This is a genomic window from Pseudomonas sp. R3.Fl (genome assembly GCF_023516765.1).
GTDB lineage: Bacteria > Pseudomonadota > Gammaproteobacteria > Pseudomonadales > Pseudomonadaceae > Pseudomonas > Pseudomonas citronellolis.
The window spans coordinates 4,327,183-4,384,853 of record NZ_JAMGSO010000001.1 but is presented as its reverse complement, the minus strand read 5'-3'; the positions used below and the strand labels follow the sequence as shown (position 1 = coordinate 4,384,853).

At 68.3% G+C, this 57,671-nt stretch carries 44 protein-coding genes and 2 tRNA genes (2 of these 46 only partly in view); 9 read left to right on the top strand and 37 right to left on the bottom strand.

The window, feature by feature from the left end:
- Positions 1-462, bottom strand: partial view of a benzoylformate decarboxylase gene (gene mdlC, locus M8R19_RS19230; protein ID WP_249918622.1) — the 5' portion only. It extends 1,125 nt beyond the left edge of the window; 462 of the gene's 1,587 nt are visible here — the first part of the coding sequence; the start codon lies at positions 460-462; its stop codon lies beyond the left edge, outside the window.
- Between the two features lie 109 nt (positions 463-571).
- Here mdlC and M8R19_RS19225 point away from each other — a divergent pair, with 109 nt between their 5' ends.
- Entirely contained in the window at positions 572-1,468 is an 897-nt protein-coding gene (locus tag M8R19_RS19225) for a LysR family transcriptional regulator (RefSeq protein ID WP_116424253.1), read from the top strand.
- Between the two features lie 7 nt (positions 1,469-1,475).
- Here M8R19_RS19225 and M8R19_RS19220 read toward each other — a convergent pair whose 3' ends face one another.
- Entirely contained in the window at positions 1,476-2,801 is a 1,326-nt protein-coding gene (locus M8R19_RS19220) for an MFS transporter (RefSeq protein ID WP_249918621.1), read from the bottom strand.
- Positions 2,802-3,136: 335 nt separating this feature from the next.
- Here M8R19_RS19220 and M8R19_RS19215 point away from each other — a divergent pair, with 335 nt between their 5' ends.
- Entirely contained in the window at positions 3,137-4,195 is a 1,059-nt protein-coding gene (locus M8R19_RS19215) for a Rieske 2Fe-2S domain-containing protein (protein ID WP_116424251.1), read from the top strand.
- A gap of 51 nt (positions 4,196-4,246) precedes the next feature.
- The gene (locus M8R19_RS19210) at positions 4,247-5,191 is read left to right on the top strand and encodes a PDR/VanB family oxidoreductase (protein WP_249918620.1); all 945 of its coding nucleotides are present in this window, start codon (positions 4,247-4,249) and stop codon (positions 5,189-5,191) included.
- 206 nt (positions 5,192-5,397) lie between these two features.
- Here M8R19_RS19210 and M8R19_RS19205 read toward each other — a convergent pair whose 3' ends face one another.
- From M8R19_RS19205 to amaB, 10 genes are all read right to left on the bottom strand, one after another.
- Positions 5,398-6,126: a GntR family transcriptional regulator gene (locus M8R19_RS19205; protein WP_069862412.1), complete on the bottom strand. Its 729-nt coding sequence runs from the start codon at positions 6,124-6,126 to the stop codon at positions 5,398-5,400.
- Positions 6,127-6,511: 385 nt separating this feature from the next.
- Positions 6,512-7,273, bottom strand: coding sequence for an SDR family oxidoreductase (locus M8R19_RS19200; protein WP_009613404.1), 762 nt, complete (start codon positions 7,271-7,273; stop codon positions 6,512-6,514).
- A 357-nt stretch (positions 7,274-7,630) separates the two neighbouring features.
- Positions 7,631-8,563, bottom strand: a complete 933-nt coding sequence (gene lhpI, locus M8R19_RS19195; RefSeq protein WP_249918619.1) for a bifunctional Delta(1)-pyrroline-2-carboxylate/Delta(1)-piperideine-2-carboxylate reductase — start codon at positions 8,561-8,563, stop codon at positions 7,631-7,633.
- Between the two features lie 127 nt (positions 8,564-8,690).
- Positions 8,691-9,407, bottom strand: a complete 717-nt coding sequence (locus M8R19_RS19190) for an ABC transporter ATP-binding protein (RefSeq protein WP_058071166.1) — start codon at positions 9,405-9,407, stop codon at positions 8,691-8,693.
- Positions 9,404-10,276, bottom strand: coding sequence for an ATP-binding cassette domain-containing protein (locus M8R19_RS19185; RefSeq protein WP_074985104.1), 873 nt, complete (start codon positions 10,274-10,276; stop codon positions 9,404-9,406). Before M8R19_RS19185 ends, M8R19_RS19190 begins: the two co-directional genes overlap by 4 nt.
- The gene (gene livM / locus M8R19_RS19180) at positions 10,273-11,562 is read right to left on the bottom strand and encodes a high-affinity branched-chain amino acid ABC transporter permease LivM (RefSeq protein WP_074985106.1); all 1,290 of its coding nucleotides are present in this window, start codon (positions 11,560-11,562) and stop codon (positions 10,273-10,275) included. Before livM ends, M8R19_RS19185 begins: the two co-directional genes overlap by 4 nt.
- Positions 11,563-11,564: 2 nt before the next feature.
- Positions 11,565-12,479 carry an ABC transporter permease subunit gene (locus tag M8R19_RS19175; protein WP_074985108.1) on the bottom strand — a complete coding sequence of 305 codons (915 nt, stop codon included), beginning with the start codon at positions 12,477-12,479 and terminating at the stop codon, positions 11,565-11,567.
- A gap of 143 nt (positions 12,480-12,622) precedes the next feature.
- Entirely contained in the window at positions 12,623-13,759 is a 1,137-nt protein-coding gene (locus M8R19_RS19170) for a branched-chain amino acid ABC transporter substrate-binding protein (RefSeq protein ID WP_074985110.1), read from the bottom strand.
- Positions 13,760-14,146: 387 nt separating this feature from the next.
- Entirely contained in the window at positions 14,147-15,430 is a 1,284-nt protein-coding gene (gene amaA, locus M8R19_RS19165) for an L-pipecolate oxidase (RefSeq protein ID WP_249918618.1), read from the bottom strand.
- Positions 15,431-15,586: 156 nt separating this feature from the next.
- Positions 15,587-17,077, bottom strand: coding sequence for an L-piperidine-6-carboxylate dehydrogenase (amaB, locus tag M8R19_RS19160; RefSeq protein ID WP_249918617.1), 1,491 nt, complete (start codon positions 17,075-17,077; stop codon positions 15,587-15,589).
- A 170-nt stretch (positions 17,078-17,247) separates the two neighbouring features.
- On the opposite strand from amaB, the gene M8R19_RS19155 reads away from it, so the two are divergent.
- Positions 17,248-18,144 carry a LysR family transcriptional regulator gene (locus tag M8R19_RS19155; protein WP_249918616.1) on the top strand — a complete coding sequence of 299 codons (897 nt, stop codon included), beginning with the start codon at positions 17,248-17,250 and terminating at the stop codon, positions 18,142-18,144.
- A 100-nt stretch (positions 18,145-18,244) separates the two neighbouring features.
- Positions 18,245-19,072, top strand: a complete 828-nt coding sequence (gene nadE / locus M8R19_RS19150) for an NAD(+) synthase (RefSeq protein ID WP_074985118.1) — start codon at positions 18,245-18,247, stop codon at positions 19,070-19,072.
- A 1,216-nt stretch (positions 19,073-20,288) separates the two neighbouring features.
- Here the strand turns inward: nadE and trhA are convergent.
- The gene (gene trhA / locus M8R19_RS19145) at positions 20,289-20,921 is read right to left on the bottom strand and encodes a PAQR family membrane homeostasis protein TrhA (RefSeq protein ID WP_249918615.1); all 633 of its coding nucleotides are present in this window, start codon (positions 20,919-20,921) and stop codon (positions 20,289-20,291) included.
- A 102-nt stretch (positions 20,922-21,023) separates the two neighbouring features.
- The gene (azu, locus tag M8R19_RS19140) at positions 21,024-21,470 is read right to left on the bottom strand and encodes an azurin (RefSeq protein WP_249918614.1); all 447 of its coding nucleotides are present in this window, start codon (positions 21,468-21,470) and stop codon (positions 21,024-21,026) included.
- Positions 21,471-21,844: 374 nt separating this feature from the next.
- Here azu and M8R19_RS19135 point away from each other — a divergent pair, with 374 nt between their 5' ends.
- Positions 21,845-22,432 (top strand): cytokinin riboside 5'-monophosphate phosphoribohydrolase, encoded by a 588-nt coding sequence (locus tag M8R19_RS19135; RefSeq protein ID WP_249918613.1) that lies wholly within the window; start codon positions 21,845-21,847, stop codon positions 22,430-22,432.
- On the opposite strand, the gene M8R19_RS19130 is transcribed toward M8R19_RS19135, so the two are convergent.
- The 13 genes from M8R19_RS19130 to M8R19_RS19070 form a co-directional block, all read right to left on the bottom strand.
- Positions 22,429-22,824: a type IV pilin protein gene (locus M8R19_RS19130; RefSeq protein ID WP_249918612.1), complete on the bottom strand. Its 396-nt coding sequence runs from the start codon at positions 22,822-22,824 to the stop codon at positions 22,429-22,431. The two genes, M8R19_RS19135 and M8R19_RS19130, sit on opposite strands and share 4 nt — an antisense overlap.
- Positions 22,821-26,489, bottom strand: a complete 3,669-nt coding sequence (locus tag M8R19_RS19125) for a pilus assembly protein (protein ID WP_249918611.1) — start codon at positions 26,487-26,489, stop codon at positions 22,821-22,823. Before M8R19_RS19125 ends, M8R19_RS19130 begins: the two co-directional genes overlap by 4 nt.
- Before the next feature lie 9 nt (positions 26,490-26,498).
- Positions 26,499-27,074 carry a pilus assembly PilX family protein gene (locus M8R19_RS19120; protein WP_116424240.1) on the bottom strand — a complete coding sequence of 192 codons (576 nt, stop codon included), beginning with the start codon at positions 27,072-27,074 and terminating at the stop codon, positions 26,499-26,501.
- Positions 27,071-27,829, bottom strand: a complete 759-nt coding sequence (locus tag M8R19_RS19115; protein WP_249918610.1) for a PilW family protein — start codon at positions 27,827-27,829, stop codon at positions 27,071-27,073. Before M8R19_RS19115 ends, M8R19_RS19120 begins: the two co-directional genes overlap by 4 nt.
- 1 nt (position 27,830) lies before the next feature.
- Positions 27,831-28,352 carry a type IV pilus modification protein PilV gene (pilV, locus tag M8R19_RS19110; RefSeq protein ID WP_249918609.1) on the bottom strand — a complete coding sequence of 174 codons (522 nt, stop codon included), beginning with the start codon at positions 28,350-28,352 and terminating at the stop codon, positions 27,831-27,833.
- A complete protein-coding gene (locus tag M8R19_RS19105; RefSeq protein WP_249918608.1) occupies positions 28,349-28,813 on the bottom strand; it encodes a GspH/FimT family pseudopilin in 465 nt (154 codons plus the stop codon). Before M8R19_RS19105 ends, pilV begins: the two co-directional genes overlap by 4 nt.
- A 278-nt stretch (positions 28,814-29,091) precedes the next feature.
- Positions 29,092-29,940: a mechanosensitive ion channel family protein gene (locus M8R19_RS19100; protein WP_074985138.1), complete on the bottom strand. Its 849-nt coding sequence runs from the start codon at positions 29,938-29,940 to the stop codon at positions 29,092-29,094.
- 1,280 nt (positions 29,941-31,220) lie between these two features.
- Positions 31,221-32,150, bottom strand: a complete 930-nt coding sequence (locus M8R19_RS19095) for a transglutaminase family protein (RefSeq protein WP_249918607.1) — start codon at positions 32,148-32,150, stop codon at positions 31,221-31,223.
- Entirely contained in the window at positions 32,150-34,648 is a 2,499-nt protein-coding gene (locus M8R19_RS19090; protein WP_249918606.1) for a circularly permuted type 2 ATP-grasp protein, read from the bottom strand. The genes M8R19_RS19095 and M8R19_RS19090 overlap by 1 nt, the downstream gene beginning before the upstream one ends.
- 50 nt (positions 34,649-34,698) lie before the next feature.
- On the bottom strand, positions 34,699-37,983 hold the full coding sequence (locus M8R19_RS19085) for a transglutaminase family protein (protein ID WP_249918605.1): 3,285 nt from the start codon (positions 37,981-37,983) through the stop codon (positions 34,699-34,701).
- 467 nt (positions 37,984-38,450) lie between these two features.
- Positions 38,451-39,578, bottom strand: coding sequence for an SO2930 family diheme c-type cytochrome (locus M8R19_RS19080; RefSeq protein ID WP_249918604.1), 1,128 nt, complete (start codon positions 39,576-39,578; stop codon positions 38,451-38,453).
- Entirely contained in the window at positions 39,575-40,822 is a 1,248-nt protein-coding gene (locus M8R19_RS19075; RefSeq protein WP_249918603.1) for a parallel beta-helix domain-containing protein, read from the bottom strand. Before M8R19_RS19075 ends, M8R19_RS19080 begins: the two co-directional genes overlap by 4 nt.
- A 441-nt stretch (positions 40,823-41,263) precedes the next feature.
- A complete protein-coding gene (locus tag M8R19_RS19070; RefSeq protein WP_249918602.1) occupies positions 41,264-43,519 on the bottom strand; it encodes a YgiQ family radical SAM protein in 2,256 nt (751 codons plus the stop codon).
- Between the two features lie 223 nt (positions 43,520-43,742).
- On the opposite strand from M8R19_RS19070, the gene M8R19_RS19065 reads away from it, so the two are divergent.
- A complete protein-coding gene (locus M8R19_RS19065) occupies positions 43,743-45,620 on the top strand; it encodes a diguanylate cyclase domain-containing protein (RefSeq protein WP_249918601.1) in 1,878 nt (625 codons plus the stop codon).
- On the opposite strand, the gene alr is transcribed toward M8R19_RS19065, so the two are convergent.
- The 8 genes from alr to rnr all read right to left on the bottom strand — a co-directional run bounded on the left by alr (position 45,617) and on the right by rnr (position 54,200).
- Positions 45,617-46,693, bottom strand: coding sequence for an alanine racemase (alr, locus tag M8R19_RS19060; RefSeq protein ID WP_249918600.1), 1,077 nt, complete (start codon positions 46,691-46,693; stop codon positions 45,617-45,619). The two genes, M8R19_RS19065 and alr, sit on opposite strands and share 4 nt — an antisense overlap.
- A gap of 133 nt (positions 46,694-46,826) precedes the next feature.
- Positions 46,827-48,221, bottom strand: coding sequence for a replicative DNA helicase (gene dnaB, locus M8R19_RS19055; RefSeq protein ID WP_074983332.1), 1,395 nt, complete (start codon positions 48,219-48,221; stop codon positions 46,827-46,829).
- Positions 48,222-48,351: 130 nt separating this feature from the next.
- The gene (gene rplI, locus M8R19_RS19050; RefSeq protein ID WP_009613455.1) at positions 48,352-48,798 is read right to left on the bottom strand and encodes a 50S ribosomal protein L9; all 447 of its coding nucleotides are present in this window, start codon (positions 48,796-48,798) and stop codon (positions 48,352-48,354) included.
- A gap of 21 nt (positions 48,799-48,819) precedes the next feature.
- Positions 48,820-49,689, bottom strand: a complete 870-nt coding sequence (locus tag M8R19_RS19045) for a hypothetical protein (protein ID WP_249918599.1) — start codon at positions 49,687-49,689, stop codon at positions 48,820-48,822.
- A 35-nt stretch (positions 49,690-49,724) separates the two neighbouring features.
- Entirely contained in the window at positions 49,725-49,955 is a 231-nt protein-coding gene (gene rpsR / locus M8R19_RS19040) for a 30S ribosomal protein S18 (RefSeq protein WP_009613459.1), read from the bottom strand.
- 29 nt (positions 49,956-49,984) lie between these two features.
- Positions 49,985-50,401: a 30S ribosomal protein S6 gene (rpsF, locus tag M8R19_RS19035; protein ID WP_074983333.1), complete on the bottom strand. Its 417-nt coding sequence runs from the start codon at positions 50,399-50,401 to the stop codon at positions 49,985-49,987.
- 335 nt (positions 50,402-50,736) lie between these two features.
- Positions 50,737-51,486, bottom strand: a complete 750-nt coding sequence (gene rlmB, locus M8R19_RS19030) for a 23S rRNA (guanosine(2251)-2'-O)-methyltransferase RlmB (protein WP_074983335.1) — start codon at positions 51,484-51,486, stop codon at positions 50,737-50,739.
- On the bottom strand, positions 51,483-54,200 hold the full coding sequence (rnr, locus tag M8R19_RS19025; protein WP_249918598.1) for a ribonuclease R: 2,718 nt from the start codon (positions 54,198-54,200) through the stop codon (positions 51,483-51,485). Before rnr ends, rlmB begins: the two co-directional genes overlap by 4 nt.
- 205 nt (positions 54,201-54,405) lie before the next feature.
- Between rnr and M8R19_RS19020 the strand changes: the two genes are divergently transcribed.
- Both M8R19_RS19020 and M8R19_RS19015 read left to right on the top strand, forming a co-directional pair.
- Positions 54,406-54,492, top strand: a tRNA-Leu gene (locus M8R19_RS19020).
- Between the two features lie 138 nt (positions 54,493-54,630).
- A tRNA-Leu gene (locus tag M8R19_RS19015) sits at positions 54,631-54,717 on the top strand.
- A gap of 87 nt (positions 54,718-54,804) precedes the next feature.
- Here M8R19_RS19015 and M8R19_RS19010 read toward each other — a convergent pair.
- The gene (locus M8R19_RS19010; RefSeq protein WP_249918597.1) at positions 54,805-56,739 is read right to left on the bottom strand and encodes a methyl-accepting chemotaxis protein; all 1,935 of its coding nucleotides are present in this window, start codon (positions 56,737-56,739) and stop codon (positions 54,805-54,807) included.
- A 405-nt stretch (positions 56,740-57,144) separates the two neighbouring features.
- On the bottom strand, positions 57,145-57,671 hold the end of the coding sequence (locus M8R19_RS19005; RefSeq protein WP_074983342.1) for an adenylosuccinate synthase. The gene runs 769 nt beyond the window's last position; only the last 527 of its 1,296 coding nucleotides appear in the window; its start codon lies beyond the right edge, outside the window — the gene reads right to left on this strand; its stop codon occupies positions 57,145-57,147.

Here is a 57,671-nt window from a genome sequence, read left to right as displayed (position 1 = left end):
CACCGGGGCCTTGGGCGCCAGGTTCGCCATGTGGATGGCCTGGCTCAGCGCGCGCGGCACGTCCTGGGCGCAGGCCGGTTCGGCGCTCCACTTCACCAGCGGCTTGGGCAGCTGCGGCGCCTCGACGTTGGCCAGCATGGCCTCCACGCCGATCATCGAGCGCACCTGCTGGCCGGCGCTGATCACCAGCGGGCTGTGGCTGTACCAGGCGTTGGTCAGCGCGCCCATGCCGTTGCCGGTGCCGGCGGCGGCGTGCAGGTTGACGAAGGCCGGCCTGCCGCTGGCCAGGGCGAAGCCGTCGGCCATGCCGACCACCGCGCCTTCGTGCAGGCCGAGGATGTAGCGGAAGTCCGCGGGGAAGTCCTTGAGGAACGGCAGCTCGTTGGAACCGGGGTTGCCGAAGATGGTGGTCAGGCCGTGGCGACGGAGGATGTCGTAGGAGGCGCAATGGACGGTTTTCATGCTGGCCCTTCAGGCTCGTTCTTGGGTTTGCGCTACTGTCGCAGCGGCCTGATAATCGATCAAATCGATAGTCTTTCTATAGAAAATAAAAACCATCTATGTGACTGCCATGGCCCAGATCGACCTCAACCTGATCCGCACCTTCGTCACCCTCTACGAGGCCGGTAGCGTGACGGCCGCCGCCGAGCGCCTGTTCGTCACCCAGCCCTCGGTGAGCTACGCCCTGGCGCGGCTGCGCGAGCTGTTCGACGACCCGCTGTTCAGCCGCAGCCGCGACGGCATCCAGCCGACCTTCGTCGCCGAGCAGCTGTACGCCACCCTGCGCGAGGCGCTGACGCGCATCGAGGGCGCGGTGCAGAGCACCCGCCAGTTCGACCCGGCCACCACCGAACGGCGCTTCCGCATCGCCCTGTCGGACCTGGGCGAGCTGGGCTTCCTGCCGCTGATCCTGGCGCGGCTGAACCGCGAGGCGCCGCTGGCCGAGGTGGAAGTGCTGCCGCTGCAGGTCGACGAGGTGGGCGACTGGCTGGCCAGCGGCAAGGTGGACACCGCCATCTGCCGCCAGGCGGTGCCCGGCAGCCGCAGCCGGGTGCTGATCCAGGAGCGCTACGTGTGCCTGCTCAGCGCCGACCACCCGCGCATCGGCGAACGCCTGGAGCTGGCCGGCTACCTCGCCGAACGCCACGTGGTGGTGACGCGCACCTCCGGCCACGGCATCGCCGAGGACGTGCTCCAGGCGATGAAGCTGGAGCGCCGCATCGCCCTGCGCGTGCCGCACTTCTCGGTGCTGCCGAAGATCATCCCCGGCACCGACCTGCTGACCATCCTGCCGGCGCAGATCGCCCGCATGTTCGTCGCCGAGGGCGGGCTGAAGATGCTCGAACTGCCCTTCGCCGTGCCGGCGTTCGAGGTGTCCCTGCACTGGCGCGCGAGCAGCGAGCAGTCGGCGGCGCTGGAGTGGTTCCGCAACGCCATCGCCGACGCGATCCTCGAAGGGCAGCATTGAGGCGTCCTCAGTGCGCGGCCAGCGGCTCGCCGGCCGGCGCCGCCGGGCGCAGGCCCAGCAGCACCAGGGCGGCGGCGGCGAAGACCACGGCGAACACGCCGTACAGGTGCAGCGGTTGCCAGCCGCCGTCCAGCAGCAGCCCGGCCACGGTGGGCGAAAGAATGGCGCCCAGGCGGCCCACTCCGATCGCCCAGCCCACCCCGGTGGCGCGCACGCAGGCCGGGTAGATCAGCGGCGACAGCGCGTAGAGCCCGGCGATGCAGCCGTTGGCGAACAGCCCAATGAACAGCCCCAGGCCGAGCGCGGCAGCCAGTGACGAGGCCGAGCCGAGGAACAGCACCAGCAGCGCGGCGGTGACCAGCATGAAGCCCTGCAGCACCCGCGCCAGCGGCACGCGCGCCGAGAGCGCGCCGACCAGGGCGGCGCCGAAGATGCCGCCGATGCTCAGCAGCACGCCGCCGGTGATGCCCTGCTGCGCGGTGAGGCCGGCGGCGGTGAGCAGCTTGGGCGTCCAGCTCATGATGAAGTAGAAGCCGAACATGGCGAGGAAGAACAGCAGCCAGATCAGCAGCGTCGAGCGGCGCAGCGTGGGGGCCAGCAGCTGCAGCATCGCCACGCCGGAGGCCTCGCGCGAGCGGGCTTCGGGCAGCGCATCCAGGCTGCCCAGACCCAGGCGCCGGGCCAGGCCGTTGACCCGCGCCAGGGCGTTGGCCGGGCGGCGGGCGAGAAGGAAGTCCAGCGACTCGGGCAGGCCCGCCAGCACCAACGGGATGGCCGCCAGGGAGATCAGGCCGCCGGCCAGGAACACCGAGCGCCAGCCCCAGTGGCCGATCAGCCACACCGCCAGCAGCCCGCCGAAGGTGGCGCCCAGGGCGTAACCGGTGGACTGCAGGCTGACCGCCAGGGGGCGCCAACGGCGGTTGGCGTATTCGGCGGCGATCACGTTGCTGCTGGCGAGGATGCCGCCGATGCCCAGGCCGGTGAAGCCGCGCAGCAGGGCCAGTTGCATCGGGCTCTGGGCCAGGGCCGAGCACAGCATGCCAAGGCCGCACAGCAGCAGGCAGAAGAGGATCAGCGGGCGGCGCCCGAAGCGGTCGGCGCGCGGGGCGATGAACAGCGAGCCGGCGGCCATGCCGAACAGCCCGGCGCTGAGCAGCAGGCCGACCTGGGCGCCGTTCAGGCTCCACTCGGCGGAGACCGAGGCGGCGGTGAAGGCCATCACCAGCACGTCGAAGCCGTCGATCATGTTGAGCAGGATGCAGATGCCGATGGCCGTCCACTGGAAGCGGTTCATCGGGCCCTGGTCGAGGGCATGGCGCAGGTCACGATTCATGGGCGCACCTCCGGCGGACGGAGGTTCGGGAATGGGCGCACGGCATGGCGGGTTCCTCTTGTTCTTGTTGTGGAGGCGTTGGTGGCGCACACCCTGGCAGCAGTGGATCCCGAAAACAAGCCCTATTGGATCCCAAAAACACGGAATGGACTGACGGAATCTACAGAGCCCACAGCCTTTACGATGCCAGAACCCCTATTTATCAGAGCCTTCATCCTGAACATGGAATTCGTTCGGTTATCGAACTGATTATTTTTCGACCACTACAGTTGACAGGCCTTCCGCACGAAGCCAACCATTGGATCCAATAAAAACCACAAGATGAGGATCGCCCCATGTTCCCGAAGAACGCCTGGTACGTCGCCTGCACCCCCGACGAGATCGCCGAGAAGCCCCTGGGCCGGCAGGTCTGTGGCGAAAAGATGGTCTTCTACCGCGGCCCCGAAGGCCGCGTGGCGGCGCTGGAGGACTTCTGCCCGCACCGCGGCGCGCCGCTGTCGCTGGGCTTCGTCGAGGACGGCAAGCTGATCTGCGGCTACCACGGCCTGGCCATGGGCTGCGAAGGCCACACCGAGTCCATGCCCGGCCAGCGCGTGCGCGGCTTCCCGGCGATCCGCAAGTTCGCCGTGGAAGAGCGCTACGGCTTCATCTGGGTGTGGCCGGGCGACGCCGCGCAGGCCGACCCGGCGCTGATCCACCACCTGGAATGGGCCGACAACCCGGACTGGGCCTACGGCGGCGGCCTGTACCACATCCAGTGCGACTACCGGCTGATGATCGACAACCTCATGGACCTGACCCACGAGACCTACGTGCACGCCAACAGCATCGGCCAGAAGGAGATCGATGAAGCCGCGCCGAAGACCCGCGTGGAAGGCGATGAGGTGATCACCGAACGGCACATGGAAAACGTCATGGCCCCGCCATTCTGGCGCCTGGCCCTGCGCGGCAACGGCCTGGCCGACGACGTGCCGGTGGACCGCTGGCAGATCTGCCGCTTCACCCCGCCCAGCCACGTGCTGATCGAAGTGGGCGTGGCCCACGCCGGCCACGGCGGCTACCACGCCCCGGCGCAGCACAAGGCGGCGAGCATCGTGGTCGACTTCATCACCCCCGAGACAGAGACCTCCATCTGGTACTTCTGGGGCATGGCGCGCAACTTCCAGCCGCAGGATGAGGCGCTCACCGCGACCATCCGCGAGGGCCAGGGGAAGATCTTCGGCGAGGACCTGGAGATGCTCGAACAGCAGCAGCAGAACCTGCTGCGCTACCCGCAACGGCAACTGCTGAAGCTCAACATCGACGCCGGCGGCGTGCAGTCGCGGCGCATCCTCGAACGCCTCTGCGCGGCCGAGCAACAGCAACCCGCCGCCGCGCTCATCGCCAGCGCCTGAGCCCCATTCCAGAGCCGGCCCGCGAGGCCGGCCAAGCGTGAGACCGCCACCGTGCTAGACGTCGTCATCACCCGCGTGCAGCGGGAAACCCCGGACATCCTCAGCCTCGAACTGGCCCGCCCCGACGCCAGCCCCCTGCCCGCCTTCAGCGCCGGCGCGCACATCGACCTGCACCTGCCGGGCGGACTGGTGCGCCAGTACTCGCTGTGCAACGCGCCGGAGGAAACCCACCGCTACCGCATCGCCGTGCTGCGCTGCGCCGACTCGCGCGGCGGCTCCCGCGCGGTGCACGAACTGCAGGCCGGCCAGCCGTTGCGCATAGGCGAACCACGCAACCTCTTCCCCCTCGCCGAAGGCCCGGGGCGACGTCTGCTGCTGGCCGGCGGCATCGGCATCACCCCGCTGCTGAGCATGGCCGAGCAGCTTTCGCGCAGCGGCGCCGACTTCGAGCTGCACTACTGCGCGCGCTCGGCGCAGCAGGCGGCCTTCGTCGAGTACCTGGCGCAGTCCGCGTTCGCCACCCGCGTGCATTGCCACTTCGATAATGGCGAGCTGGCGCGGCGCCTCGATGTAGCCGCGCTGCTGGCGGCGCAGGCGGGCGATGCGCAGCTGTACACCTGCGGCCCGGCGGGCTTCATGGAGCACGTGCTGGACAGTGCGCGTGCCCTGGGCTGGGACGAGTCGCGCCTGCATCGCGAGTACTTTGGAGCCGAACCGGACGTGGGCGGGGAAGCCTTCGAGGTGCAGCTGGCGAGCAGCGGGCAGGTGGTGCGCGTGGAGGATGGGCAGAGTGTGGTGGAGGCGCTGCGGTGCGTCGGCGTGGAGGTGCAGGTGGCGTGTGAGCAGGGTATCTGTGGTACCTGCCTGACGCGGGTGCTGGAGGGGGTGCCGGAGCATCGTGACCAGTACCTGACCGAGGATGAGCAGGCTGCCAATGATCAGTTCACGCCTTGCTGTTCGCGGTCGCGGAGTTCGCGGTTGGTGTTGGATCTGTAGGGGTGGGATTGCTTGGGGAGTTTCCCGTGTAGGAGCGGGCCCTGCCCGCGAATCGCGCGCAGGGCGCGCTCCTACACCCTCAGGCAAACACACCGCCCCGTAGGATGGGTTGAGCGAAGCGATACCCATCACCGCGACCGCATGGGTTTCGCAGGCTCAACCCATCCTACGCAGAGCGCCTCGGCGCGGCCGGCAGAACCATGGTCCTACGACCGCTCTCTTTCCCCCGCCACGGACTTCTTCAACACCGCCACCCCCTCGCGCGGCGGGTGGAAGTATTCGGCGTAGCGCAGGGTAGCGTTGGCATGCTCGCGCATGATCGCCTCGGCGCGGGCGCCCTGGCCGTTGACCAGGGCGTCGTAGGCGGCGTGGTGCTGCATGTGGGCGAAGTTGAAGCGCTGGTATTCGCGGGGCAGGTTGTCGCGGTCCACCGCCAGCGAGCTGACCGAGGCGAACGGCAGGTGGTCGTTGCGCGCCAGGGCCTCGGCGATGGCGCGGTTGCCGCTGGCCTCGATGATCGCCTGGTGAAAGCGCATGTTGAGGCTGTGGTAGGCCTCCAGGTCCTCGGGCAGCACGTGGCCCTTTTCGAAGATGCGGTCGCCTTCGTCCAGGCATTGCTGAAGCTGCGCCCGCGTCTGCTCGGAGATACCGCGCTCGGCCGCCTGGCGCGCTGCCAGCCCTTCCAGCACGCCGCGTACCTCCACGGCGCCGGCGATGTCGTCCTCGGTGACCTCGCGCACCGTATAGCCACGGTTGCCGGCCTTGACCAGCAGCCCCTCCTGCTCCAGCACGCGCAACGCCATACGCACCGGCATGCGCGAAACCTGCAGGCGCTCGGCGGTGGGAATCTCGACGATGCGCTCGCCGGCGGCCAGTTCGCCGGAGGCGATCATCTTGCGCAGTTCAGCCAGCACGCGTTGGCCTGGTTTGCTCATCGAGGGGGCTCTTGTGGCGGAGGAGTTGGCGGATGATAACGCGGCGTGGTGCTTTTCGTAGGAGCGAGCTTGCTCGCGAATGGCGTTACCCGGCAGCTGCGCAGCTGGCCCCAACCCCGGTCCCCTCTCCCCAGCCCTCGGCTGCGCGCCCCGCCCTGAAGGGAGAGGGGGCTTGTCCGTGCCGGCTGAAAGCAAGGCTTCAGCCGGGCGTCACAGCATCCGGCGAACTCCAGAACATCCAAGCGCTCCGAACGGTCCCCTCTCCCTTCAGGGAGAGGGTTAGGGAGAGGGAGCGGAGTCAAGCCAACGCAGAGGAATCGCCGGAAAACTCCGTTCGCGAGCAAGAACTAGGCGTCCCCCTCGCTCCTACAAGAGCCCGCGCTCCTCACCCCTTGCGATGCACCGAGAACCCCGCCCAGGCCTGACTCACCGGCATGATCTCCAGGCTGTTGATGTTGATGTGCGGCGGCTGGTTGACGATCCAGTGGATGGTCTCGGCGATGTCTTCGGGCTGCAGTGCCTCGGTGCCGGCGTAGGTCTTGTCGTAGCGGGCCTGGTCGCCGCCGAAGCGCACCAGGGAGAACTCGCTTTCGCACAGGCCCGGTTCCAGGTTGCTGACGCGCACGCCGGTGCCCTGCAAGTCGCAGCGCAGGCTCAGGGAGAATTGTTCGACGAAGGCCTTGGTGGCGCCGTAGACGTGGCTGCCGGGGTACGGCCACTGGCCGGCCACCGAGCCGAGGTTGAGGATGCTGGCGCCGCGGCCGTGGGCGATCAGCCGGGGCAGCAGCAGGCGGGTGCAGTACATCAGGCCCTTGATGTTGGTGTCGACCATGGTGTCCCAGTCGTCCAGGTCGCACTCCTGCGCCGGGTCGGCGCCCAGGGCCAGGCCGGCGTTGTTGATCAGCGCGCGCAGCTTGTCGAAGCCGGCCGGCAGGTTGTCCACGGCGCGGGCCACGGCGGCGCGGTCGCGCACGTCGAGGGTGAGCGGCAGGACTTCGGCCTGGGCGGACAGCTCCTTGGCCAGGGCCTGCAGGCGGTCTTCGCGGCGGCCGGTGATCACCAGCGACCAGCCGTCGCGGGCGAAACGGCGGGCGCAGGCTTCGCCGAAGCCGGAGGTGGCTCCGGTGATGAACAGGGTGGGAGTCATGGGCCAATTCCTCTGCTGGCGGTTTTTCTGTCGGACTTCGCAGGATAGCAGCCCTGCCCCGCCGGCCAGCGCTACAGCGGCCGTCCACAATGGCCGAACAGTTCGGCAGGCGCCCAGGGACGCGGGACGGAGAGGTTTTCCCCCAGGTTTTCCACAGGCTGTTCCACAGCCGGCAGCGGTTTTCCCGAATACCTGGCGAGCGCCTGCCACGGGCGCAGAAGCCCAGATGTTTCGCGGCTTGCGCCATGCCCCTGGTCAGTATTCAGGCAGTGCTGCGCAACCCACGGCGCGCCTGGGCCGGGAGCAGCTTTCCCAAGCTTATCCACAGTTTGCCCAACAGATTCCGTGGACAACCCGCTAGCCGCCCTGCTCCACCAGCAGGCGCGCGGCGATCAGGTCTTCCAGGGCGTAGCCGACCGATTTGAACAGGGTGATTTCCTGGTCGTCGCGGCGCAGCCCCCGGCCCTGCAGCAGGTCGCCGAGCTGGGTGTGGATGGCCGATTCGGCGATGGCACCCTCGGCCAGGGGAATCAGCAGGTCGCCGGCTTCCTCCAGCGCGCCTTCGCGGGTGTCGACGACGATGCGCGCGCGGCGCACGGCTTCGCTGTCGGTCTCGCGCATGCTCGGCAGGAAGGCGCCGACCAGGTCGAGGTGGGTGCCGGGGCTCAGCCATTCGCCGCGCACCAGCGGCTCGCGGGAGGTGGTCACACAGCTGATGGTGTCGGCCGCGGCCACGCCTGCGGCGAGGTCTTCGCAGGCGCGCACCGGGTAGCCTTCGCCGGCCAGGCGCTCGACCAACGCGGCGACCTTGGACGGGTGCCGGCCCCAGATGGCGACGTCGGTGTAGTCACGCACCGCGCAATGGGCGCGCACCATGTGCGGCGCCAGGGTGCCGCTGCCGACGATGAGCAGGCGCTCGGCATCGCGCCGGGCCAGGTGGTCCGCCGCCAGGGCCGAGGTGCAGGCGGTGCGCCGGGCGGTAAGTTCGGAGGCTTCGAGCAGCGCCAGCGGGCGGCCGTCGACACCGTCGAACAGGCAGAACAGCGCCGCCACCGCCGGCAGGCCGCGCGCGCCGTTGCCGGGGAACACGGTGACCAGCTTGACGCCGATGTCCTGCCCTGGGCGCCACACCGGCATGGTCAACAGCGTGGCGTCGCCGGGCAGCGCATGGCAGCCGCGCACCGGCGCCTCGCAGGCGCCGGCCAGGCCCTGGCGCAGGGCTTCGATCAGTTGTGGATAAGCCAGGCGCTCGGCGACGTCGGCGTTGGTGAGGAAACGGACATCGTGCATGGAGACTCCCCATAAAGTCAGGTGAGCCCTTGTAGGAGCGAGGGGGACGCCTAGTTCTTGCTCGCGAAGCTTTTCCGGCGAGAAGGGTTCGCGAGCAAGCTCGCTCCTACGAAGAGCAGATGTGCGGTCAGTGCCCACCCAGATAGGCGTCGCGCACCTCCTGGTTGCCCAGCAGTTCCGCGCCCGTGCCGCTCATGCGGATCTCGCCGTTGACCATCACGTAGCCGCGGTCGGAGAGCCTGAGCGCATGGTTGGCGTTCTGCTCGACGAGGAACAGCGTCATGCCGGTCTGCGCCAGTTCGCGCAGGGTCTGGAAGATCTGCTTGACCACGATGGGCGCCAGACCCAGGGAAGGTTCGTCGAGCAGCAGCAGCTTGGGCCGGCTCATCAGCGCGCGGGCGATGGCGAGCATCTGCTGCTCGCCGCCGGACATGGTCATGGCGCGCTGGTTGCGCCGCTCCTTCAGCCGCGGGAAGAGGTCGAACATGCGCTGCATGTCTTCCTGGGCATGGTCCATGCCGATGGGGATGGTGCCCATCAGCAGGTTCTCCTCCACGCTCATGTCGGGGAACACCCGGCGCCCTTCCGGCGACTGCGCGATGCCGTTGGAGGCCACGTAGTGCGCCGAGCGCCGGGCGATGTCCTGGCCGCGGTAGAGGATCTGCCCGGCGGCCGCGCGCGGCTGGCCGAAGATGGACATCAGCAGGGTGGACTTGCCGGCGCCGTTGGCGCCGATCAGCGCCACCGTCTCGCCTTCGCCAACGGTCAGGGAAACCTTCTTCAGCGCCTGGATCGGCCCGTAGAACACATCCACATCACGGAATTCCAGAATCGGCGCCGTCATGCGACCTCCTCTTCGTCTGCGCCCAGGTAGGCGGCGATCACCTTGTCGTTGCTGCGGATCTCCGCCGGCAGGCCGCGGGCGATTACGTCGCCGTGGTCGAGCACGATGATGTGGTCGGAGATGTTCATCACCATGCCCATGTCGTGCTCGATGAGCAGCACGGTGATGCCGTGGTGGTCGCGCAGGAAGCGGATGATCCGGCTCAGCGCCTGGGTCTCGGCCGGGTTGAGGCCGGCGGCCGGTTCGTCCAGGCAGATGATTTCCGGGCGCGTGCACATGGCCCGGGCGATCTCCAGGCGGCGCTGCTGGCCGTAGGACATCTCGCCGGCCAGGCGGTTGGCGCAGTCCACCAGGTCGACCACTTCCAGCCAGTAGAAGGCGTGGTCCAGCGCGTCGCTTTCCGCGCGGCGGTAGCCGGGGGTGTTGAGGATGCCGGCGACCAGGTTGCGGTTGGCGTACATGTGCTGCGCCACCAGCAGGTTCTCCACCACCGACATTTCGCGGAACAGGCGGATGTTCTGGAAGGTGCGCGCCAGCCCCGCGCGGTTCACCAGGTGGGTGCCGCCGAACATCTTGTAGTAGACGCGGCTGCCGAATTGCGCCGGGTTGATGAAATCGCCGCCCTGGAACGGCTGGCCGAGGATCTTGATGACGTCGGTGGTGCCGCCCTGGGTGTTGAGCAGGATCTTCCCGCCGGTGGCCTTGTAGAAACCGGTCAGGCAGTTGAACACCGTGGTCTTGCCGGCGCCGTTGGGGCCGATCAGCGCGGTGATGGAGCCGCGCTCCACGTCCAGGTTGACGTCGTTGAGCGCCTTGATGCCGCCGAAGTGCATCATCAGGTGCTCGACGCTGAGAATCTTGTCGCTCATGGCGCCACCCCCTTGCGTGCGGCGAAGCCCCGGCGGTTGATGCGGATCAGCCCGCGCGGGCGCCAGATCATCATCAGCACCATGAGCATGCCGAACAGCAGCACGCGGTAGTCGGCGAAGCTGCGCAGCAGCTCCGGCGTCACCGTCAGCACGAAGGCGGCGATCACCACCCCGAGGGTCGAGCCCATGCCGCCGAGCACGACGATGGCGAGGATCAGCGCCGACTCGAAGAAGGTGAACGACGACGGGTTGACGAAGCCCTGGTAGCTGGCGAAGAACACCCCGGCCAGGCCCGCGGTGGAGGCCCCGAGCATGAAGGCCGAGAGCTTGACCAGCACGTGGTTCAGGCCCAGCGAGCGGCAGGCGATCTCGTCCTCGCGCAGCGCTTCCCAGGCGCGGCCCACCGGCATGCGCGTCAGCCGGTGCTTGACGTACAGCACCAGCAGCACCACCAGGAACAGCACGGCGTAGATGAAGATGAACTTGAGGTTCTGGTTGTAATCGATGCCGAGGAACTCGTGGATGGGCGTGCCGCCCTCCTTGGCGCGGCGGCCGAACTCCAGGCCGAAGAAGGTCGGCGCCGGCACCTGCATGCCGTTCGGGCCGCCGGTGAAGGACAGCCAGTTGTTGAGGATCAGGCGGATGATCTCGCCGAAGCCCAGGGTCACGATGGCCAGGTAGTCGCCGTGCATGCGCAACACCGGGAAGCCCAGTAGCGCCCCGGCCATGGCCGCGGTGATGGCGGCCAGCGGCAGCACCGTCCAGAAGCCCAGGCCCAGGTACTGGTAGCCCAGCGCCAGGCCGTAGGCGCCGATGGCGTAGAAGGCCACGTAGCCCAGGTCGAGCAGCCCGGCCAGGCCCACCACTATGTTCAGGCCCAGGCCCAGCAGCACGTAGATCAGCCCGAGGATGACCACGGTGAGCAGGTACTTGTTGGCGAAGAACGGCAGCGCCACGGCGGCCACCACCAGCAGCGGGATGATCCAGCGCAGGCGCGTCTTGTAGCCCGGCGGCAGCACCTGGATGCCGGAGTCGGAGCCCTCGAAGCGGTCGAGCACGCGGCTGCCGACGGTGGTCTGCAGGAACAGGCTGAGCACCAGGCGCCCGGCCATGACCGCGCCGACCATCCAGGCCAGGCGCACCGGTTGCAGGTTGAAGCTGTAGCCGTCGAGCACGATGCCGACGATGGGGCCGAACACGATGAGGGCGACCAGGCCGGCCAGGACGGTGTCCACCAGGCTCTGCTTGAGGTCGATGCGCGGGGCGGAAGCGGTTGCGGTAGCCATGCTCACACCTTCGATACCTGGGGCCGGCCCAGGAGTCCTTGCGGTCGGAAGATGAGGATGGTCACCAGCAGGCCGAAGGCGAACACGTCCTTGTAGTCGGTGTTGACCATGCCGGAGAACTGCGCCTCGGCAACGCCGAGGATGAGGCCGCCGAGCATGGCCCCGGGCAGCGAGCCGATGCCGCCGAGCACCGCGGCGGTGAACGCCTTGATGCCGATGATGAAGCCGGCGTAGAAGTCGAAGGTGCCGTAGTTCATGGTGATCAGCACGCCGGCCAGCGCGGCCATGGCGGCGCCGATGACGAACACGTAGGAGATCACCCGGTCGGTGTTGATGCCCAGGATCGAGGCCATCTTGCGGTCCTGCTGGGTGGCGCGGCACATGCGCCCGAGCTTGGTGTACTGGATCACGTAGGTGAGCACGGCCATGCCGGCGAAGGAGGCCAGCAGGATGAACAGCTTGGTGTAGGTCAGCTGCACCCAGCCGTCGCCGATGTGGAGCTTGAAGGCGCCTTCGAGCAGCGTCGGCACACCCTGCTGGCGCGGGCCCTGGGACAGCTGCACGTAGTTCTGCAGGATCAGCGACATGCCGATGGCGCTGATCAGCGGCGCCAGGCGCGTGGAGTTGCGCAGCGGCTTGTAGGCGATGCGCTCGATCACCCAGCCGTACACGCCGGTGACCAGGATGGTGAAGATCAGCGTGCCGAGGATCAGCAGCGGGAAGGAATGCAGGCCGAAGAAGGCCAGCAGCGCCAGGCCAATGGCGGAAAGGTAGGCCGATACCATGTAAACCTCGCCGTGGGCGAAGTTGATCATGCCGATGATGCCGTAGACCATCGTGTAACCGATGGCGATCAGGCCGTAGACCGACCCGAGGGTCAGCCCGTTGATCATTTGCTGGAGAAAGATGCCGTCCACGATTGGATACTCACGCAAGCGGGGCAGGAAAAGGCTGACGCGGCGCGCCTGATGCGGCTCGTGACCGCCAGCGGGCGACGTCGACCTGCGGGGATGCCGGCGCCGCTCGTGGCGGCGCCGGCAGTCGGCGCTTCAGGCCGGGATCACTTCTTGAAAGCGTCCAGCTGGTGGTACTTGCCCTTGTCGTCCCACTCGTAGACCACGTAGTCGGAGACTTTCAGGTCGCCCTTCTGGTCCCACTCCTTCTTGCCCATCACGGTCTGCACCGGGTGCGACTTCAGCCACTTGGCAGCGGCCGCCGGGTCGGTCTTGCCAGCGCCGTTGAAGCCGGCCGCCAGGGCCTGCACCGAGGCGTAGGCGTAGAGGGTGTAGCCCTCGGGCTCGAAGCCGCCGGCGCGGAACTTCTCGACCACCGCCTTGCCGTCGGGGATCAGCCGCGGGTCGGCGCCGAAGGTCATCAGCACGCCCTTGACGTATTGCGGGCCGCCGGCGGTGGTGACCAGTTCGTCGGTGACGATGCCGTCGTCGGACATGAACTTGGCGGTCAGGCCCTGCTCGCGCATCTGCCGCACCAGCGGGCCGGCCTCGGGGTGCAGGCCGCCGAAGTAGACGACCTCGGCGCCGGAGGCGCGGATCTTGGTGACCAGGGCGTTGAAGTCCTTCTCGCCGCGGGTCAGGCCTTCGTACAGGACTTCCTTCACGCCGCGCTTGTTCAGCTGCGCGCGGGTGGCGTCGGCCAGGCCCTGGCCGTAGGTGTCCTTGTCGTGGATGACCGCGACCTTCTTGGCCTTGAGCACGTCGACGATGTAGTCGCCGGCGACGATGCCCTGCTGGTCGTCGCGGCCGCACATGCGGAACATGCCGGAAAGGCCGCGCTCGGTGACCGCCGGGTTGGTCGAGCCGGGGGTGATGGCGATGATGCCGGCCTCGTCGTAGACCTCGGAGGCGGGGATGGTGGAGGAGGAGCAGAAGTGGCCGACCACCGCCACCGCCTTGTCTTCGTCGACCAGGCGGTTGGCCACGGCCACGGCCTGTTTCGGTTCGCAGGCGTCGTCCGCCTTCACCAGCTTGATCTTCTCGCCGTTGACGCCGCCGGCGGCGTTGATGTCCTCGGCGGCCTGGGTCGCTCCGCGCCAGTATTGCTCGCCGAAGGATGCGTTGGCCCCGGTGTGCGGGCCGGCGACGCCGATCACGACGTCGGCCTGGGCGAGAGAAGTCATGCCCATCGCGGCGGTTACCGCCAGGGCCAGAAAGCCTTTTCTGAAAATCTTCTGCGACATGGAGTTTTGCTCCTGAGGTTTTTGTGGTGACGCGCGAAACAACAGATGTTGGCGATTAGCCAACAGCAAGCCGCGTGCCATCCGTTTTTGTTATTCGAAAAGTCGGACAGCAGAACCGGCCAGGGCCGGCAGAAAACAGCTTTTGGCGTGTGCAACCCCCAAAAACAAAAGGTGCAACCCAAACATCCGATGGGCGCAACCGTCCATCCCGCGAGCTGGCACAACCAGCAGCCAACGGGCGCAACCCGAGCGGTAACCATCGCTGTCACCTAACTGCACATTCTCGGTGCGCGCCCATCGAGGTAACGCACCAAAAAGGCTAGACCAAAGTGCAGAAGGGGCCAGACGAGGCGGACGGGGCCGGGCGCCCCCGTCCTGGGCGCGCCACTAGATCACCACGCGCAGGCACTGCCCGGCGTGGTAGAGCGAGAAGCCCGCCTCGTACAGGCAGCTGCGCAGGCCCGCCGCGGAAACCTCCTCCAGCGGCCGCAGGGGCATGGGCAGGGCGCTGGCCTCGCCGCGCAGCAGGAAGTCGGCGAAGGCCTTGCCCACCACGGTGCCGGTGGTCACCCCGCGGCCGTTGTAGCCGCTCATGGCGAGCAGCCCCGAGGCCGGCTCGAACAGGCGCATCAGGTGATCGGGGGTGAAGTCGATGCAGCCGGTCCAGGTGAATTCCCAGTCCACCTTGCCCAGCCGCGGGAAGTAGTGCTGCTGGATGCGGTCGGCCCAGCTGCGGATGAACCACTCCGGCTTGCCGGTGCCCTTGCCCAGGCTGCCGAGCAGCAGGCGGCCGTCGGCGTCGCGGCGGATGCTGCTGAGCACCTGGCGGGTGTCCCAGGAGCCCTGGCCGCCGGGCAGGATGCGCGCGGCCTCGGCGCCCTCCAGCGGGCGCGAGGCGACCTGGTAGTAGTAGCCGGGGAAGAAGGTGCGGCGCAGTTGCGTCCACTCGCCCTCGGTGTAGGCGCTGGAGGCGATCACCACCTTCTGCGCCAGCACGCTGCCCTCGCCGGTGATGACGCGCCAGGCAGCGCCCTCGCGCTCCAGCGCGGTCACCGCCGAGTTGTGGTACAGCCCGCCGCCCAGCTCGACCACGGCGCGGGCCAGGCCGCTGACGTAGGCCATGGGGTTGAGGGTGCCGGCGCGACGGTCGAGCAGCGCGCCGGCGATGCGCTCGGTGCCGCAGGCCTCGGCGCAGGCCGCGCCGGTGAGCAGCTCCACCGGGGCGCCACGGCGCTGCCATTGCTCGCAGCGGCTGCGCAGGTCATCCAGGCCGCGCTGGTTGTGGGCCATGTGCAGGGTGCCTTCGCGGCGCGCCTGGCAATCGATGGCGTACTTGTCGATCAGGGAAAAGACCAGCGAGGGCGCCGCGCCGAGCATGCGGTTGAGGCGCGAGCCGACTTCCTGGCCCATGCCCGCCTCGATCTCGTCCGGCGGAATCCACAGGCCGGCATTGACCAGCCCGACGTTGCGCCCGGCGCCGCCATGGCCGGTGCGATGGGCCTCCAGCACGTACACCCGCCGCCCCGCCTCCAGCAGGTGCAGGGCCGCGGAGAGCCCGGTGAAGCCGGCGCCGACGACGCACACGTCGGCCTCGTGTTCCCCCAGCAGCGACGGCGCCTGCGGCCGCTCGGGGGTCAGGTGTTCCCACAGACACTCTTGGCGAAGCGACATCCAGCGATCCTTCTACGCGAACCTTGTGAATGACTCTGTACTGCAGCTGGCAGCCCCTGTAGGAGCGAGCTTGCTCGCGAACCGACTCCGCTGCGGGGCCCGTTCGCGAGCAAGCTCGCTCCTACGAAGAGCGGGGCCGCTCCCGGCCGGTAGGCCTCAATCGAACACTATGCCCTGGGCCAACGGCAACTCCCGCGACCAGTTCACGGTGTTGGTCTGCCGGCGCATGTAGGCCTTCCAGGCGTCGGAGCCGGATTCGCGGCCGCCGCCGGTTTCCTTCTCGCCGCCGAAGGCGCCGCCGATTTCCGCGCCGCTGGGGCCGATGTTGACGTTGGCGATGCCGCAGTCGCTGCCGATCGCCGACATGAAGGCTTCCGCCTCGCGCACGTCGGTGGTGAACACGCAGGACGACAGGCCCTGGGGCACGGCGTTGTTCAGCGCCACCGCCTCGTCGAAGTCCTTGTAGGGGACCACGTAGAGGATCGGGGCGAAGGTCTCGCTGCGCACCACGTCGCTCTGCTCGGGCATCTCGACGATGGCCGGGGAAACGTAGAAGGCGTCGGGGAACTGCTGTTGCAACTGGCGCTCGCCGCCGAACACCACGCCGCCCTCGCCGCGCGCCTGCTCCAGCGCGCCCTGCATGGCCAGGAAGCTGCGTTCGTCGATCAGCGGGCCGACCAGGTTGCCCTGCAGCGGGTGGCCGATACGCACTTTCGAATACGCGGCCTTCAGGCGGGTAACGATCTCGTCCTTCACCGATTCGTGGGCGATCAGCCGGCGCAGGGTGGTGCAGCGCTGCCCGGCGGTGCCCACGGCGCTGAACAGGATGGCGCGCACGGCCATGTCCAGGTCGGCGCTGGGGGCCAGGATCATGGCGTTGTTGCCGCCCAGTTCGAGGATGCTGCGGCCGAAGCGCGCGGCGACGCGCGGGCCCACTTCGCGGCCCATGCGGGTGCTGCCGGTGGCGCTGACCAGAGCCACGCGCGGGTCGTCCACCAGGGCCTCGCCGGCGGCGCGGTCGCCGATCAGCACCTGGCTGAGGCAGGCCGGGGCGTCGCCGAACTGCGCCAGGGCCTTGTCGAACAGGGCCTGGCAGGCCAGCGCGGTGAGCGGCGTCTTCTCCGACGGCTTCCACACCACCGGGTTGCCGCACACCAGGGCCAGCGCGGTGTTCCACGACCATACGGCGACCGGGAAGTTGAAGGCGCTGATGACGCCGACCACGCCCAGCGGCTGCCAGGTCTCGCGCATGTGGTGGCCGGGGCGCTCGGAGGCGATGGTCAGGCCGTAGAGCTGGCGCGACAGGCCGACGGCGAAGTCGCAGATGTCGATCATCTCCTGCACTTCGCCCTGGCCTTCCTGGGTGATCTTGCCGGCTTCCCAGGACACCAGCTCGCCCAGCTCGGCCTTGTGCGCGCGCAGCTGCTCGCCGAACAGCCGCACCAGCTCGCCGCGACGCGGCGCCGGCACCGCGCGCCAGGCGGCGAAGGCCTGGGCCGCGCGGCCGATCTTCTGCTCCACTTCGGCGGCGCTTTCCAGGCGCACGGCGCCCAGGCGGCTGCCGTCGATGGGGCTGTGGATGACATGGTCGCCGTTGGAGTAGAGGGAGGAATCGACTCCCAGTTTCTCGAGCAGTGCGGAAATCATCGCGTCTCCTGAGCCAGTCGGTTAAGCCATTGGAATGCAAGCAGTAATAACCGGCTTGCAGGCGGCCAACAAACAACGTTTCCTATGCACATCATTCCGTAAATTCATGCCAGGGGCAGCTCCGCGTCGGCGGAGCTGCCCTACCTGCATTCACAGAGCCGACCACGACGATGCTCAACAAACGCCACCTGCCCTCCATGACCGCCCTGCAGTGCTTCGAGGCCGTGGCCCGGCACCTGAGCTTCACCCGCGCCTCGGAGGAGCTGGCGCTGACCCAGAGCGCGGTGAGCAAGCAGGTGGCGCAGCTGGAGGAAATGCTCCAGCACCTGCTGTTCCGCCGCGTGCGCCGGCGCCTGCAACTGACCCCGGCGGGCGAGCTGTACCTGCAGGAGGTGCGCAAGATCCTCAGCCAGGTGGAGCTGTCCACCCGCTACCTGCTGTCCTACGGCGGCGAGACCGAGGTGCTGCGCGTGTCCACCCCGCCCACTTTCGGTGCGCGCTGGCTGATCCCGCTGCTCAACGGCTGGCGCCATCGCCACCCGAACATCCACCTGGACCTGCGCCAGGAACTGGAGCCCGACGACCTGCTGCACTCGCGCTGCGACGTGGCCTTCTTCTTCGGCCCCGGCACTCTGCCCGGCGCCGAGTGCCTGCACCTGTTCGGCGAGGAAATGCTGCCGGTGTGCTCGCCGGCGATCCTCCCGGCGCAGCCGCTGGACGATCCGCTGCAGCTGGACGAACTGGTGCTGCTGCAGAACGCCACCCGCCCGGAGGCCTGGCACGAGTGGTTCGCCAGCCTCGACCGGCGCAGCGAGCACAGCTTCCATGGGCCGCGCTTCGACACCTTCTACATGTGCATCCGCGCCGCCCAGGCCGGCTGCGGCGTGGCCCTGCTGCCGCGCTTCCTGGTGGAGGAGGAACTGGCCGAAGGCAAGCTGGTGGTCGCCTGGCCGCACAGCCTGCAGAGCCGCAGCGCCTACTACCTGGCCTACCCGGAGCAGGCCGCGGCGGTGCCCAAGGTGCGCGCCTTCGTCGAGTGGATCGGCGAGCACCTGGAGCGGCCCTGAAGCGCCCGCGACCATCCGGGCATCGCCCGGCACGCCGTGTGCTGGTATTTTTTCCGCATCCGACGGGCCGCGCCCGTCCACAACCGGACAGAGGAGCCCCATGAAAACCATCCAAGACACCATCGCCAAGGACCTCAACGCACAGCCGCCCTTCCAGTCGGAGGCCGACGTGCAGGCGGAAATCCAGCGCCGCATCCGCTTCATCCAGGACTGCCTGCGCGAGTCAGGCACCAGGACCCTGGTGCTGGGCATCAGCGGCGGTGTCGACTCCCTCACCGCCGGCATGCTCTGCCAGCGCGCCGTGGAAGGCCTGCGCGAGGAGACCGGCAACCCGGACTACCGCTTCATCGCCGTGCGCCTGCCGTACAACGTGCAGGGCGACGAGTCCGACGCCCAGGCGGCGGTGGACTGCATCGACCCGGACGAGCGCCACACGGTGAACATCGGCCCGGCGGTCCAGGCCCTGGCCGAGCAGACCCGCGCCCTCGACGGCCTGCCCGCCGCCACCGTGGACTTCGCCCTGGGCAACACCAAGGCGCGCATGCGCATGGTCGCCCAGTACACCATCGCCAACGCCCGCCAGGGCCTGGTGGTGGGCACCGACCACGCCGCCGAGGCGGTGATGGGCTTCTTCACCAAGTTCGGCGACGGCGCCTGCGACATCGCCCCGCTGACCGGCCTGGTGAAACACCAGGTGCGCACCATCGCCCGCACCCTGGGCGCCCCGGAATTCCTCGTGGAAAAAGTGCCCACCGCCGACCTCGAAGACCTGGCCCCGGGCAAGCCGGACGAACACGCCCACGGCGTGACCTACCAGGAGATCGACGCCTTCCTGCACGGCCAGCCGGTCAGCCCGGAAGCCTTCGAGATCATCAAGCGCACCTACGAGAAGACCCACCACAAGCGGCAGCTGCCGAAGGCGCCGTAAGCGGGCCCTGCGCCATTCCCCTGTAGGAGCGAGCTTGCTCGCGAACGGCGTATCCCGGACGCCGTTGGTGTCCGGATGAACTCCGCCCCCTCTCCCCAGCCCTCTCCCTGAAGGGAGAGGGGGCCGTTCGGAGCGTTCGGCGAGCTCAGCGTCATCCTGATACGCCTAGCTACCCCCGTCATTTCCCCGTAGGAGCGCGCCCTGCGCGCGATTCGCGGGCAGGGCCCGCTCCTACAGGTTGCGCCGAGATGCTCTTCGTAGGAGCGAGCTTGCTCGCGAACGGCGCATCCAGGATGCCGTTGGTGTTCGGATGAACTCCGTCCCCTCTCCCCAGCCCTCTCCCTGAAGGGAGAGGGGGCCGTTCGGAGCGTTCGGCGAGCTCAGCGTCATCCTGATACGCCTAGCTACCCCCGTAGGAGCGGACCTTGTCCGCGATTAACCGACCCCACCGGCGCGATTCGCGGATGAGATCCGCTCCTACGCTGCCCCACCCACTCCATTTCATGTAGGAGCGCGCCCTGCGCGCGATTCGCGGGCAGGGCCCGCTCCTACAGGTTGCGCCGAGATGCTCTTCGTAGGAGCGAGCTTGCTCGCGAACGGCGTATCCCGGACGCCGTTGGTGTCCGGATGAACTCCGCCCCCTCTCCCCAACCCTCTCCCTGAAGGGAGAGGGGGCCGTTCGGAGCGTTCGGCGCGCTCAGCGTCATCCTGATACGCCTAGCTACCCTCGTAGGAGCGGACCTTGTCCGCGATTAACCCGCCCCACCGGCGCGATTCGCGGATGAGATCCGCTCCTACGCTGCCCCACCCGCGCCATTCCATGTAGGAGCGCGCCCTGCGCGCGAAATCGCGGGCAGGGCCCGCTCCTACAGGTTGCGCCGAGATGCTCTTCGTAGGAGCGAGCTTGCTCGCGAACGGCGTACCCCGGATGCCATTGGTGTCCGGATGAATTCCGCCCCCTCTCCCCAACCCTCCCCCTGAAGGGAGAGGGGGCCGTTCGGAGCATTTGGCGAGCTCAGCGTCATCCTGATACGCCTAGCTACCCTCGTAGGAGCGGACCTTATCCGCGATTAACCGGCCCCACCGGCGCGATTCGCGGATGAGATCCGCTCCTACGCTGCCCCACCCGCGCCATTCCCTGTAGGAGCGCGCCCTGCGCGCGATTCGCGGGCAGGGCCCGCTCCTACAGGTTGCCGGGAGGGACTGTATTTCGCGCCTACGCCACCCGCGCCGGCAGCACGTACTGCCACACCGCCACGAAGTGCAGCAGGCTGCCGGCGATCACGAACAGGTGCCAGATGCCGTGCCAGTGGCGGAAGCGCTCGTCGTAGGCGAAGAACAGGATGCCGATGGTGTAGCTGGCCCCGCCGGCCACCAGCCAGGCCACGCCGCCTGGGCCGAGGGCGCGGTACAGCGGGCCCAGGGCGATCAGCACGATCCAGCCCATCACCGCGTAGATGACGATGGACAGCACCCGCGCCTCGGAGCGCGGCTTGAGTTCCTGCAGCATGCCCAGCACCGCCAGGCCCCAGACGATGCCGAACAGCGTCCAGCCCCAGGCGCCCTTGAGGCTCACCAGGCAGAAGGGCGTGTAGCTGCCGGCGATCAGCAGGTAGATCGACAGGTGGTCGAGCTTGCGCAGGATCGCCTTGGCCCGCCCGCGCACGCTGTGGTAGGTGGTGGAGACGCTGTAGAGCAGCAGCAGGCTGCCGCTGTAGACCGAGACGCCGACTATCTTCAGCGCATCGCCGAGCAGGCTGCTGGCAACCACCAGCCAAGTGCCGCCCACCAGCGCCGCCACGGCGCCGAGCAGGTGGGTCCAGGCATTGAATCGTTCACCGTGGTACACGTTTTCCCCCTGACGCGCCCCAGGCATGGCGGGCCGCGTACCCGGATAAGTTAAAACGAAAAAGCCCGGCTGCAAGCCGGGCTTTCGTACGAGGCGACGAACTCACTTCAGTGCGAGGGTGCCCTTCATCATTGCCGAGTGGCCCGGGAAGCTGCAGAAGAACATGTATTGCTCGCCTTCCTTGAGCTTGGAGACGTCGAAGCTCACCGAATCCTTCTCGCCGGAGCCGATGATCTTGGTGTGGGCGATCACGCGGGTGTCGCCGTCCTTCAGGTAGTTCTTGTCCAGGCCGGCGGCCATGCCGTCGGCGACCACGCCCTGCATGTCGGCGGCGGTGGTCAGTACCCAGTTGTGGCCCATGACGTTCTTCGGCAGGGCGCCGGGGTGGGACAGGTTCACGGTGAAGGTCTTGCAGCTCTTGTCCACGCTGATGGCGTTGGTGTTGAACTGCATCTGGTCGTTGCCTTGAATGTCCACCGAGCATTCGGCAGCCAGCAGCGGGGCGCTGAACAGACCGAGCATGGTGACAGCAGCGAGTTTGTGGAACATACGAGCCTCCTGGGCAGGTTGGGCGGAGAATCCGGAACGGCAGACTGCCCGATAGTCGGGCGGCGCCTGCTGATCCAGGTCAATTCGGTGCGGGCGGCGCCATAGTCTTGCCAGCATGCAGTTCTATCAGGCTGATACGAAACTTCAACGAGGCAAATTAGCGCGCCCCGTCCAGCATAGACCGTCACGGATGCCTGACGGAGAGCGTCGCCATGCACGACAAATCGGATACAAACATGTATACAATTTTTCAGCAAGTCCTCGCGTGCTATGCCCAGGGCGCCTGCGGCGGCTAGGTCGGCCATGGCGGCTTGGAGCGCGGACACGCAGCAGTTACTCTGACGACCGTTTTGACGGTCACGGAGTTCCAGGCAATGACCTTGCGTTCCATCTGCGTATTCTGCGGTGCCAGCCCCGGTGCCAGCCCCATTTACCGCGAAGCCGCCGAGAGCCTCGGCCGGCACATCGCCGAGCGCGGCCTGCGCCTGGTCTACGGCGGCGGCGCCGTGGGCCTGATGGGCATGGTGGCCGATGCCACCCTGGCCGCCGGCGGCGAGGTGGTGGGGATCATCCCGCAGAGCCTGAAGGAGGCGGAAATCGGCCACAAGGGCCTGAGCCGCCTGGAAGTGGTCGACGGCATGCACGCGCGCAAGGCGCGCATGGCCGAACTGAGCGATGCCTTCATCGCCCTACCCGGCGGCCTGGGCACCCTGGAGGAGCTCTTCGAGGTCTGGACCTGGGGCCAACTGGGCTACCACGCCAAGCCCCTGGGCCTGCTGGAAGTGAACGGCTTCTACGACCCGCTGCTGACCTTCCTCGACCACCTGGTGCAGGAACGCTTCGTGCGCGCGGAACACCGCCAGATGCTGCAGCGCGGCACCACCCCGGCCGAACTGATCGATGCCCTGCAGGCCTGGAAGCCCCTGGCCGCGCCCAAGTGGGTCGACCGCGCGCCGACCTAGCGCCAGCACTCGCTGGTGGCCGGGCTGCGCTGGCCCAGGGCATCGAGCGTCAGGGTGCCGCAGCGCGGATCGTTGCGCTGTGGCACGACGCTCAGCAAATAGCCACCATTGCCGCTCCCGCCGGCCGCCACCGTCAGGGCGTAGCGCCCATTGCGCGAGCGCGCCTGCAGCCCGAGAGAGGCGATGTCGGCATTCGCCACCACATAGCGGCGGTTCTGCGCGAAGAAGCGTTCCTGGCGCGCCGCCGCCTCCATCAGCAGGGCCTGGCCTTCCGCGCGGTCGGAGCGCCGCGCGTATTCCACGTAGCTGGGATAGGCGACGCTGGCGAGAATGCCGACGACGACCACGGCGATCATCAGCTCCAGCAGGCTGAACCCCCGCTGCCTGCTCATTCGGATGCCTCCATCTGGCGCCAGCTCTGCCGGCCCGGACGGATGCCATCGTAGAAGCGCACCGCCCCTTCACTGCCGTGGGCGACCCCCAGGCCGCTAGACAGGTCGAAGCCGAGGGACGCCCCGCCCAGGCCGCCGGGGAGCAGCACGCCGGCGACCTTGTCGTTGCCGACACGGTCCTGCGCATCGACCACGCCGTCGTTGTTGTAGTCCAGCGCGTCCGTCAGCGGCGCCCCGCCGGTCAGGGGGTTGAGCGCCAGCAGCCAGGTGCTGACGCCATCCTGGCAGGGGTCGGCGTTCGGCGTCAGCGTGGCGAACAACGCCAGCCGGCCGCTGCTGGCCGGGTCGGCGACGACCTGTTCGCCGGTCTGCGGCAGGTCCAGCCGCCAGCCATGCACGCCGTTGCCGCCCGAGCCGGGCTTCTGCGCAGCGGGCGCCCAGGCCAGCGGGTTGCTGCTGAGGCTTCGGTAGCTGTCGGCGGTCTGGGTGAACTTCTGGGCCTGCAGCCTGTTGCGCGTCACCGTCGAGTCGTTGCCGCCCTGCTCTCCCGACATCAGCCTGTCCCAGATGCCGTAGAGGCTCATCGCCCGGCTGGTGTCGGCCTCGGCGTCGTGGACCTCGAAGTACTTGCCGGTGCCCAGCAGCGCCAGCACGCCCTGGCCCGAGGGATGGCGGACCAGCCAGGGCGCCGCGGTGATGGGCTGGACATTGCTGGAGGCGTCGCGGGCGCGGAACAGCGGCCGGCCGGCCAGCCCGACCCGGTAGTCCGCGGAGCTGGCGGAGTCGGGGCCGCCATATCCGTCCTGGCTGGTGGCCTTGTAGAGGTCGAAGCGCCAGAGGTTGCCGAGCATGTCGCCGGCGTAGGCATGGTCGACGATGCCGTCGCCGTCCATGTCCGCGGCGCGGGGGCTGGACAGGCCGTTGGCGGCATCGCCGCCCTGGCTCACGTTGAGTTCGCGCAACAGCGCGCCGGTGGCGATGTCGATCAGGTAGAGCACCGCCATGTCCTGCAGGCCGTCGTAGCCGTTGGCGGCCAGCACCGCCCACTGGCCGCTGTGCAGGCGGGTGATGACCGGGCGCGCCAGGGTATGGCCGAGGCGCGCGAACGGGCCGGCACCGCCTTCGATCTCCCAGAGCAGTTTCGGCAGCTGCGGGTCGGTGACGTCCAGGGCGAAGAGCGCGCGGCCGCCGGCGCCGAGGCCGCCGACCAGCACGCTGCGCCAGGCACCGCCGAAGAACACGTCCTCGGCGACCAGGGGACCATCCACCAGGTAGCGATGCTCCGCAATGGTGTAGCGCGGATCGGTCAACCGGTACATGCCGGCCAGGGCGGGACGGGGCACGAAGGCGAAGACCTCTTCGCCGGTCTCGGCGTCGAAGGCGTGCAGCATGCCGTCGTTGGCGCCGACGTAGATCATGCTGCGCCGCGAGGCCTGCGCCGCCTTGAATTCACTGTAGGCGTCGCTCTTGCTGCTCAGGCCGTCATTGTCGGGGCTTTCCAGGCGGTCGCGCGGGAGCGCCGGGCGGGACGGCGCCGTCACCAGCAGCGGCGCCGAGTTGACGATGTCGCCGAGCAGCCCGCCGCGCCTGCGGAACTCGCCTCCTTCGAGGTCGCGCTTGCCGGCCAGGTACTGCACGCGCGCTTCGCCGCGGGCGTCCTGGTCGCCGGAGAGCGTCTGGTTGAAGACGCGCCGCTGCCCGCTGTCGAGGTTGCTCCAGGCGAAGTCCACCAGGCTCTTGCCCTTGCCCATGAGTATCCGCCGCGGGCTCTTGCGCGCGTCGAGCAGCGCCTTGGCGCTCCACAGCTGCTGCCGGCCGGCGTTCGCCGGTTGCAGGTACTTGACCAGGTCGCCGCTCCAGTCCTCGCTGGAGAAGGAGGCGACGTAGACATGCGCCTGGTCCTTCACCTCGCCGGCCGCCACCGCCGGCCGCGCCGCCGAGGCGGTGCGGTTGGCGATGCGCGAAAGGATGCTGGCGAAGGCGTCGACCATCTGCTGCGGGTCCTCGGCGCTGAAGAACTCGCCGCGGGAGTTGATCGCCGCGTGCCAGAGGTCGTAGACGTTGTTCTTGTCACTGGACTTCGCCGGCGGCCAGGCGATGCTGCCGTTGGCCAGGCCCTGGTAGCCAGCCCCCTCGAAGGTGCCGCCCGCCCATTTCGGGCTGACCAGCGACTGCCCCAGCCCCAGGCTCATGGTGAAGGTCACCAGGTGCTGCCAGGTCGCCGGGTTGTTGCGCGGGTCCCAGTATTGCCTGGTGGCGTCTGCCTGGGCGAAGGGAACGTAGGGCTTCAGCTCGTTGGCAAGGTCCGTGCGCGCATCGGTGGCCCAGTAGTGGAAGGCCAGGTCGGCCAGGGTGTCCTTCGCCCCGTCCTTGAAGGGCGAGCGGGCCGCGTAGCGACTGCCATCCGGCATCGTTCTGCCATTGGCATCAATGTTGCCGCCCACCGAACCTCCCCTGCCGTTCCACAGTCCATCGGTCATCATCAGGTGGTAGCTGGGGCGGCAGGTGAATTTAGGTTCCTGCTTGCCGCCGGGCTCGAAGTCGTAGGCTGGGCCGTCCTCGTCGGCGATGAATTTGCCGGCCCGGTCCAGCGCCTGGCGCAGGGGCGTACCGCCGCTGAACCTGACGCTCGACAGCCAGTAGAAGAAGTCCGCGCGGTGCTTCTTGGCGAATGGACGCAGCAGATTGCCGCCGCTGTAGCTGATGCCGTTGCACCCCCACTGCCCATTGAGCTGGCTGCAGCCGTTCAAATCCTGCCAGGTCAGCCGGATGGACTCGGGCAGGCTGCTGAAAGCCAGGTTGGCGGCGCTCTGGGTGGCCAGGGCGCGGTTGCGGTAGAAGGCGTACCAGATGGCGAAGTTCTCCCGCTCGTCCTCCCCGTTCGGGCCGGAGTTCGCGCCAACCTTGACCAGTTTGTAGCAGCTGTCGTTGTCGGTCGCGGACGCCGAGCAGCCGCTCAGACTCGCGTCGAACCTGTAGTAGTACGCCGGCACGCCGCTGCTGGTCAGATCCGCCCAGTAGTTGTTCGTGAGAAATTCATTGCTACAGGAGGGAACCACCCTGCCGTTGAGTCGCGCCTCGCACGAGAACTGTCCTGTTCGCTTGATCTCCAGATTCAAGCCGGTGGCGATCTCCTTTCTCCAGACTTGCCCGTTGGAGGAGATATAGGCCTTGTGCTTGAAGTCTCTTTCGGGATGCCTAGCTGTCTTGGAATCACTCGACGAGTCCGGGGAGTAACTCCAGGTCACCCGGTACTCGTTGGCCAGGTCGACCGTCTGGCGTCGTTCATCGAAACCGTTGCGCCTGACCCGGGTGAAATCGAAGCCGCCGCCCTGGCTGACAGGGTATTCGCCCACTGTCAGTTGGCCGTTGCTGAACCTGACCTGCTTCGGCACCCGGTAGGTCAGCCGGGGGTTGTAGTACATCGCGTTGTAGCTGGCCGACTTGGCCCGGCGGCTATCGGCGTCCCTCTCGATGTTATCGGGGACATAGGCATCCCACATGCTGCCGGAACTGTCCATCGTCAGGATCAGGTTCGGCGCCACCGTCTGGCTGAGGAACAGCGGCTGCTGGCTGATGTGCAGCTTATCGGCGCTCGCCGGTGCGATCAGCCAGGGCGCGGCCAGGCCGAGGAGGAGACGGGGGTAGTGGCGGCGAAGGCTCATCGGCTTTCCTCAGTTCACGTAGCGCCGGGCGAAGACCGATTGCAAGAGCACCGGCGTGCGCCCGTCATCGCTCCCGGCATAGACGTCGGCGTAGTAGTAGTCGGTGCGCAGCTGCGGCTCGTCGAGGTTGCCCAGGTTCAGGCCGTCGCCATCGCTGGCGAAGTAGGCGGCGTGCTGGCGCAGCGTCCGCTCGAAGCCGCCCTGGCCGTCGTAGTCGATGGCGTTCTGCGCCTTCTCCCACCACGCACCCGGATCGCTGCTCCAGCCCCATTGCCAAGCGCCCTGCGCGTTGACGCGCCGCACGCTGTCCACCTGCAGCACGCAGAGGCCCTGGCGCCCGGCGCAACTGGCGCCGCGCAGGTCGTCGCTGCCGGCGATATCCGCCAGGCGTCGCTCGACGTTGCGCAAGGCCGATTCGGCCGCATTGAAGGCGCGCACCTGCTCCGCGCGGTTGCCGGCCAGGCGGAACTCCAGCTGGCTGGCGGAAATGCCGGACAGGGCCAGCAGGGTCATCAGCAGCAGCATGACCAGCGCCACGATGAGCACGGCGCCGCCCTGGGCCGTTGCGCTTGCACGGACAGTCATGGCTTCAGGCTCCTCTGGGCGATGGCGGCGAAGGCGATCTGCAACGGACGGGTGTCGCTGGCGGCGATGACGGGGGGTCGGCCACTCAGCGCCTGCCAGTCGCCGCGCACTCCGCTGGCGATGCCATCGCCCTGACCGCCCTTGCCGGCGAACAGCAGGTACAGGCCGAGCTGCTGCACTTGCTCGGCGCTATCGGAAAGCGGCTGGAAGCTGAAATCCACCAGCTCCTCGACCAGCACGCTGGCGGAGCCGGGGCCGCTTCCGCCTTCGACGAAGGCGGCGCAGGTCAGCGTTCCGGCGTTGCTGTCCAGCGCCAGGCGGGCGACCACGGTGAGCGGTTGCGTGGAGAAGGGCAGCGACGTTCCGCCGCAATCCGCCTCCTGCGCCTCCAGGCCACGCTGGTGGCGCACGCACAGGGCCGCGCTCTTGCCGCCCTGGGTCAGGGCCAGCGTCTGCCCGGCGGCGAAAGCCGGGCAGCCATGGACGGCTACCCGTGCCGGGAAGGCTTCCTCGGCTATTTGCGCCTGGGGTTTGGCCCGGTAGCCGGCGCGGCCCACCAGGCGCTCGATGGCGTGGGTGGCGAAACGGGCATTGCCCTGGTTGGCCAGTTGGCCGAACTGGAACTGGGCGTGGCGCTTCTGGTCGAGGAACAGCTGGGTGACGCCGATGATCAGCACGCTGCCGAGCAGCAGCGCCACCATCAGTTCGACCAGCGACAGGCCCCGCTGGCCATGGCGCAGATGAGAGCCCCTCATTTCACAGCTCCGCGCGCAGCACGTAGCTGCACACGCCCCCATCGCACATTTTCGAGCGTTCATCGGCCCAGGCGACGCGGATCATCACCAGGGAACCGGCGTCGGAACAGGCTTCGCCCGAAGCGCTGCGGCAGACCGCGAACTCCTTCGTCTGGAGGTCCGCGGTAACCGGCAGCAAGCGCTCGACCCGGCCACGCCAGCAGCCGAGGTCGGCGGTCGCGACATCGTCGCCACCGCTACCGCGCTCTCGTGTCCCGCAGTTTTTGGGTATGGCTGGAAAGGCCTTGAAATACTTCGACTCGCCGTCCAGTTGCCCCGTCGCGTCGAGCACCGCGTCGCGGTTGCTGCGCATCATCTCCAGCAGGTCGTGGGCGAGCATCACCGCGTTGCCCTGCAGGGTGGCCTCCTGGGTGTTCTGCACCGCCCGCGACTGCAGGGCGAGCATGCCCAGGCCGCCCACCGTCAGCACCAGCAGCGCCACCAGCACCTCGATCAGGCCGACGCCTGCGCACGCGGCCCTCATGAGCAGCCTCCGCTGGCCGGCAGGGCTATCTGCCCGCTGGCGAGGATGCGGATGCGCTGGCAAGTCGCGCCGTCCACGGCCGGGCAGATGCTGATGCAGGTCGCGTTGCCGCCCAGGCGCCCATCGGCGCGGAAGACGATGCTGTTCGCAGCGCTGGCCAGGACGACGGCGTCACGCAGCGTCACCTGCCGCAGGCTGGTGCTGCCGGCCGTCACCGCCAGTGCCCCGGTCCAGGCACTGCCCTGGGCCGGCTTCAGTGTGACGGAGCGCCCGCGGCTGGCCGCCTCGCCGCGGGTATAGAGCAGCAGCGAGTACAGCTCCTGGGCGGCGCCCTGCACCTGTTGGTTGCGTATCAGTTGGGTGAAGCCGGGCACCGCGATGGCGGCGGTGATGGCCAGCACGGCCAGGGTGACGAGCAACTCGATCAGGCTGAAAGCGGCGAAGCGGGAATGGCGTGGCATCGGGCCCCCGGGCGATGAAGACGGCGACCGGTGCGGGAGGCGCCGGTCGAGGTCTGCCCAGGGTGCGCTTGTCGGCGGGGGGAATATGCAGGATGAATCGCCAGCTTCGGCGGGGCGTCCCCACTCGGGATAAGGTGAAATTTCCTATGCCGGCAGGAAAGCTCCTGCGCGCTCACCGGCCGTCGAGGATTGGCGACCGCCCATCCCCAACGGCGTAGGAAAACGCATTCGGAAGCACCAGAGGCACCCTTGCGGTGCCCCTGTGTAAGGCGCGGCGCTCAGCCGGCGGGTTGCTGCACGATGATGGTCTGCGCCGGCATCGGCGCCGGGAAGCCGGTGCCCAGGGCCTCCTTGATGGTGCGGTTGGTGTCGAAGTAGACCTGCCAGTAGTTGTCGTTGTGGCAGTACGGGCGCACCGCCAGCACCGGGCCGACCAGGTTGAACTCGAGGATTTCCACGTCCACCGGCGGCTCGGCGAGCACGTTGGGGATCTGCGCGATGCGCTCCTTGAGCAGGGCCGCGGCGGCGGCGTAGTCGGCGGCGCCGGACAGCTGGGCCTTGAGCTCGACGCGGCGGAAATCGTTGTGGCTGTAGTTCTGGATGGTGTCGCCGAAGATCTTGTTGTTGCCCACCAGGGTCAGCACGTTGTCCGGGGTGTTGATGGCGGTGACGAACAGGCCGATCTCCTTGACCGTGCCGGTGACGCCGGCGGCGGTGATGAAGTCGCCGACCTTGAACGGCCGCAGGACGATGATGAAGCCGCCGGCGGCGAGGTTGGCCAGCAGCCCCGACCAGGCCATGCCGATGGCCACGCCGGCCGCGGCGATCAGCGCCGCCAGGCTGGTGGTCTGCACGCCGAAGTAGCCGAGGATGCCGATCACCAGGACGATGTTGAGGGTCACGGTGATGAAGGAGCCGACGTAGCGCAGCAGCGTCGGGTCGACGCTCTGCCGGGCCAGCGCCCGCTCGACCATGCCCACCGCCAGGCCGATCAGCCAGCGGCCGATCACCCAGAAGGCGATGGCGGCGAGGATCTTCATGCCGAAGGCCAGGGCGTACTGCTGCACCAGCGTCCAGATTTCGTTGAACTTCTCCGTACCCACGTTGACGATGTTGGTGTCGCCCATTGCCTGGCCCATCCGTTGATTGGGAAATGACCAGGGAAAAGCTAGCACGCCGTTCGCGGCTTGCCCGGCGGGTGGGACGGAGCGACTCTTTTGCCGGCTGCGCCGAGGTGCTCTTCGTAGGAGCGAGCTTGCTCGCGAATGAGCCCCGCAGCGAAGTCTGTTCGCGAGCAAGCTCGCTCCTACGAGAAGCCGTGCCCGCCGGTATGGTAGGGGCTGGGCCTGCGCACGATAAGGCTCAAGAGCGCCCTCACCCCAACCCTCTCCCGCAAGCGGGAGAGGGGGCTGTCCTGAGCGGGCGGGGAATCCGGAGTCGTCCTGGTACATCTGGCTACGAACAGCGCTTGCCCGTAGGGCGCATAACGCCGACGGCGGATAACCGCGAACGGTTATGCACCCTACCCTCCGGCAGCGCGCAAGACCGTAGGAGCGGACCTTGTCCGCGATAGCCGGAACCACCGGCGCGATTCGCGGATGAGATCCGCTCCTACGCTGCCCCACCCACGCCATTCCCCTGCGCGCGTTTCGCGGGCAGGGCCCGCTCCTGCAGGCTGATGCCGAACTTCCAGACCACGCCGAACGGCCCCTCTCCCTCCGGGAGAGGGCTGGGGTGAGGGAACGGAGTCAACCAGGCACACAGCAGCCACCCGCAAGCACCGTTCGCGAGCAAGCTCGCTCCTACAGGCTGACGCCGAACTTCCAGCCCACGCCGAACGGCCCCCTCTCCCTCCGGGAGAGGGCTGGGGTGAGGGAACGGTGTCAACCGGATACACAGGAGCCACCCGCAAGCACCGTTCGCGAGCAAGCTCGCTCCTACAGGCTGATGCCGAACTTCCAGACCACGCCGAACGGCCCCCTCTCCCTCCGGGAGAGGGCTGGGGTGAGGGAACGGAGTCAACCGGACACGCAGCAGTCACCCGCAAGCACCGTTCGCGAGCAAGCTCGCTCCTACAGGCTGATGCCGAACTTCCAGCCCACGCCGAACGGCCCCCTCTCCCTTCGGGAGAGGGCTGGGGTGAGGGAACGGAGTCAACCGGACACGCAGCAGCCACCCGTAAGCACCGTTCGCGAGCAAGCTCGCTCCTACAGGCTGATGCCGAACTTCCAGCCCACGCCGAACGGCCCCCTCTCCCTCCGGGGGAGGGCTGGGGTGAGGGAACGGAGTCAACCGGACACGCAGCAGTCACCCGCAAGCACCGTTCGCGAGCAAGCTCGCTCCTACGAAGAGCATCTCGGCGCAGCCGGCAAGACAACTGCCTAGGAACCTGGCCTTGGCCGCTTCGTTACACCGCCAGTTCCCAATGCGGCATCACCGTCACCCGCACTTCCGGGTCGTGGCTGCCGCCGCCGAGGATCACCCCGCGCAGCGGCGAGACGTCGGCGAAGTCGCGGCCCCAGGCCAGGGTGATGTGTTCCAGGGCCGGGAGGATGTTGTTGGTGGGGTCGAAGTCCACCCAGCCGTTGGCCGGGCAGTACAGCGAGACCCAGGCGTGGGAGGCGTCGGCGCCGATCAGGCGGGGCTGGCCGGGTGGCGGGCGGGTCAGCAGGTAGCCGCTGACGTAGCGTGCCGCCAGGCCGCGCGAGCGCAGGCAGGCGAGCATCAGGTGGGCGAAGTCCTGGCACACGCCGCGGCGGCGCTCCAGCACTTCGGTCAGCGGCGTCGCCACCTGGGTGGCTTCGGCGTCGAAGGCGAATTCGTCGAAGATCTTCTGCATCAGCGCCGCGGCGCCTTCCAGCAGCGGTCGGCCGGCGGGGAAGCAGTCGGCGGCGAATTCGGCGAACTGGCGCTTGATGCGCACGTAGGGCGATTCCATGCGGAAGCGGCAGGCTTCCAGCTCCTGCGCCGACAAGGCGCGGCCGCTGAAGGCCAGGTCGGCGGCCACTTGTTCCCAGGCCGGCGAGGGATACAGCGGCAGGCGCGGCAGCAGTTCGATCTGCAGGCGGGCGTTCACCTGCAGTTCGTCGTGGGGCCGTTCGAAGGCCAGGCGCGTCAGCGGGTTGCCGAACACGTCGAAGCCGTCGCTGCGCTGGGTGGGCACGGGCTCGATCTGCAGTTCGCGGCCCAGGCAGCGCTGCCGGGGACAGTCGCGCGGCCACAGGTGCAGCAGTTGCTGCGACAGCGACACCGGCGCGGCATAGCGGTAGCGGGTGTCGTGGAACACCTGGTAGCGCGCCACCGGCGCGGACGTTGGGGAAAGCTGGGCTTCGGCCATCAGGTGGATACCGTGCGCTGGCTGATGTCGTCGACGTGGGCGAAGTAGCGCAGGCCGAGGCGGTCGGATGCCTGGCCGGCGCCCTGCGCCAGTTCGCGCAGCAGGCGCGCCAGGCCGGCGAGCACTTCGTCCTGCCCGGCACTGCCGAACAGCGGGTTCTCCAGGGTGGCGAAGTCGAAGGCCAGCAGGCGCGCGGTGAGCAGCGCCAGTTCCTGCTCGCGGGGCATGCCGAATTCCTGGTGCAGGCGTTCCAGGGAACGCTCCAGGGCCTGCAGCTGGAAGTACAGGGCGTGGGGGTTCTGCTCGTGCAGCAACAGCAGGTCGAGCACCGGGATCAGCTGCGGCCCGGCGAGGTAGCGCGAGCGGTAGGTGATGGTGCTGTTGCCCAGTTCCAGCAGCCATTCCAGGGCGCCCGGGTCCCAGGCCGCGCCGCCGTCGAGGAAGCCGGCGATGGCGTCGGCGAAGAACTGGATGCGCTCGATGCGCCGGCCGATCATCAGGAAGCGCCAGCCGTCGTCGCGGGTCATGTCGTCGAGGGCGAAGCCGGACAGCGCGGCCAGGGACATCAGCAGGCGGTTGAGGAAGTCCAGGGCGTCGCCCAGTTCGGTGTCGCGCGCGTCCAGCGCCTGCAGGTCGCGCTGCAGTTCCATCAGCGCCAGCCAGTTCTCCCGCGACAGCCGCCCGCGCACCTGGGCGGCGGCCCAGTGCAGGCGGCGCAGGTTGGCGCAGAGGCTGTTGCTCCAGTGCTCGTCCAGCAGGGCCGCCAGCAGGCGTTGCTCCAGCGGCGCCTCGCCCTGGGGGATCAGGCCCATGGCGCCGGCCAGGTCCAGCGCGCTGCGCAGGGCCTGCTCGTCGCCGTCGGCATCGACGTAGCGCGACAGCACCACGCGCAGCAGCCGGGCGTTGTCGTCGCAGCGCTCGGCGTAGCGGCCGAACCAGTAGAGGTTCTCCACTACCCGCGAGGGCAGGTACGGGTCCTGCCGGATCAGGTCGCGCGCGCCGATGTTGCGCGGCCGCAGCGGCTCGCCGTGGACCGGGCGGTCGGCCAGCACCCAGGTGTCCTTGCTGGCCCCGCCGCGCTGCATGGAGACCACTTCGGCATCCGCCGCCGAGGCCACCCGCGTCAGGCCGCCGGGCATCACCCAGTAGCGGCCGTCGCTGGCGGCCACGGCGAACACGCGCATGCCGATGGCGCGCGATTGCAGTTCGCCGCGCGCGCCGGCCTGCTGCCAGACCGGCGCCTGGGACAGCTGCGCCTGGCGCTGCGCCACGTAGGCGTGGGGCTGCGCGCGCAGGCGCTGGCACAGCTCGGTGCGGGCCGCCGGGCCCAGGGTGTGGCCGAACAGCGGCTCGAAGCTCTGCGAGGGGAAGGCCGGCTTGATGACCAGGCGCTCCAGCTCACCCAGCGCCATGTCCAGGGCGCCCGGTTCGCCGCACCAGCGGGTCTGCACCGCCGGCAGCAGCAGGTCCTCGCCGAACAGCCGGCGGCTGGCCGCCGGCAGGAAGCCCAGCAGCCCCGGCGATTCCAGCACGCCACTGCCCAGGGCGTTGGCCACCAGCACGCGGCCGCGGCGCACGGCGTCGAGCAGGCCGGGCACGCCGAGGGCGGAGTCGGTGCGCAGTTCCAGCGGGTCGCAGAAGTCGTCGTCCAGGCGCCGCAGCACCGCGTGGACACGCTTCAGGCCACCGAGGGTCTTGAGGTAGAGGGTGGCGTCGCGCACCGTCAGGTCGTGGCCTTCCACCAGCGGGAAGCCCAGTTGGCGCGCCAGGTACAGGTGCTCGAAGTAGGTTTCGTTGAAGCGCCCCGGGGTCAGCAGCACCACCAGCGGCGTCTCGCCGTCGGCCGGGGCGCAGTGGGCGAGGGTTTCCTGCAGGGTGCGGAAATAGCCGGCCAGGTACTGCACGCGCAGTTCGCGGTACAGCTCCGGCAGGGCGCGGGAGATGATCTGCCGGTTCTCCAGGGCGTAGCCGGCGCCGGAGGGCGCCTGGGTGCGGTCGGCGAGCACGTGCCAGCGGCCGTCGGCGTCGCGCGCCAGGTCCACGGCATAGCTGTGCAGGTAGATGCCGCCGGGCACCGGCAAACCGCCGCAGGGCCAGAGGAAGTTGGGGTGGCCGTAGACCAGCTCGGTCGGCAGCACGCCCTCGGCGAGCAGGCGCTGCTCGCCGTAGAGGTCGGCCAGCACCGCGTTGAGCAGCCGCCCGCGCTGCGCCACGCCGGCGGCGATGCCGGCCCATTCCTCGGCGGACAGCAGGTTGGGCAGCAGGTCCAGCTCCCAGGGGCGGTCGGCGCCCTTGGGGTCGGCGTAGACGTTGTAGGTCACGCCGTTTTCCTGGATCTGCCGCGCCAGCAGGGCCTGGCGCTGCTCCAGCTGCGCGGCGCTGGCGCGTTCCAGGCGCTGGACCAGGCGTTGCCAGTGCGGGCGCACGCCGCCCGCGGCGTCCAGCAGTTCGTGGTACGCCGTGGCGGATAGCGGGTAGTGGGCGAGCAACTCGGACATCAGGGACTCGGCGTGCAAGGCGGCCTGTTCACTTTAGCGGGCGGCGGCGCTCATGTCCGCCGCAGGTCGAGGGTCATCGGCAATTCGGCGTCGGCGCGCGGCGCCTCCACGTTCAGCTTGCCGGGTGTGTGGCCGTGGCGGAAGAAGCGCGCCAGGCGCCGGCTCTCGGCTTCGTAGGCGTTCACCGGGAAGCTGTCGTAGCTGCGCCCGCCGGGGTGGCTGACGTGGTACTGGCAGCCGCCGAGGGAGCGCTGCATCCAGGTGTCGACGATGTCGAAGACCAGCGGCGCCTGTACGCCGATGGTCGGCTGCAGGCAGGACGCCGGCTGCCAGGCGCGGTAGCGCACCGCGGCAACGTATTCGCCGACCTGGCCGGTGGGCCGCAGCGGCACCGGGCGGCCGTTGCAGGTGACCACGTAGCGGTCCGGGGCCATGCCGCCCAGCTTCAGCTGCACGCGCTCCAGGGACGAGTCCACGTAGCGCACGGCGCCGCCGGGGGCGCCCTCCTCGCCCAGCACGTGCCAGGGCTCCAGGGCCTGGCGTAGTTCCAGGTCGATGCCTTTCACCGCGTAGTCGCCGTATTTCGGGAAGCGGAACTCGAAATGCGGGGCGAACCAGTCGCTGCGCAGCGGGTAGCCGAAGGCGTTGAGTTCGTGGACCACGTCGGCGAAGTCCTGCTCGACGAAGTGCGGCAGCAGGAAGCGGTCGTGCAGCTCGGTGCCCCAGCGCACCAGCTTCGGCGGCGTGTAGGGCTCGGCCCAGAAGCGCGCCACCAGGGCCCGCAGCAGCAGTTGCTGGGCCAGGCTCATGCGCGCGTGGGGCGGCATTTCGAAGGCGCGCAGTTCCAGCAGGCCGAGGCGGCCGCTGGCGCTGTCCGGCGAGTACAGCTTGTCGATGCAGAATTCGGCGCGGTGGGTGTTGCCGGTGATGTCCACCAGCAGGTTGCGCAGCAGGCGGTCGATCAGCCAGGGCGGGCAGTCGGCGCCCGGCTCGGGCATCTGCGCGAAGGCGATCTCCAGTTCGTAGAGCGCGTCGTTGCGCGCCTCGTCCACCCGCGGCGCCTGGGAGGTCGGGCCGATGAACAGGCCGGAGAACAGGTAGGACAGCGAGGGGTGGTTGTGCCAGTAGCTGACCAGGCTGCGCAGCAGGTCCGGGCGGCGCAGGAAGGGCGAGTCCGCCGGGGTGGCGCCGCCGAGGACGAAGTGGTTGCCGCCGCCGGTGCCGACGTGGCGGCCGTCGACCATGAACTTCTCGCTGGACAGCCGCGACTGGCGCGCCGCCTCGTAGAGGAATTCGGTGCGCTCGACCAGTTCGCCCCAGTTCGCCGAGGGGTGGATGTTCACTTCGATCACGCCCGGGTCGGGGGTGACGCGGAAGTTGGTCAGGCGCGGGTCGGCCGGCGGCTCGTAGCCTTCCAGCAGCACCGGGCAGCCCAGTTCGCCGGCGGTGGCCTCGATGGCGGCGACCAGCTCCAGGTAGGCCTCCAGCTCCGCCAGCGGCGGCATGAACAGGTACAGCCGGCCTTCGCGCGGCTCGGCGCACAGCGCGGTGCGGGTGATCCAGCCGGCGGACTGGTGCATCAGCGGCTGGCGCGTGGCGTCCGGGCCGCCGGGCATGCGCTCGCGCACCTGCTGCAGTTGCGCGGCGCGGCGCAGCGGTGGGCGCGGCTGGCTGGGGTCGGCGGGGTTGACGTAGGGGTAGTCGGCCTCGCTGGCCCAGGGCTGCGAGTCCAGCGGCAGGCGGTAGCCCAGCGCCGAGTCGCCGGGGATCAGCCGGCAATGTTCGTCGCGCAGGAACCAGCGGCCACTTTCCCAGGTGTCGCCGGCGGCGCTGCGGGCCAGCGGCAGCACGTGGCCGACCACTTCGCCCAGGCCGCGCTCGAACACCTTGCGCAGGCGATCGCGTTCCAGCGGGTCGTCCAGGCGCGCGTCTTCCGGGGTGACGTTGGCCGGCAGCCGACGTTCGCGCCAGAGGTAGTAGAACCAGTCTTCGTAGGCGGCGAACAGGGTGTCGCCGGTCAGCCCCAGGCGCCCGGCCAGGCGGCGCAGGAAGCGCGCGGCCAGGGCGGCATCGGCGCCGTAGCTGCGGCCTTCCTCGGCGTAGAGCATGGGGTTGTTCCACAGCGGCTCGCCGTCGCGCCGCCAGAAGCAGTTCAGCGACCAGCGCGGCAGCTGTTCGCCGGGGTACCACTTGCCCTGGCCGAAGTGCACCAGGCCCCTGGGCGCGTAGTGGCGGCGCAGGCGGTGGAACAGGTCGGCGGCCAGGCGGCGCTTGTTCGGGCCCAGGGCGGCGGTGTTCCACTCGGGGTCGTCGGGGTAGTCGATGGCGATGAAGGTCGGCTCGCCGCCCATGGTCAGGCGCACGTCCTGTTCGGCGAGGTCGGCGTCGATGCGCGAACCCAGCTCGCGGATCGCCTGCCACTGTTCCTCGCTGTAGGGCTTGGTCACCCGCGGCGCTTCCCAGACGCGCTCCACGCGCATCTGGTGGCTGAACTGCACCTCGCATTCCTCCAGCGCGCCGGTGATCGGCGCCGCCGAGGAAGGCTCGGGACTGCAGGCCAGGGGGATGTGGCCCTCGCCGGCGAACAGCCCGGAGGTCGGGTCCAGCCCCACCCAGCCGGCGCCGGGCAGGTAGACCTCGGCCCAGGCGTGCAGGTCGGTGAAGTCCACTTCGGTGCCGCTGGGGCCGTCCAGGGACTTCTGGTCGGCGGTGAGCTGGATCAGGTAGCCGGAGACGAAGCGCGCCGCCAGGCCCAGGTGGCGCGCCAGCTGGACCAGCAGCCAGGCCGAATCGCGGCAGGAGCCGGAGGCCAGCTCCAGGGTCTGCTCGGGCGTCTGCACGCCGGGCTCCATGCGGATCAGGTAGCGCACGTCGCCGGCCAGGCGCTGGTTCAGCGCGACCAGGAAGTCCACGGTGGGGCTGGCGTCGCGCGGCACCGCGGCGAGGTATTTGGCGAACCGCGGGCTGGCCGGCAGGCGCGCGAGGTAGGGCGCCAGTTCGCGCTGCTCGTCGGCGCCGTAGGCGAAGGGGAACTGCTCGGCGTAGGGCTCGAGGAAGAAGTCGAAGGGGTTGAACACCGCCATCTCGGCGACCAGGTCCACTTCCACCCGCAGTTCCTCGGTCTTCTCCGGGAACACCAGGCGCGCCAGGTAGTTGCCCTGCGGGTCCTGCTGCCAGTTGATGAAGTGCTTGCCCGGGGCGACCTTCAGCGAATAGCCGAGGATGCGCGTGCGGCTGTGCGGCGCCGGGCGCAGGCGCACCAGTTGCGGGCCGAGGTTCACGGCGCGGTCGTAGCGGTAGTGGGTGACGTGCTGCAAGGCGACATGGATCGACACGGCGGGCCTCCTGCGGGCCTGGGCGACACAGCTTCCGCGCAAGTCCCGTGCCAGCCGCCAGGGGCCGTGGAACGGGCTGCGCACGGACGCCGGGCACCATCGCGGGGCCCGGGGGTGCATGCCGGGCATGGGGGTGCACGGAAATGGGGCGCCGGCTGGGGATAGCCTAGACGGTGGGGTGGTCTTTCGTAGGAGCGAGCTTGCTCGCGAAGGGGGAATTGCCTGGGGGTTTGGTGTTGGGCTGTAGAGCGCCCTCTCCCCAGCCCTCGGCTGCGCGCCCCGCCCTGAAGGGAGAGGGGGCTTGTCCGTGCCGAGAGAAGGAATGGTTTCAGCCGGAAACCGACGGGGCTGCCGGCTAACTCCAGAACACCCAGCCCTGCCCAACGGTCCCCTCTCCCTTCAGGGAGAGGGTTAGGGAGAGGGAACGGAGCCCCCTCACGCACCGAAGTCGAAGGAAAACTCCAGCCTCAACTACACCCCCCCGCCAACCCCGCAATCCACCGCTCCAGCACCTCCAACCCCTCCTTGTGCACCAACGCCCGCCCCAGCTCCGGCATCATCTCCCCAGGCTTGTCACTGCCGACGCGGTAGGTCAGCACCGACAGCTCCGGATGCCCCGGATGGATATCCTCGCGACGCCCGCCGGTACCATTGCCCGCCGCCACCGGCTGCTTGCAGAACCCGTAGTTCACCCCCAACTCGGCATTGGCATCGATATACAGCCCCGACGTACGCGCCGCGCCCTTCGGGTTGTGGCAATGACCACAGTTGGCGTCGAGATAGCTGCGCGCCTGCTTCTCCAGGCTCTCGCCTTCGCGCGGGTGGCCCCAGAGGGCGTTCTGCGGCACATGAGCTAGTTCCGGCAACCCCTGCAGGAAACCATGCGCCTGCCAGTGGCGCAGCTGGTTGTCGCTGCCCTCGGCGTAGGCGAAGTCCTTGTTCAGGTGCCGGGCCTTGGGCCCCAGCGGGGCGATGCCGGCGCCCTTGGTCTCGGCGTGGCATTCGGAGCACTGATTGGCGTCCGGCACCATGTAGGTGAAGGCCACCTTCTGCCCGGCCGCATCCTGCAACTCCAGGGCCTGGCTGTCGCCGGCCAGTTCCAGGTGCGCTTCCTTCTGCTCGGCGTCCCACACGTAGGGCAGCGCCGTCCAGCCGTCCTTCTGCTTCACCAGCACGCGGGTCTCGACCAGGCGCACCCTGGCCAGGTCCAGGCCCTGCTGCGGGTCGCGGTCGTCCTGCGAGTTCTCCAGCAGTTGGCCCTTGCCGTCGGTGGGGTAGTAGAAGGTCTTGGTCAGCACCGTGCCCAGCGGGTAGTCGAAGTGGTCCTCGGCGTATTCCGCCGCCTGCCCTTCAGGCATCCATACCGTGCGCAGCTTGTGCGCGTAGTCAGTGAACAGCGGGGTGTTGAGGTCGTAGGGCAGCACCTCGGGCGCGGGCTTCAGGTGGCCGTCGCCCACATGCAGCATGCCCCAGCCGCTGAGGCTCTGCGGGTAGTCGTCGCCCTCGGGCTGGTAGCGCGGCGTCGCCTGCTGCCCGCACCCGGCCAGCGCCACGGCCAGGGCGAGCGACAACCAGGCGCAGGCGGCTCGCGTCATGCCTTGCCTCCCTTCTCGCCCAGGCCGGCCTGTTCGATCTTCGGCAGCGGCTTGAGCTTGCAGCGATGGCCGCTCATGTCGGTGCTGATGTTCTTGTAGCCGTTGGGCCCATCGACGTTGACGATGCCGGCCTCGCCGTTGTCGATGCAGATGGCCAGCTCCTCCGGCAGTTTGCCGTCGACCAGTTTCTTCTGGTTCACGTAGCCGTCCCAGAGGATGTCCGGCAGGCGCCCGTTGAGGCCGAACTTGGCGATCTTCAGCGCCTTCAACTCCAGGTGGTCGGGGCTGTCGCCGCCGGGGCCGAAGGTGTTGCCGTGGATGTAGATGCCCTCGGGGTAGGGGTCGAAGTTCGGCTGCGTCGCCTTGTCCGAGTAGTTGGTGCTGTAGTAGCTGCTGATGATGACGTTGGCAGTCTTGTGGTCGCCGATCCTGTTGTCGAAGATTTCCACGTCGTCGTTGGAGTTGACCACCACCCCGGAACCGGCCGGGACGCTGGCCACCGGCGTGCCCTTGTGGCCGAAGTTGTCGTGGTTGTTGCCCTGCACCTCGTTGTTGTAGACGCGGGTGCCGCGCCCCGGCTGCTGCAGGTTGGGCATGTTGAAGACGAGGATGCCGCCGGTGTTGCCGGTGGCCACGTTGTTGTAGACGTCGGCGCCGATGGTGTTCTCGATCTCGATGCCGGCGACGTTGCGCTCGGCGCGGTTGTTGCGCACCACCACGTTGCGCGACTGGCCTACGTAGATGCCCGCGTCCGAAGCGCCGATGGCCACGTTGCCCTCCAGCAGCACGTTCTCGGTCTGCACCGGGTACAGGCCATAGGCGCCGTTCTCGGTGGCCGGGCCGTTGGTCCATTCGGTGCGCACGTTGCGGATCACGATGTTCTTGCCGCCCAGCACCTTGAGCGCGTCGCCCTTGCTGTCCTCGATGGCCAGGTTCTCGATGGTGAAGTCCGAGGCGTCCACCAGCAGCCCTTCGGCGCCGGCCTTCTGGTTGCGGAAGCTGAGGATGGTCTTGTCCATGCCGTCGCCGCGGATGGTCACGCCATCGACCTTGAGGCTGAGGCCGCGGTCGAGGTGGTAGGTGCCGGCGGGGATCGCGATGACGTCACCTGGCTTGGCCTTGATCAGCCGTGCCTGCAGGTCTTTCTGGAAATCCGCGCTGACCGCGGCGGTGGGTTTGTCCTGCTCGCCGCAGGCGGCCAGGAGCACGGCGAGGCTGAGAAGGGACAGGGCGGCGCGACGCATGGCGGGGTCTCCGGTCTTGTTTTTATGATTTTGGAACTATAGTACCAAAATGTTTCGATGAATAGCCCGAGGGCAGTTCCTCCCTGTAGGAGCGAGCTTGCTCGCGAACAGAGTTTCCCGGATACGCCGGCATCAGACCGACCTCCGCACCCTCTCCCCAGCCCTCGGCTGCGCGCCCCGCCCTGAAGGGAGAGGGGGCTTGTCCGTGCCGAGAAATGGCCTGGTTTCAGCCGGCAATCTCTGCGCTAGCCGGCTGACTCAGGAATACCAACGCGCACCGAACGGTCCCCTCTCCCTTCAGGGAGAGGGTTAGGGAGAGGGCGCTCTACAGCCCAATCCCCAAAGCCCCCGGGAGGCACGGTTCGCGAGCAAGCTCGCTCCTACGAAAGCAGCCCCGGAAACGAAAACGGGGCCTCACGGCCCCGTCATCGGTCATACAGCTCAGCGCGGTATGTTCGGCTGGCGCTTGGTGGTGCGCTTCTTGCCCTTGGCGTAGGCCGCGGCCTTGCCCTCCTCGCCCTTGTTCCACGGGCGCGAGCCGTCGCTGGCGCGCGGCGGCAGGCCGGTGTGCTGGGTCAGCAGCGGCTTGCCGGCCTTCTTGCTGCCCACCGGGGTGGAGTTCTTGCGCCGGGCGCTCTGGTAGCTGCCGTCGGCGTCGGGCTGGTGGGTGGGGATCAGTTGGTGCTTGCCGTTGCCGATCAGGTCGGCGCGGCCCATGTCCTTGAGCGCCTCGCGCAGCATCGGCCAGTTGTTCGGGTCGTGCCAGCGCAGGAAGGCCTTGTGCAGGCGGCGATGGCGCTCGCCCTTGACGATGGTCACCGCGTCGCTCTTGTAGGTGACCTTGCGCAGCGGGTTCTTGCCCGAGTGGTACATGGCCGTGGCGGTGGCCATCGGCGAGGGGTAGAAAGCCTGCACCTGGTCGGCGCGGAAGCCGTTGCGCTTGAGCCACAGGGCGAGGTTCATCATGTCCTCGTCGGTGGTGCCCGGGTGCGCGGCGATGAAGTACGGGATCAGGTACTGTTCCTTGCCCGCCTCCTTGGTGAACTTCTCGAACATCTGCTTGAAGCGGTCGTAGCTGCCGATGCCCGGCTTCATCATCTTCGACAGCGGGCCCTGCTCGGTGTGCTCCGGGGCGATCTTCAGGTAGCCGCCGACGTGGTGCGTCACCAGCTCGCGGACGTACTCCGGCGACTCCACCGCCAGGTCGTAGCGCAGGCCCGAGGCGATGAGGATCTTCTTCACCCCCGGCAGGTCGCGGGCGCGGCGGTACAGCTGGATCAGCGAGGAGTGGTCGGTGTTGAGGTTCTCGCAGATGCCCGGGAACACGCACGACGGCTTGCGGCAGTGCTTCTCGATCTCCGGGTCCTTGCAGGCGATGCGGTACATGTTGGCGGTCGGCCCGCCGAGGTCGGAGATCACCCCGGTGAAGCCCGGCACCTTGTCGCGGATTTCCTCGATCTCGCGGATGATCGAGTCTTCCGAACGGTTCTGGATGATCCGCCCTTCGTGCTCGGTGATCGAGCAGAAGGTACAGCCGCCGAAGCAGCCACGCATGATGTTCACCGAGAAACGGATCATCTCGTAGGCCGGGATCTTCTCGCCGCCGTAGACCGGGTGCGGCACGCGGGCGTACTGCAGGCCGAAGACGTAGTCCATCTCCTCGGTGCTCAGCGGGATGGGCGGCGGGTTGAACCACACGTCGGTCTCGCCGTGGCGCTGGACCATGGCCCGGGCGTTGCCGGGGTTGGTCTCCAGGTGCAGCACGCGGTTGGCGTGGGCGTAGAGCACCGGGTCGTTCTTCACCTTCTCGAAGGACGGCAGGCGGATGACGGTGCGCTCGCGGGTCAGCTTCGGGTTGGGCAGCAGCTGCACCACCTTGGCTTCGTTGGGGTCTTCCTGCGGGCCCTTGTCCTGCTCGATGGCGCAGGCGGCGGTGTCCTGGGTGTTGACGTAGGGGTTGATGATCTTGTCGATCTTGCCCGGGCGGTCGATGCGCGTGGAGTCCAGCTCGAACCAGCCCTCGGGGGTGTCGCGACGGACGAAGGCTGTGCCGCGCACGTCGGTGATCGACTCGATCGGCTCGCCGGCGGACAGGCGCTGGGCCACCTCGACCACGGCGCGCTCGGCGTTGCCGAACAGCAGGATGTCGGCCTTGGCGTCCATCAGGATCGAGTGGCGGACCTTGTCCTGCCAGTAGTCGTAGTGGGCGATGCGGCGCAGCGAAGCCTCGATGCCGCCGAGCACGATCGGCACGCCCTTGTACGCCTCGCGGCAGCGCTGGCTGTAGACCATGCTGGCGCGGTCCGGGCGCTTGCCGGCGTTGCCGCCGGGGGTGTAGGCGTCGTCGGAGCGGATCTTCCGGTCGGCGGTGTAGCGGTTGATCATCGAGTCCATGTTGCCGGCGGCCACGCCGAAGAACAGGTTCGGCTTGCCCAGCTTCATGAAGTCGTCCTTCGACTGCCAGTCCGGCTGGGCGATGATGCCCACGCGGAAGCCCTGGGCTTCCAGCAGGCGGCCGATGATGGCCATGCCGAAGGACGGATGGTCGACGTAGGCATCGCCGGTGACGATGATGATGTCGCAGGAATCCCAGCCCAGTTGATCCATCTCTTCCCGGCTCATCGGCAGGAACGGCGCCGGGCCGAAACACTCGGCCCAGAACTTGGGATAGTCGAACAGCGGCTTGGCGGCTTGCATCACGGGCACCGGGGGCATCTCTAGGAATAGGGTCGCGAAATCGCGGGCGCGGAATATAGCACAAAAAGTGAACAATTCCGACCGGGACGCTGGGGTTTTTCCCGGCGCGGGGCGACCGCCGGACGGGGACGATTGGCGGCGCCGCCGCAGTGGCAACTGGCTATACTCGCTCCACCGTCTCAACAGGCTTGGCCACAGCGGCCGGGAACAGGGAGTGTCAACCGTGCGTCATCTGTGGTGTCTGTTGTTCCTCCTGCTCGGTTGCGCCAGCGCCGTGGCCCAGCCCCTGGTGCTCGACGAACGGGCCAGCGGGCGCTGGCTGAACGACGGCCTGATGCTGCTGGAAGACCCGGGCGCACGCCTGGACCTGCAACAGGCACGCGAGCAGGACGCCGCCTTCGTGCCCGCCAAGGGCCGCACCAGCGTCGGCCAGAGCCCCAACCCCTGGTGGCTGCGCCTGGACCTGGAACGCCAGGCCACCCCGCCCGGCGGCTGGTGGCTGGAAGTGGACGCGGTCAACCTGCTCGACCTGCGCCTGTACCTGCCCGACGGCCAGGGCGGCTACCGCGAGTTGCGTTCGGGCGAAGCGGTGCCCTTTGCCGAAGGCCGCGACCGCAGCTACCGCCGCCCGGTGTTCCACCTGCCCGCCGGCGAAGGTCCGCTGCGCCTGTACCTGCGCAGCCTGGACCCGGCCGGCAACTCCTTCCCGCTGCGCATCTGGTCGCAGGACGACCTGCAGGACCACCGCGCCGAGACCAACCTGTTCCTCGGCGGCGTCTACGGGCTGATCGCCGCGCTGCTGCTGTACAACCTGTTCATCCTGGTCAGCCTGCGCGACCGCGCCTACTTCTGGTACGTGCTCACCACCGGCTTCGCCCTGCTGTTCAGCATGGGCATGACCGGCCATGCCTTCGAACTGCTCTGGCCCGGCGACGCGGTGCCCTGGTGGCTGAACCGCATCACCCTGCCCTCGCTGTGGGGCCTGTGCGTCACCCGCTTCACCCAGACGCTGCTGCAGACCCGCCGCAACGTGCCCTGGGCGCACCACATGCTGACGCTGAACTGCCTGCTGTACGTCGCCTCGGTGCTGCTCAACGTCTTCGTCGGCCGCTCCGAGGCCGGCTGGGTGCTGGCCACCACCACCTTCGTCGGCATCCCGGCGGCACTCGGCGCGGCCATCACCCGCTCGCTGCAGGGCTCGCTGCCGGCGCGCCTGTACCTGGTGGGCTTCGGCCTGGTGCTGTCCAGCGTGAGCATTTCGGTGATGCGCGCCCTGGGCGTGGTGCAGCCGTCGCCGACCACCGCCTACCTGTTCCCGGTGTCGGTGGCCATGGAGTCCATCCTGTTCTCCTTCGCCCTGACCTCGCGCATCCAGGAACTCAAGCGCGAGAAGGCCCAGGCCCTGGAGCAGGCCAACCGCGAGAAGAGCGCGCGCATGACCCTGCTGCAGAGCGCGCAGAACGACCTGGCGCAGGCCGTGGCGGCGCGCACCGCCGAGCTGACGCAGAGCAACCGCCTGCTGCTCGAACGCGAGGCCCAGCTGCGCCATGCCGCGCACAACGACCCGCTCACCGGGCTGCCCAACCGCCGCTACCTGGTAGAGCACGCCGAGCAGGCGCTGCAGCAGGCCCAGCAGAACGGCGAGAGCCTGGCGCTGATGCTGATCGACCTCGACCACTTCAAGCCGATCAACGACACCCACGGCCACGACGCCGGCGACTTCATGCTCCAGCACGTCGGCCACCGCCTGCGCCAGTGCGTGCGTTCCAGCGACTGCGTGGCGCGCCTGGGCGGCGACGAGTTCGCCGCGCTGGTGTCCGGCCCCGACGCCGAAAGCCACGCCCGGGAAATCGCCGTGCGCCTGCTCAGCGAGCTGTCGCGGCCGGTGCAGTTCGACCGCCTGGAGCTGAGCATCACCCCGAGCATCGGCGTGGCCATCTACCCACGCCACGCGCTGCAGTTCGCCAAGCTGTACAAGGCCGCCGACCAGGCGCTGTACCAGGTCAAGGGCAGCGGCCGGGCCAGCTACGCGCTGGCCGGGGACGACGGCAACGGTGACTTCTGGCTGGAGACGCTGAAGACTTCGGACCGGTTGATCTAGGCGCTGTACTTGCGCGGCACCCGGGCGGTGACCTTGGTCAGCAGTTCATAGCCGATGGTGCCGGCATGGGCGGCCACCTCGTCCACCGGCAGTTGCGCGCCCCAGAGTTCCACAGGGGCACCGACGGTGACTTCGGGCAGGTCGGTGAGGTCCACCGCCAGCATGTCCATGGATACCCGGCCCGCCAGCGGCGCCCGTTGACCGGCGACCAGCAGCGGCGTGCCGCCGGGCGCGTGGCGTGGGTAGCCGTCGGCGTAACCGCAGCTGACGGTGCCGATGCGCGACGGCCGTTCGGCCACCCAGGTGGCGCCGTAGCCGACGCTCTCGCCCACCGCCACCTCGCGGACGGACATCACCTGCGCATGCAGGCTCATGGCCGGGCGCAGGCCCATCTCGGCCGCGCCCAGGTCGGCGAAGGGCGAAGCGCCGTAGAGCATGATGCCGGGACGGATCCAGTCCATGTGCGCCGCCGGGATGCTCAGCACGGCGGCGGAATTGGCCAGCGAGCGCTGGTCGAAGTCCAGGTCGAGCAGGCCGAGGAAGCATTCCAGCTGGTCCTCGGTGAGCGTGTGGCCGCGCTCGTCGGCGCAGGCGAAGTGGCTCATCAGGTTCAGCTCGGCGACCTGCGGGGCGCCGCGCAGGCTCGGGAAGACCGCGCGCAAGGCCTCGGCGGAGAAGCCCAGGCGGTGCATGCCCGAGTCCAGCTTGAGCCAGACGTTGAGCGGGTGCGGCAGGTTGCTGGCCAGCAGCGTCGCCAATTGCTCCGGCCCCTGTATGGCGATGTCCAGGCGCAGTTGCGAGGCCACCAGGAACTCGCTCGGCTCGAAGCAGCCCTCCAGCAGCAGGATGCGCGTGGTGCCATGCAGCGCGCGGACCTCGGCGGCCTCTTCCAGGCAGGCTACGGCGAAGCCATCGGCCTCGTCACGCAGCGCGGTCACCACCTCGCGCACGCCATGCCCGTAGGCGTTGGCCTTGACCACGGCGAACGCCTCGCGGCCCGGCGCGCAGCGCTTGGCCAGGGCGTAGTTGTGCTGGATGGCGGAGAGGTCGATATGGGCGATAAGGGGGCGCATGGGGGTCCAGGCTGAAGGCTGAAGGCTGAAGGCTGAAGGCTGAAGGCTGAAGGCTGAAGGCTGAAGGCAAACAGCATAACCCCCGGCCACTCTGCATCAAGCTCTTACGTACAGCCTCCAGCCTTGCTCGTCTTTATTCGTCTTCGAAGTTGTACATGCCCGGGGCGAGGTTCTCGAAGCGCGTGAAGCGGCCGAGGAAGGCCAGGCGCACGGTGCCGATGGGGCCGTTACGCTGTTTGCCGATGATGATTTCGGCCACGCCCTTGAACTCGGTTTCCGGGTGGTACACCTCGTCGCGGTAGACGAACATGATCACGTCGGCGTCCTGCTCGATCGCCCCGGATTCGCGAAGGTCGGAGTTCACCGGGCGCTTGTTCGGGCGCTGTTCCAGGGAACGGTTGAGCTGCGACAGCGCTACCACCGGGCAGTTGAATTCCTTGGCCAGGGCCTTGAGCGAGCGGGAGATCTCGGAGATCTCGTTGGTGCGGTTGTCGCCGGAGGAACCGGGAATCTGCATCAGCTGCAGGTAGTCCACCATGATCAGGGCGATCTCGCCGTGCTCGCGGGCCAGGCGCCGGGTGCGCGCGCGCATTTCCGAGGGCGAGATGCCGGCGGTGTCGTCGATGAACAGCTTGCGCTCGTTGAGCAGGTTGACCGCCGAGGTCAGGCGCGGCCAGTCGTCGTCCTCCAGCTTCCCCGAACGCACCTTGGTCTGGTCGATGCGGCCCAGGGACGAAAGCATACGCATCACGATCGAGTCCGAAGGCATCTCCAGGGAGTACACCAGCACCACCTTGTCGGTGCGCAGCACGGCGTTCTCCACCAGGTTCATGGCGAAGGTGGTCTTGCCCATGGACGGACGGCCGGCGACGATGACCAGGTCAGCCGGCTGCAGGCCGCTGGTCTTCTCGTCGAGATCGGTGAAGCCGGTGGAGATGCCGGTGAAGGCGTCGTTGGTGTTGAACAGGTGGTCGATCCGGTCGATCGTCTTCACCAGGATGTCGCCGATGCCCACCGGGCCGCCGGTCTTCGGCCGCGCCTCGGCGATCTCGAAGATGCGCCGCTCGGCCTCGTCGAGCACCTCGTTGGCGCTGCGGCCCTCGGGGTTGAAGGCGCTGTCGGCGATGTCGCTGCTGATGCCGATCAGCTGGCGCAGGGTGGCGCGCTCGCGGATGATCTGCGCGTAGGCCTTGATGTTCGCCACCGAGGGGGTGTTCTTCGCCAGCTCCGCCAGGTAGGCCAGGCCGCCGACCTGCGACAGCTGGCCTTCGCGCTCCAGCAGCTCGGAGAGGGTCACCACGTCGATCGGCTGGTTGCCTTCGGCGAGCTTGTACACCGCGCGGAAGATCAGGCGGTGGTCATGGCGGTAGAAGTCGCCGTCGGACACCGCGTCCGACACCCGCTCCCAGGCGTTGTTGTCGAGCATCAGGCCACCCAGCACCGCCTGTTCGGCTTCGATCGAATGCGGCGGCACCTTGAGGGTGGCCGTTTGCAGGTCGTATTGCTCGGGGACGGTGATGTCGTTCATGGGCTCGGCGCAGGAAACTCGGATGGGTGCAGAAAAACAAAGGGCACGGACCGCTAGGCGGTACCGTGCCCGATGTTAGCGAACTGCCGCGTCCACGCAAGGTGTCCACGGCGTCGCAGCGACGGATCGCTTACTCGGCGACGACGACCACGTGCAGGGTCGCTTCGACGTCGGTGTGCAGCTGCACTTCGATGTCGTATTCGCCGACGGTGCGCAGGGCACCGTTGGGCAGGCGCACTTCGGCCTTTTCCAGCGGGTAGCCGGCAGCGGAGACCGCTTCGGCTATGTCGCGGGTGCCGATCGAACCGAACAGCTTGCCTTCGTCGCCAGCGTGGGCGCCGATGGTGACGATCAGTTCGGCCAGCTGAGCGGCGCGAGCTTCGGCGTCAGCCTTCTTCGCGGCGGCAGCCTTTTCCAGCTCGGCGCGGCGCTCTTCGAAAGCAGCGACGTTGGCCGGGGTGGCGGCGGTGGCCTTGCCCTGCGGCAGCAGGTAGTTACGGGCGTAGCCGCCCTTGACGTTCAGTTTGTCGCCCAGGTTGCCCAGTTTGGCGATCTTTTCCAGCAGGATGACTTCCATTTGAGTCTTACCTCTTAACTTTTAACCTTCACCGTTCGTGGAGCCCTGGCGACGTACCAGGCGACCACGAAAATCAAACAGACTATCGACGACAGCAACCAGACAGATCACATTCCCCAGCATCAGCGCCAGGCCGTACAACAGCACCAGCCAGAACCCCGGCAGGCGTTTCAGCGCGACCAGCCCGTGACCGAGCGCGAGCCCGGCCAACAGCAGCGGCACGGCGCACAGCGGCGCCACCACGGCGAACTGCGGGCCCAGCAGCGGCACCACCAGCACGCCCAGCAGCAGCGCGATGGCCACCGGCGGCGCCAGGCGCAGCGCGCGGAACTCGCGGCCAAACCCTTGCGGGTTGTACAACGCCGCTTGCCAGTAGCGCGCCAGCATCAGGCACAACAGGCTGATCAGCTGCAGCGAGGCGGCCAGCAGGCCGGTAATGGCCGGGACCAACCCCGCTTGCAGCTCGGCCTGCTGGTCCGCCGAAAGCTTCGCTTCCGACAGCACCTGTGGCAGCACCTTGCCAAACGCCTCCGCCAGGCCCGTAACCAGGCCGGCGGATACCGTGCTCAACAGCAGCACGAAGAACACGCCCAACACCACGCTGGCCAGCATGACCCGATTCCAGGACATGCTGGTGCGCAACACCTGCGCCAGGACCGCCGAACCCAGCATCACCAGGGTGACCGTGGGGTCGCCCAGGTACCACCAGGCCAGGGCCGGGAGCAGCGCCCAGGCCAGGATGCCAATGGCATCGCCGGCTCCGCGGCGCAGCAGCACCAGGCTGCCGGCGGCGGCACCGAGCCAGAAGAACGGCTGCAGTACCGCGGCTGCGACGACCACCAGGGTCGCCTGCATGCGGCCTCGCATGACGAATTCAGCCAATGCGCGCATGCGATCTATCCATCAAAGCTACGTCGACTGCCCGATCAACGGCCGTGGCTGTCGGTGTAGGGAAGCAGGGCCAGGTAGCGAGCGCGCTTGATGGCGGTCGACAGCTGACGCTGGTACTTGGCCTTGGTGCCGGTGATGCGGCTCGGAACGATCTTGCCGGTTTCGGAAACGTAGGCCTTCAGGGTGTTGAGATCTTTGTAATCGATCTCCTTGACGCCTTCAGCGGTGAAACGGCAGAACTTACGACGACGGAAGAAACGTGCCATGTTATCGGCTCCTCAATACTGGTCCGGGATTACTCGTCGGCGCTGTCGCGGCTGTCTTCGCCGTCAGCGGACTCGTTTTCGTTGGCGTCGGGACGCTCACGGCGCTCGCGGCGCTCGTTGCGGCTCTCTTCGGCCTTCAGCATTTCGGACTGGCCGGTAACGGCTTCGTCGCGACGGATCACCAGGTTACGGATGACTGCGTCGTTGTAGCGGAAGTTGTCTTCCAGCTCGGCCAGGGCCTTGGCGCTGCACTCGACGTTCAGCAGAACGTAGTGAGCCTTGTGCACGTTGTTGATGGCGTAAGCCAGCTGACGACGGCCCCAGTCTTCCAGGCGGTGAACCTTGCCACCGTCTTCTTCGATGACCTTGGTGTAACGCTCGACCATGCCACCGACTTGCTCGCTCTGGTCCGGGTGAACCAGGAACACGATTTCGTAATGACGCATAAATGCTCCTTACGGGTTGCAGCCTGCCGACGATGCGGTCAGGCAAGGAGTGAATGTCTTTTTGACTTGCCGACAGGTGGACGCGTAAGCGCCTGCCCGGACGGCAAGGGGCGACATTCTAGAGAAGGGGGGAAGGCGGCGCAAGGCAATTGATGAATATTTGAGCAGCTACAGGCTACAGGCGAAGAGCATGTGCGGGGCTCTTCGTAGGAGCGAGCTTGCTCGCGAACCGGGCGGGCACGGTGCCGAGGTTGGTTCGCGAGCAAGCTCGCTCCTACAGGGAGGACGGGACTGGCTCTTCGCTCTTGCCTGCAGCTTGCAGCTTGCAGCCGCTCTTAGGCCTTTTTCGCCTGGCGCTGCCGGACGATCTCGAACAGGCACACACCGGTGGCCACCGACACGTTCAGACTGCTGACGCTGCCGCCCATGGGCAGCTTGGCCAGGTAGTCGCAGTGCTCGCGGGTCAGGCGGCGCATGCCCTTGCCTTCGGCGCCCATGACCAGCACGGTGGGGCCGGTGAGGTCCAGTTCGTAGAGGGTCTGGGTCGCCTCGCCGGCCGTGCCGACCACCCACAGGCCGCGCTGCTGGAGCTTTTCCAGGGTGCGCGCGAGGTTGGTCACGGCCACCAGCGGGATCACTTCGGCGGCGCCGCAGGCGACCTTGCGCACGGTGGCGTTGAGGGTCGCCGACTTGTCCTTCGGCACTATCACCGCCAGCGCGCCGGCAGCATCGGCGGTGCGCAGGCAGGCGCCGAGGTTGTGCGGGTCGGTGACGCCGTCCAGGGCCAGCAGCAAGGCCGGCCCCGGAGTGCGCTCGAGCAGCTCCTCGAGCATGTTCTCGCCCCACACCTGGCTAGGGCTGACCTCGGCGACCACGCCCTGGTGCACGCCCTCGGCCCACTCGTCGAGCTCCTTGCGGTCACGGGTGCCCACCGGCACCCGCGTCTGCCCGGCCAGTTCCACCAGCGCCTGGACCCGCGGGTCGTGCCGCCCCTCGGCCAGCCACAGCTGCTTGACGCGCTTGGGGTGATGACGCAGCAGCGCCTCTACGGCGTGCACGCCGTAGACCCTTTCCCACTGGCTCATGGCATGGCCTTAGGCTTGCCTGCCGCGGCGCCCTCCGCCTTGGGCTTGGACGGCCCCTTGCGGTGCTTGCTCGGCTTGGCGGTCTTGGCCTTCTGTTTCGACGGCTTGCGCGGTTTCTCCGCAGCGGCCTTGGTGTTCTTCGCCGGCTTGCCCTGGGCCTTGGCCGCAGGGCGCTTGCCGCCCACCTTGGCTTCGTCGAGCAGCGCCTGCTTCAGCGCGCGGCTTCTGTTCACATCGGTGTTGCCGAGCATTTCCTCGGCCTTGGCGAGCATCTCCGGCGCCACCGAGGGCAACGCCTGGACCACGCCGACCTTGCGCTTGCGCGGCGGCGCCACGGGCAGCGGCGGCTCCGGCACTTCCGGCTGCAGCTCGCGCGGCTGGCCCTTGGCGCGAGCCGGCTTGGCGGCCTTGGCAGGCTTGCCGGGCTTGGCCGCCTCGGCCTTGTCGCCGCGCTTCTTGCGGCCGATGGGCGCGCTGAGCGCGTTTTCGGCCAGTTCGAAGTCGATCTTGCGCTCGTCCAGGTCGACCCGCGCCACCACCACCTGGGTGGTGTCGCCGAGGCGGAAGCTGCGCCCGGTACGCTCGCCGGCCAGGCGGTGGTGCACGGCGTCGAAGTGGTAGTAGTCGCCGGGCAGCGCGGTGACGTGCACCAGGCCCTCGACATAGATGTCGGTCAGCTCGACGAAGATGCCGAAACCGGTGACCGCGGTGATCACGCCGTCGAAGGTCTCGCCGACGCGGTCGCGCATGTATTCGCACTTCAGCCAGTTGGTGACGTCGCGGGTGGCCTCGTCGGCGCGCCGCTCGGTCATCGAGCACTGCTCGCCGAGCTGTTCCAGGCGCGGCTCGTCGTAGGGGTAGATGCGCGCCTTGGCCATGCTGGTGGCGCCGGCGCGCTGCACCAGGTCGGTCTCGCGCTTGGAACGGACCACGCTGCGGATGGCGCGGTGCACCAGCAGGTCCGGGTAGCGGCGGATCGGCGAGGTGAAGTGGGTGTAGGCCTCGTAGTTGAGGCCGAAGTGGCCGTTGTTGTCCGGGCTGTACACCGCCTGGCTCAACGAACGCAGCATCACCGTCTGGATCAGCTGGAAGTCCGGGCGGCCCTGGATCGATTCGAGCAGCGCCTGGTAGTCGCCGGGGGTCGGTTCGCCCTTGCCGCGGTAGAGGGTCAGGCCCAGTTCGCCGAGGAACTGCCGCAGGTTGTTCAGCTTCTCCTGCGGCGGGCCGTCGTGGACGCGGTACAGCGCGGGGATTTCCAGCTTCTCGAGGAACTTGGCGGTGGCCACGTTGGCCGCCAGCATGCATTCCTCGATCAGCTTGTGCGCGTCGTTGCGCTGGGTCGGGCGGATCTCCGAGATCTTGCGGTCGGCGCCGAAGACGATGCGCGTCTCCTGGGTCTCGAAGTCGATGGCGCCGCGCACGTGGCGGGCGGCGACCAGCACCTTATAGAGGTCATAGAGGGTGCGCAGGTGCGGCACCACGTTCGGCAGTTGCTCGGCCAGGCGCGCGGCCTCGGGGCTGTCCGGGGTCTCCAGGTACTGGCTGACCTTGGTGTAGGTGAGCCGCGCGTGGGAGTGGATGACCGCCTCGTAGAACTGGTAGCCGGTCATCTTGCCGGCCTTGGACAGGTTCATCTCGCAGACCATGGCCAGGCGGTCGACCAGCGGGTTCAGCGAGCACAGGCCGTTGGAGAGGATTTCCGGCAGCATGGGGATGACGCGCTCGGGGAAGTACACCGAGTTGCCGCGCTTGGCCGCCTCCTCGTCCAGCGCCGAGCCCACCTTTACATAGTGGGAGACGTCGGCGATGGCGACGTACAGCTTCCAGCCGCCGCCCTTGCGCTTCTCGGCGTAGACGGCGTCGTCGAAGTCGCGGGCGTCCTCGCCGTCGATGGTCACGAACGGCAGGGTGCGCAGGTCGACGCGCTTCTCCTTGTCCTTGTCCGCCACCTCGGGCTTGAGCTTGGCCGCTTCCTTCTCCACGCCCTGGGGCCAGACGTGGGGAATATCGTAGCTGCGCAGGGCGACTTCGATCTCCATGCCCGGCGCCATGTAGTCGCCGAGCACTTCCACCACTTCGCCCTGGGCCTGGCGGTGCACGCTGGGCCACTGGTCGATGCGCACCTGGACGAACTGGTTGTGCTTGGCCGCGCCGTGCTTGCCCGGCGGGATCAGCACTTCCTGCTGGATCTTCGGGTTGTCGGCGACCACGGTGCCGATGCCGCTCTCCTCGAAGTAGCGGCCGACCAGTGTCTCGTGGGCGCGCTCGATGACTTCGACGATGGCGCCTTCGCGGCGGCCGCGGCGGTCGAAGCCGGAGACGCGCGCCAGGGCGCGGTCGCCGTCGAACACCAGGCGCATCTGCGTCGGGCTGAGGAACAGGTCGTCGCTGCCGTCGTCGGGGATGAGGAAGCCGAAGCCGTCGCGGTGACCGGCGATGCGGCCGCGGATCAGGTCCAGCTTGTCCACCGGGGCGTAGGCGCCGCGGCGGGTATAGATGAGCTGGCCGTCACGCTCCATGGCGCGCAGGCGGCGGCGCAGGGCTTCCTCCGACTCCTCGTCGGCGAGCTTGAATTCTTCCAGCAGTTGCGCGCGGGTCGCCGGCGCGCCGCGTTCGGCGAGGTGCGCCAGAATGAGTTCGCGGCTGGGAATGGGGTTTTCGTATTTTTCCGCTTCGCGGGCGGCCTCGGGATCGAGGGTTTGCCAATCGGCCATCAGGGCGAGATCACCTTGTCGTCTATAGATGTAAGTGCCATGTGCTTATTGAAGCGCGAAATCCGCTCGTCGGTCAGCTTTGGCCACGAATAAATTTTTTATCGCATCAGGGGTTTACAAGCCAAAGTGGGCTCCGTATAGTTCGCGCCCACAGCGTCGCTGAGACGTTGTAACACGGAAACGATGAGCAATCATCGCATCCAGTGCCCAGGTGGCGGAATTGGTAGACGCACTAGGTTCAGGTCCTAGCGGTGGCAACACCGTGGAAGTTCGAGTCTTCTCCTGGGCACCACTTATTTCACGATAGAGCCCCTGGCTGTATCGCGGCGGTTCGGAACCCTGATAACCGGACATTGAGACGCCGAAGCGACCGAAAGGTTGCAATACCGCAAGACGATGAGCGATCATCGCACCCCATGCTGAAAAGCATGCCCAGGTGGCGGAATTGGTAGACGCACTAGGTTCAGGTCCTAGCGGTGGCAACACCGTGGAAGTTCGAGTCTTCTCCTGGGCACCATCTTCAAGCGAAAAAGCCGAGCACTGCTCGGCTTTTTCGTTTCCGCCGTTCGCAGGAACGGGCCGGACGAAACGCCCGGCCCTCCCCTCATGCCTTGAACTGCCCCAGGCTGGCGCGCAGCTGCGCCGCCAGGTCGTCCAGCACGCGCCCGCTGCTGGCGGTGGCGGCGACGGCTTCCGCGGCGCGCCCCGCCTCGGAGTGGATCACCTCGACGCGCCCACGCACCGCGACAGCACCCGCCGCCTGCTGCTCGGCGGCATGGGCCGCCGACTCGATGGCGCCATGCACTTCCTCCACGGCCCGCTGCACTTCGCGTTGCAGACGCTCGCTGTCATGCAGCGCAGCCAACCCCTGCACCGCCTGCTCGCGGGCCTGGCCGATGGCTTCCACCGCCTCGCGCGCGCCACGCTGCAAGGCATCGATATGCGTCTGGATGTCGCCGGTGGATTGCTGCGTCTTGCTCGCCAGCGCCCGCACCTCGTCGGCCACCACGGCGAAACCGCGGCCGCTCTCGCCGGCACGGGCCGCCTCGATGGCGGCATTGAGCGCCAGCAGGTTGGTCTGCTCGGCAATGCCGTGGATCACCGAGAGCACCACTTCGATCTGCTCGCTTTGCTGCGCCAGCTTCTCGATCACCCCGGCGCCGCTCTGCACGCGGGACTCCAGGGTTTCGATGAGGCCGCCGACGCGCCGGGCGATGGCCGCGTTGTCGTCAGCCGCCTTGCGGATGGACGCCACGCGCTCCAGCGCCTCCTGCATGGCCTGGCTTTCCAGCTGGGCTTCGGCGGCCATGCCGGCGAGCGCCTCCAAGCTGCCCGCCACTTCGTTGCGCTGGCGGTCGGCGGCCGCCTCGGCACTGGCGCTGCGCGAAGCCAGGGCGGCGATCTCGCTGCCGGTGCGCTGCGCCACCTGCCCCGCCTCGCGGACGATGGGCTGCAGCTTGTCGACGAAACGGTTCACCGCGGTCGCCATCTCGCCCAACTCGTCATTGCTGTCCAGGCGCACGCGGCGGGTCAGGTCGCCCTCCCCGGCCGCCAGGTCGTCGAGCGCATCGATCAGCAGGCGCAGGCGATTGACCACCCGCCGCCCAAGCACCAGGGCCAGCACCAGCAGCACGCCCAGGCCAACCAGCAACAGCCCCAGACCGATGTGCCAGCGCAGGCTGCTGGCGGAAGCTTCCACCGCGCCCTGCGCACCTTGGCTCATCTCGCCGGCCGCTTGCTGCGCCGCTTGCAGGCGGGCGCTCAGCGCCTTGTTGCTGTCGGCGGCGGCGCCGGCCAGGCTGTCGGCCACCAGTTGGTCGCCACTGGCGATCAGGGCGGAGAAACGCTTGTCCAGGGCTTCCACCTGCTTTTCCACCTCGGCGGTGGAAATGCCCAGGCGCACGGTACCGATCACCACGCCGTTGGGGCTGATGGGCACGCTGGAAAGGATCACCGAATCGTCGTGGGCGGCCGCTTCCAGCACCTTGTCCAGGGCCCGTTCGCCCTGGCCCTTGGCGAGCAGCGCCTGGATGCGCGGGTCCTCGCGGTTGAGGTAGCGCGTCAGGTGCTGCCCCTGGGCATCGTCGTAAACCACGAAGAGCACGTTGGGGTTGGCCTGGGCGCGCCGGGCGTACTCGGAGAGCGTCGGTACGTCGTTGTCCCACATGGCCTTGGGCGCCACCGCGGCGAGCAACTGGGCAAGCTGGTCGGCGGACTGCCGCAGGCTCTGTTCCAGGCTCTGGCGGGTTTCGCCGCGCTCCTCCTCCAGGCGCGCCGACAAGGCGGCGCCAAGGCGCTCGCGGGTGCGCGCAGACAGCTCGGTCAGACCGGAACTGAGTTCGCCACCGGCGCGCTCCAGCTCGCCGGCCAGGCGCTGCGACTGGCCACCCAGGCGTTCGCCCAGGTCGGCCACCAGTTGATCCACGGTACTGCGGGTGAGCCACAGGGCGATCAGCAACTGCACCAGCAGTGCCAGGCCCAGGGCGATGAACACGGGGCGCAGCAGGCGGCTGCGCAACAGCGAAAGGACGGCGGACACGGAGTGCCTCCTCGGGTAACGGAATACTGGCGCGGGATGCGCCGATGCCATTTGCCAGCAAGGGGCGTGCCGTTGGGGTGGCCATTGGCCGGAGATGCCTCCAAGAGCACCCTCTCCCTAACCCTCTCCCTGAAGGGAGAGGGGACCGTTGGGCAGATGCTGATATTTAGGCGTTAGCCGGCTAGCACAGTGATTACCAACTGAAACCATTCCTCCTCTCGGCACGGACAAGCCCCCTCTCCCTTCAGGGAGAGGGCTGGGGAGAGGGGGCGGAGCCAACCCAAGACACCAACCTCACCGGCTGGCACGGTTCGCGAGCAAGCTCGCTCCTACGAAGAGCGCCCAAACGAAAAAGCCGCTTCCCCATCAGGAGAAGCGGCTTTTCACATCCTTCGCAGCGACGGATCAGCCGAACGGGTGGCGCAGGACAATGGTCTCGTTGCGGTCCGGGCCGGTGGAGATGATGTCGATGGGCGCACCGACCAGCTCCTCGATGCGCTTGATGTAGGCGCGGGCGTTGGCCGGCAGGGCTTCCAGGGTCTTCGCGCCGACGGTGGATTCGCTCCAGCCCGGCAGGTCCTCGTACACCGGCTGCAGGCCGATGTAGCTGTCGGCGTCGGTCGGCGCGTCGGTCAGCAGTTCGCCGGCGGCGTTCTTGTAGCCGGTGCAGATGCGCACGGTCTGCAGGCCGTCGAGGACATCCAGCTTGGTCAGGCACAGGCCGGACAGGCTGTTGATCTCGATGGCGCGACGCAGGATCACGGCGTCGAACCAGCCGCAGCGACGGGCACGGCCGGTGGTGGCGCCGAACTCGTGGCCGACCTTGGCCAGGTGCGCGCCGACGTCGTCGAACAGCTCGGTCGGGAACGGGCCCGAGCCCACGCGGGTGGTGTAGGCCTTGGTGATGCCCAGGATGTAGTCCAGGTACAGCG

Excerpts from the sequence above, each read along its gene's own strand:
- rpsR (WP_009613459.1), bottom strand. The coding sequence starts at position 49,955 with ATGGCACGTTTCTTCCGTCGTCGTAAGTTCTGCCGTTTCACCGCTGAA.
- M8R19_RS19100 (WP_074985138.1), bottom strand. The coding sequence starts at position 29,940 with ATGGGCGACACCAACATCGTCAACGTGGGTACGGAGAAGTTCAACGAA.
- lhpI (WP_249918619.1), bottom strand. The coding sequence starts at position 8,563 with ATGCACGATGTCCGTTTCCTCACCAACGCCGACGTCGCCGAGCGCCTG.
- M8R19_RS19220 (WP_249918621.1), bottom strand. The coding sequence starts at position 2,801 with ATGAATCGTGACCTGCGCCATGCCCTCGACCAGGGCCCGATGAACCGC.
- rpsF (WP_074983333.1), bottom strand. The coding sequence starts at position 50,401 with ATGCGTCATTACGAAATCGTGTTCCTGGTTCACCCGGACCAGAGCGAG.
- rplI (WP_009613455.1), bottom strand. The coding sequence starts at position 48,798 with ATGGAAGTCATCCTGCTGGAAAAGATCGCCAAACTGGGCAACCTGGGC.
- azu (WP_249918614.1), bottom strand. The coding sequence starts at position 21,470 with ATGTTCCACAAACTCGCTGCTGTCACCATGCTCGGTCTGTTCAGCGCC.
- amaB (WP_249918617.1), bottom strand. The coding sequence starts at position 17,077 with ATGATTTCCGCACTGCTCGAGAAACTGGGAGTCGATTCCTCCCTCTAC.
- M8R19_RS19075 (WP_249918603.1), bottom strand. The coding sequence starts at position 40,822 with ATGCGTCGCGCCGCCCTGTCCCTTCTCAGCCTCGCCGTGCTCCTGGCC.
- alr (WP_249918600.1), bottom strand. The coding sequence starts at position 46,693 with ATGCGCCCCCTTATCGCCCATATCGACCTCTCCGCCATCCAGCACAAC.
- M8R19_RS19225 (WP_116424253.1), top strand. The coding sequence starts at position 572 with ATGGCCCAGATCGACCTCAACCTGATCCGCACCTTCGTCACCCTCTAC.
- nadE (WP_074985118.1), top strand. The coding sequence starts at position 18,245 with ATGAAAACCATCCAAGACACCATCGCCAAGGACCTCAACGCACAGCCG.
- M8R19_RS19135 (WP_249918613.1), top strand. The coding sequence starts at position 21,845 with ATGACCTTGCGTTCCATCTGCGTATTCTGCGGTGCCAGCCCCGGTGCC.
- M8R19_RS19080 (WP_249918604.1), bottom strand. The coding sequence starts at position 39,578 with ATGACGCGAGCCGCCTGCGCCTGGTTGTCGCTCGCCCTGGCCGTGGCG.
- pilV (WP_249918609.1), bottom strand. The coding sequence starts at position 28,352 with ATGAGGGCCGCGTGCGCAGGCGTCGGCCTGATCGAGGTGCTGGTGGCG.
- M8R19_RS19170 (WP_074985110.1), bottom strand. The coding sequence starts at position 13,759 with ATGTCGCAGAAGATTTTCAGAAAAGGCTTTCTGGCCCTGGCGGTAACC.
- M8R19_RS19200 (WP_009613404.1), bottom strand. The coding sequence starts at position 7,273 with ATGACTCCCACCCTGTTCATCACCGGAGCCACCTCCGGCTTCGGCGAA.
- livM (WP_074985106.1), bottom strand. The coding sequence starts at position 11,562 with ATGGCTACCGCAACCGCTTCCGCCCCGCGCATCGACCTCAAGCAGAGC.
- rlmB (WP_074983335.1), bottom strand. The coding sequence starts at position 51,486 with ATGAGCCAGTGGGAAAGGGTCTACGGCGTGCACGCCGTAGAGGCGCTG.
- rnr (WP_249918598.1), bottom strand. The coding sequence starts at position 54,200 with ATGGCCGATTGGCAAACCCTCGATCCCGAGGCCGCCCGCGAAGCGGAA.
- M8R19_RS19120 (WP_116424240.1), bottom strand. The coding sequence starts at position 27,074 with ATGACTGTCCGTGCAAGCGCAACGGCCCAGGGCGGCGCCGTGCTCATC.
- M8R19_RS19095 (WP_249918607.1), bottom strand. The coding sequence starts at position 32,150 with ATGGCCGAAGCCCAGCTTTCCCCAACGTCCGCGCCGGTGGCGCGCTAC.
- M8R19_RS19070 (WP_249918602.1), bottom strand. The coding sequence starts at position 43,519 with ATGCAAGCCGCCAAGCCGCTGTTCGACTATCCCAAGTTCTGGGCCGAG.
- amaA (WP_249918618.1), bottom strand. The coding sequence starts at position 15,430 with ATGTCGCTTCGCCAAGAGTGTCTGTGGGAACACCTGACCCCCGAGCGG.
- M8R19_RS19130 (WP_249918612.1), bottom strand. The coding sequence starts at position 22,824 with ATGAGCAGGCAGCGGGGGTTCAGCCTGCTGGAGCTGATGATCGCCGTG.
- M8R19_RS19125 (WP_249918611.1), bottom strand. The coding sequence starts at position 26,489 with ATGAGCCTTCGCCGCCACTACCCCCGTCTCCTCCTCGGCCTGGCCGCG.
- M8R19_RS19105 (WP_249918608.1), bottom strand. The coding sequence starts at position 28,813 with ATGCCACGCCATTCCCGCTTCGCCGCTTTCAGCCTGATCGAGTTGCTC.
- M8R19_RS19045 (WP_249918599.1), bottom strand. The coding sequence starts at position 49,689 with ATGCGCGCATTGGCTGAATTCGTCATGCGAGGCCGCATGCAGGCGACC.
- M8R19_RS19215 (WP_116424251.1), top strand. The coding sequence starts at position 3,137 with ATGTTCCCGAAGAACGCCTGGTACGTCGCCTGCACCCCCGACGAGATC.
- M8R19_RS19090 (WP_249918606.1), bottom strand. The coding sequence starts at position 34,648 with ATGTCCGAGTTGCTCGCCCACTACCCGCTATCCGCCACGGCGTACCAC.
- M8R19_RS19190 (WP_058071166.1), bottom strand. The coding sequence starts at position 9,407 with ATGACGGCGCCGATTCTGGAATTCCGTGATGTGGATGTGTTCTACGGG.
- M8R19_RS19115 (WP_249918610.1), bottom strand. The coding sequence starts at position 27,829 with ATGAGGGGCTCTCATCTGCGCCATGGCCAGCGGGGCCTGTCGCTGGTC.
- dnaB (WP_074983332.1), bottom strand. The coding sequence starts at position 48,221 with ATGAACGACATCACCGTCCCCGAGCAATACGACCTGCAAACGGCCACC.
- M8R19_RS19155 (WP_249918616.1), top strand. The coding sequence starts at position 17,248 with ATGCTCAACAAACGCCACCTGCCCTCCATGACCGCCCTGCAGTGCTTC.
- M8R19_RS19205 (WP_069862412.1), bottom strand. The coding sequence starts at position 6,126 with ATGAGCAAACCAGGCCAACGCGTGCTGGCTGAACTGCGCAAGATGATC.
- M8R19_RS19185 (WP_074985104.1), bottom strand. The coding sequence starts at position 10,276 with ATGAGCGACAAGATTCTCAGCGTCGAGCACCTGATGATGCACTTCGGC.